Genomic DNA, 42,140 nt, shown 5'->3' with positions numbered 1-42,140 from the left:
AGCTCCCAGCCGAGCATCTCGGCGCCCTGCGAAATCACGTCGCGCGAGCAGCCGGCGGCAAAGCGTTTGTCCTTGAACTTCTTCTTGAGCGACTTAGTCGTAAAGTCCATAACGCTCTTGCTCGGGCGCATGATGACGGCAGCGCCGATCAGGCCGGTGAGCTCATCGCAGGCAAACAGGATCTTTTCCATCTGCAGCTCGGGCTTGGGTAGTGAGGTGTTGAAGTCCGACGTGTGCGTCTGGATGGCGCGAATGAGCTCGGGAGACGCACCTTCGCCCTCAAGAATCTCGGCAGCATAGATGGTGTGGTTAATGGGGTCGTCCTCATGCTCCTCCCAATCCAGGTCGTGCAGCAGACCGACGATGCCCCAAAACTCCTCGTTCTCGGGGTCGAACTCGCGCGCAAAGTAGCGCATAGTGCCCTCGACTGTCTCGCCATGGGTGATGTGGAACGGGTCCTTGTTGTGCTCGTTGAGCAGTTCGAACGCGCGGTCGCGGGTGATTCCGGCGGTAAGCGGCTCTGCCATAGGAGACTCCTTGTGCTCGTGGGTATCGATAAGAATGAATACTACTAGAACAAGAAAACCACCACAAAGGTGCCTGTCCCCTTTGTGGTGGTTTTTGGCGCGGATGGGTTAGTTGAGGGCGGCTTGGGCTAGGCGGGCTTCGGCGTCCTCCTCGGTGACGCCCAAGGCCACAGCGAACTCCTCGATGGAGCGGCGTTTGGCCTCCTTGAGTACGCGCATGTAGTAGGAGCTGGGTTTTTTATCAGCTTCCTCGGCCAGGCGAATGCGGTGCATCATGGTTTTTGCCACGCGGACCGTCTCGGGCGCGCCCAGCTTGAGCTGCTGCTTAAAGTGTGTCTCCTCAAGTGAGCTGTTGCGCTCGGTAAAGGTGTCGCACTCCAGCTCGTCATAGTGGCTCAGCAAGTGCTCGGCATCTTGCTGCGAGATGGCGGCGTGCAAACGGTCGGCCTGCGCCACGGGGTACATGAGGATCGTCTGCGCATGTCCCTGCTTGGTCTCGAGCAGCAGCATGGGCTGCGGTGTGTCGTCCCTAAAACCGACGACGGTGCAGACTCCCTGGCCCGGATGAATGACGTGTTGACCGATTGAGAACATGCTACCTCCAACTTATACGAATTTACGTATGTCTAGAATAACACGCTGACGTGCGCAAACCGTTACTTTATGCAGGAAAAGCACACAACTCTGATAGGTAAGAGTATTCGATAACAGACGCAGCTCATTCACACCTTTACGCATTTTCAACGCCTGCATAATCTGCAGGCAGACCGGCATCTTTGAGTGACTCCATACAAGCTGTAGTCATTTTTGTGCATATGCAATATCTATTGGCTTTACCCTGCGACAGTGCCCGTCGCTTGTGATAGAGTGCTACAAACTCTGGCTTTTGCCCTACGAGTGACCAAGAGCTCGGGGGCTTTAACACAAGGAGGATCTATGCCCGAGAAGATTGAAGAGCTGGTACGCGCTGCGCTTGCTGCGGCCCAGGAGGCCGGCGACCTTTCCGCATTTGAACTTGACGATTGCGCTATCGAGCGACCGGCTGACACTTCTCATGGCGAGTGGACCTCTACCATGGCCCTGAAGTCCGCCAAGCTGGCCCACTGCGCCCCGCGCAAGATCGCCGAGGCCATCGTTGCCCATATGCCCGAGGACCCCGCGATCGAGAAGGTCGAGATCGCAGGCCCCGGCTTCATCAACTTCTACCTCTCCGTTGCCGTCAAGAATGCCATCTTTGGCGAGGCTCGCGAGAAGGGTATGGACTTCGCTAAGTCCAACGTCGGTGGTGGCCTGAAGACCCAGGTTGAGTTCGTTTCCGCCAACCCAGTTGGCCCCATGCACATCGGCCACGGCCGCTGGGCCGCGCTGGGCGACTCGCTCTGCCGCGTTATGGACCACGCCGGTTACGACATCCAGCGTGAGTTCTACATCAACGACCACGGCTCTCAGATGAACACCTTCGGCAACTCCATCAGCACGCGCTATATGCAGCTTGCCGACATCATCGCCAAGCAGGGTGTGGATATCGACGAGGCTCACAAGCTGCTGATCGCAGACCGCGACGCCTTTGTTGCCGACGAGAACGACGAGCACCCCGAGACCCATCCGTACCAGGACAACTTTGCCGAGACTCTGGGCAAGGACTCCTACGGCGGCGACTACATCATCGACGAGGCCGCCGAGTTCTGGCGCACCGACGGCGATAAGTGGGTCAACGCCGATCCGCAGAAGCGCATGGAGAGCTTCCGCGAGCGCGGCTATGTAAAGATGGTCGACAACATGCGCGACCTCTGCCACGCCGTCAATTGCGACTTCGATCGTTGGTTCTCCGAGCGCTCGCTGTATGTGAAGGACACCGAGGGCGAGACCGCCGGCACCTCCGCCGTCGACCGCGCTTTTGAGAAGCTCGACAAGATGGGCTATCTCTACACCAAGGACGGTGCCCTGTGGTTCCGCTCCACCGACCTGGGCGATGACAAGGACCGCGTTCTGATCAAGTCCGACGGCGAGTACACCTACTTCGCCTCCGACGTTGCCTATCACTGGGATAAGTTCCAGCGCGTCGACCACGTCATCGACATCTGGGGCGCCGACCACCACGGCTACATCGAGCGCGTCCGCTGCGTCTGCGATGCCTTGGGTTACCCCGGCAAGTTTGAGGTTCTGCTGGGCCAGCTCGTCAACCTGCTGCGCAACGGCAAGCCCGTCCGTATGTCCAAGCGTAAGGGCACCATGGTGACCCTGCAGGAGCTCGTCGACGAGGTCGGCTCCGACGCTGCCCGTTACACCCTCATCTCCAAGAGCTCCAACCAGATGGTCGACTTCGATATTGAGGCCGTCAAGAAGCGCGACAACTCCAACCCGGTGTACTACGTGCAGTACGCTCACGCCCGCGTGTGCTCCATCCTGCGCCGTGCCGCTGACGTTACGCCCGAGCAGGCTGACGAGATGGGCATGAAGGCCGTCGCCGCCAAGGCTATCGGTGAGAACGTCGATTACTCGCTGCTGACCGACCCGACCGAGCTCGCCCTTTCGCGCAAGCTCAACGAGCTCACCGACCTCATCGCCAGCTGCGCTCGCGACCGCGCCCCGTTCCGTCTGACGCACTTTGCTGAGGAACTCGCCGGCGACTTCCACAGCTTCTACGCTGCCTGTCAGGTGCTGCCGAGCGAGGGCCGTCCCGTCGACCCCGAGCTTTCGCGTGCCCGTCTGGCCGCTTGCGATGCCGTCCGTGTGACGCTCGCCCTGGTGCTCACCCTCGTTGGCGTTTCCGCGCCCGAGCAGATGTAAGCTACGGGTCATTTGACCGTGTAGGTTCGGCTTTGCTGAGCCCTATAAGCCCGATCTCCATGCGGAGGTCGGGCTTTTTGCAAACGCCGACGTATTGACGAATTTGGAACTGCTGGAAATACGAAACTATGCCGGTTTACTACGATGAATATGAGAAATTCCAACCACGCCAGCTTTTCGCAAAAAAGTGCAGGGCATCTACCTGCGGTTTTAGTTCAACAAGTTTCGGAGTGGTCGCGGTTGAGCGATTCATCGTAGTAAACCGCCATAGTTTTGGCGGAGGCAGTCAGATTTGTGGGTGTTAAACCAAAGAGTGCCCCTTTTGACTAGTCGTTTAAGAGCGTTCCCAATGACTAAGTTGCAGGTGGCGGCGGTTGTGTTACACTAACGCTGCGTATATGACGCAATCATCTCGATACAGATCAATGATGTCCGTCGTTTTGAACGGAACTAGACTGTTTAGCCGCCCTGAAGGTTTATGCAGGGAGCATGTGATCACAGGGCTTGAAAAGAAAGTTGAGCAAACACTGTGTCTGATCAACAGCAAGAAAACGAAATAACGACGACGCAAGCCGCTCCCGCTGCACCGGTTGCGTCGGACCAGGTCGCGGCGCCCGCGCATGCCTCGGCTCCTGAGACGCCTAAGGCTGCTTCGACGCCTACGCCTGCAACGGCTGAGAAGGCCGTGCCTGCAACTGGTGAGGAGGCTGCTCCGGCAAAGCCCAAGTGTACGCGCCGCACGGCCAAGCCTGCTGCTGACGGCGAGGAGGTCACCAAGCCCAAGCGCCGTACCACGCGCATGACGCGCGTCAAGCGCACCGTTGCAGCTGACTCCTCGGCGCCGATTTCCGATGAGGTCGCGCAGGCACGTGCGTTGGCGCAGATTAGCGAGGCTCAGGTGGTGCGCGCCCGCCGTCGTGCTGCCGAGCGCGAGGCTGCGGCTCTGACCGAGCTTGCAGCTCCGTCTGTGCCCGAGACGCCTGCCGCCACCGAGACCCCTGTCGCCGACCAGCCGACCGAGAAGCCGGTACCGCGCACACGCCGTCGCACGGCTGCTAAGGCCGAGCAGGTTGCCGATCAGGTAACCCCCGAGCTCACTGAGGCTTCGGTCCGTTCCGCGGCAGGGGAGGGCACATCGCCTGTTGAGCTCGCTGCGCCTGTCGAGGCCAGCGAAGTTCCCGTTGTCGATCCGGCTTTGCGCCCGCACCGTCGCGGTCGCAAGCCCAAGGCCTTCGTCGAGGCAGAGAAGGCCGCAGCCGCAGCTGCAGCCGCTCGGGATGCTGCGGCGACCGCCGAGTCTGCAACCGCCGCCGACGCGCCCGTCCAGGATGCTACGACTTCCGAGGCCGCTCTCGCCGATGTCGAGCCCGCCGACCTCCGTCCCGGTCGCAGCCGTCGCACTGCTGCTAAGCGCACGTCCAAGGCTAAGGCTGCCAAGAAGGTTGCGTCCGAGGATTCCGCCGAGACGACCGCCGATGCATCGACTGACGCCGCCGAGCCCCAGGACGTCGAACAGCCTGCGTCTGAGAAGCCCAAGCGCGGTCGTAAGAAGTCCGCTAAGGCCAAGGCGTCCGAGCAGCAGGCCGAGGCCGAGCTGCAGGGCGATTCCAAGGCCGAGGCCAGCGATGATACTGCGGCTAACGCCGACGCCGCCACAACCGATGGTGCCGCGCCCGCCGAGGCCGAAGACGGCACTCGTTCCAACCGTCGCCAGCACAAGCGCAACGAGGAGCGCAACGATCGCAAGGACGAACGCAACAACGACCGTCGCAACCGTCAGCGCGATCGCAAACAGCGCAACAAGGAGCGCAACGCCGCCCCCACCGAGCCCACGCTTTCGCGTGAGGAGCTCGCGGCCATGAAGGTCGCCGAGCTGCGCGAGAAGGCCAAGGAGTTCGAGATTGAGACGACCGGCAAGAAGAAAGCCGAGCTCGTCGAGGAGATCTACGTCACCGCCGCGAAGGCCGAGGGCTTCCGCGACATCAAGGGCATTCTGCAGATTCGCCCGGACAGCTCCGGCATCATCCACGCCCATGGCTATATGAAGTCCAACGACGACGCCTTCGTGCCCGCCTACCTCATCCGCTCCGCGCGCCTGCGCACGGGCGACGTTATCGAGGGCTCGCTGCGTCCTTCGCGCGGCGGCGACAAGCGCGCCGGCCTCGCCAAAATCACGACCGTCAACGGTCTGGACCCCGAGCAGATTCGCAACCGTCCCAAGTTCGGCGACCTCACCCCGGTCTATCCCAATGAGCCGCTGCGCATGGAGCACGGCAAGGACTCCATTACCGGTCGCGCCATCGACATCGTGTCGCCGATCGGCAAGGGTCAGCGTGGCCTGATCGTGTCCCCGCCCAAGGCCGGCAAGACCACGATCCTCAAGAAGATCTGCCAGTCTATCTCGATTAACAACCCCGAGGTGCACCTCATCTGCCTGCTCGTCGACGAGCGCCCCGAAGAGGTCACCGATATGCAGCGTTCCATCAAGGGCGAGGTTGTGGCGTCGACCTTCGATATGCCCGCCGATAACCACACTCGCGTGGCAGAGCTTGTCATCGAGCGCGCCAAGCGCATCGTGGAGCTGGGCGGCGATGTTGTGGTGGTGCTCGACTCCATCACGCGTCTTGCCCGCGCCTACAACTTGGCGGCGCCCGCCTCAGGCCGCATCCTTTCGGGCGGCGTCGATTCGGCGGCACTGTATCCTCCCAAGCGCTTCCTGGGTGCAGCCCGTAATATCGAGAACGGTGGCTCGCTCACCATCCTGGCCTCTGCCCTCATCGACACCGGTTCCAAGATGGACGAGGTCATCTTTGAGGAGTTCAAGGGCACCGGCAACATGGAGCTTAAGCTCGATCGCGAACTGGCCGACCGCCGCATCTTCCCGGCTATCGACCCCGTTGCCTCCGGTACGCGTAACGAGGACCTGTTGGTCGACGAGCAGATGCGTCCGTTTGTCTTTGGTCTGCGTCGCATTCTTGCCGGCATGAACAACACCGAGCGCGCAGCCGCGTCGTTCATTAAGGGTCTTAAAGGCACCAACACCAACCAGGAGTTCCTGGTGCGTTCGGCCAAAAAGCACAGCGACTACGAGCAGACGTTCTAGGCTGTCATCCACGCGCAGCGATAGCCATCAATGCGATAAAGGGTCGGGGCTTGCGCCTCGGCCCTTTTCCATATCGCGTATCCGCGCTTATTTTTGACCATAAGACTGGCAAGCAGCAGGTTTCCCGTTTCAATCCGACATCGTCGCTTGCAATCGACTGGGCGGTTTCGCATAATAGCTTTTAAGCTTCGCGACGGATAACGCAGATGAAACGAACCATATACCGTTGCTTTGGGGCATAGCCCCGCTTCATCTTCTCTCGCGCAGCCAACTGAATGATGCGATTTGGGTGCTGGAAGATGGGGAGAGCTCATGGCTTCTTCTGATGCAACACAACGAGCAGTCCTTGCCGGACTTTCGTGCGGGATCGGCCTTGCCGCTCCCGTGGTTATGTATGCCGCGACGCTACCGTTTTCGTCGGTGAACGAGACGGTCGTGGCGGGTGCGGTTCCCTTCGCCGTGGGCGCGGTGGCGGGCGTGGGTATCTATGCCGCCTCGCTGGGTATCTCCGAGTACCATGCGCAGCGTGAAGAGCGTCTGTTCCAGCCCGATGCCATGGGCGGTGCCGCCAATCTCAATCAGCATCAAAGCGAGTTTAAGACCGCCTCGATTCCAGCTCAGCAGCAGGATGCGACTCCTTATGCTACCGCTTCTGCTTCTCAGGCTCAGTCGGAGCAGTCTACCTCGGCATTCCTTTCCGGCCTGACTGGTGCGTTCCAGCGCCGTCATACCGATGATGGTGTCCCTACCATCGCTCGAGCCGCAGATGCTATGGACGAGGACGAGGCTTGGTCCATGATCGACAGTATGCTCGACGACGATTCGCCGGTGAGCTGCGACCCTGCACACTCGCGCGACGTCTATCAAGTCGCCATCGACGAGCTCACCAACGGCGGGCAGACCGGCTCCTTCAATCGCGACGACATCGCCGCCGCGGCACGCGCCGTATCTGGCTCCCAGGCCGCCCCTGCGGGCAGCACGGCGGCTTTCGTGGCACTCGTCGCCAACGCGGCAGCCAATAACGCCTACAGTGCTACCTCGGCGGACGCGAACGCTTCTGCCGACAATTCGTACGTTGATGAAGCCATGGCCGCGGACGAGGAGGCCGTTGCCGCCCGCCGTGCCGCCGAAAGCTCACTGTGGGGCGCTCCTGCCCAGCAGCAGGCGGCCGAGGCTGCGCCGTACAATGCAAACCTCGCCAGCATGCCTATCATCTCCGGTGCCGCGGACATCGATCTCGATGACCTCGATGAGCCTGCAGCCATCACCGCATCGATTGATGCCCAAGATCGCATCGACACCGGCGACCTTCCGGACGCCTCGCTCGAGGTTGATGTCCCCATGGCCGATTATTCGGGCCACGAGGACATGTGGGCCGCCGCCACCGCGATTCTGGATGAGATTGACGAGCCCGCTCCTGTTGTAGCGCCCGCTCCCGTCGCTGCCCCTCAGTCTGCTGCCCCCGCCTATGTCGGCCGTCACAGCGCTGTGCTCCCCGAGGATACCGCCCGTATCTCGCGCGAGAGCATCGAGCGGGCCGAGGCTATTGCCGCCGGCATTATGGAAAATCGTCGTCACGAGCGCGTCAATCAGATCCTCGAGGAAGAGATCGAGCGCCTGCAGTCCTCTACCGCCAAGCGTACGGGCCGTGCCTATCTGAGCGTTATCGAGGGCGGTACCGCCAGCTTTGCGCCGCTCCGCGCGGAGGCATAACTTCTGCATGGTTAAGATCAATCGAAAATGGGCGGTCGTGACCTGCCTGATGGCGCTCTTGATCTGGGGCAATTCGCTGGTTCCCGGCTCGGGGTCGGGCTCGCTGAGTCTAACGGTCATGGAAACTATCCGCGGTTTCCTGCACGGCGTGGGACTTCCATATGAATGGGTGACCAACTTCGTTGTTCGCAAGTGCGCGCATTTTACTGAGTATATGGTGCTCGGCATCCTGGCAACGCACGCCTTTGATTTTGAGGGCCGGCGCACCTTTGACGTGCTGCTGCCCACGGCGGTGTTCCTGCTGCTGATTCCTTCGATCGACGAGACGATTCAGCTCTTTGTGCCGGGACGCGCTGGAATGATCACCGATGTGATGATCGACTGCTGTGGAGCGGCAACGGGCGTTGTGCCCCGATATCTCTTACGGTCGCTGATGTGCGCCAAAAAGGCCGCCTAGGACGTATTGTTTGGTCCTAGGCGGCCTTTTTTATTTGAGGGCTTATATGAGGCGTGGTGGCGTCGTTCCGTAGGTCGGATTTGCCGGGCGTGCCACGCCCCGTGGGTGCGTCTGCTACTGAAGCGCCTGTGCGCCCAGGGCCAGGCAGCCCATGATGCCCTGCTTGCCCTCGAGGCTGTTGTTGACGATGTAGTTATCGATGTCGTTGACCTCGGGCGTGACGATATAGCCGTTGAGCATCTCGGCGCACTTCTTGCGCGCGAGCGGCACGATGGGGGTGTGGTCGGCCACGCCGCCGCCGATGATGATCTTTTGCGGCGCGTAGCACAGCGTGTAGGTCATGAGCGCCTGTGCCAGATAGCCGGCGAGCAGGTCCATGGCCTCCGGGTCATCGGCCATGTCTCCGGCGCTCTTGCCATCCCAGCGCTTTTTAACGCCGGGGCCGGCGATGAGGCCCTCGAGGCAGTTGTCGTGGAAGGGGCAGGCGCTATGCTCGCCGATGGTGTCGCGCGGGTCGCGCGTGACCAGGATGTGGCCGGCCTCGGGATGCATCATGCCGTGCACGAGCTTACCGCCCGAGAGCACGCCGGCGCCCACGCCGGTGCCGATGGTCAGGTAGACCACATCGGTAAGGCCCTTGGCGCAACCAAACGTGACCTCGCCTAGGCAGGCGACGTTGACGTCGGTATCGTAGCCGCAGGGGATATTGAGCTCGTTTTGGATAGTGCCCAGCAGGTCAAAGTAGCGCCATGCCGTTTTGGGCGTCTCCAGGATCTTGCCGTATTGGGGCGAGGCGGGGTTGACTGCGGTAGGGCCAAAGGCGCCAATGCCCAGCGCGGCGATGCCCTTGTCGGCAAACCACGCGTTGACGGCCTCGACGGTCTCCTGCGGGGTCGTGGTCGCGATCTGCTCACGCTCCAGGACCGTGCCGTCTGCATAGCCCGTGGCGCAGACCATCTTGGTGCCGCCGGCCTCGAGCGCTCCGATAAGCTGCTGCTCTGCCATAATATTCCTCTCTCTGGGACGAGTTGCTCCGTGACTAAAGTATAGAGCTCAAACCATTTAAGAAAGCGCTATAGAAAGAAGCCTCGCAACGCGGCGGGCGGTGCGAGGCTTCTTTGGTTGCTTTAGTTGCCGGGCCGTCCTTACCCGCGCGGCTTGATTTTATCACGTAGCGACTTGAGGTTCTCCAGTGCCGCGTTAAGCGTCTCGTCTCGCTTGGCAAAGTGGAAACGAATCAGATGGTTGACGGGCTCGCGGAAGAAGCTCGAGCCGGGCACTGCGCCCACGCCCACTTTAGACGCGAGGTCCTCACAGAATTCGAGGTCGCTGTCATAGCCAAACTCTGAGATGTCCATCATGACGTAGTAGGCGCCCTGCGGCACGTTATGCTCAAGACCGATACTGTCGAGTCCCTGGCAGAACAGGTCGCGTTTGGCGGTATAGAGGTCAAGGACCTCATCGTAATAGCTGTCGTCGAAGTTGAGGGCGGTGACGACAGCTTCCTGCAGGGGAGCGGCGGCGCCCACGGTGAGGAAGTCGTGGACCTTCTTGATGCGCTCGGTGATCTCGGCAGGGGCGATGGTGTAGCCCAGGCGCCAGCCGGTGATGGAGTAGGTCTTGGACAGCGAGCTGCAGCTGATGGTGCGCTCAAACATGCCGGGCAGCGTGGCCATATAGACGTGCTCGTGGGGCGCGTAGACGATGTGCTCGTAGACCTCGTCGGTGATGCAGTAGGTGTCGTACTTTTTGCAGAGGTCGGCGATAAAGGTGAGCTCCTCGCGTGTAAAGACCTTGCCGCAGGGGTTGGAAGGGTTGCACAGGACGATTGCCTTGGGGTCGTTGTCGCGGAAGGCCGCCTCGAGGACCTCACGGTCGAAGTCAAAGGTGGGCGGGTTGAGCGGCACATAGATGGGCTCGGCCCCCGAGAGAATGGTGTCTGCGCCGTAGTTCTCGTAGAACGGCGAGAAAATGACAACCTTGTCGCCGGGGTTCGTGACCGTCATCATGGCGGCCATCATGGCCTCAGTTGAGCCGCAGGTGATCACGATGTTCTCATTGGGGTTGATCGGCATGCCCATAAAATGCTCCTGCTTGGCAGCAAGCGCCTCGCGCATGGCCAGGGAGCCCCAGGTGATGGAGTACTGATGGTAGAGCGGCTTGGGGTCGGTGGCGATGGTGCCCAGGCTATTGAGCAGCTGCGCCGGAGGATCGAAGTCAGGGAAGCCCTGCGAGAGGTTGACGGCGCCGTACTTATTGGAGATGCGCGTCATGCGGCGGATGACCGAATCGGTAAATGTCGCCGTGCGGTTGGAGAGTTCTTTCATGCTTGTCCTTTCGAGCATTTGCAGTGGGGCAAGTTTACTCCTATGAAACCGGTGGGAAATGCTCGAAATGGATCCGAAAAACTCTTTTCAAAATTCTTGAAAATTGGGGGTTGCATCACGTGGCGTTCCTTGCAATAATAGTCGAGCGCGAAGCGCATAGGACACGGTGGGTGTAGCTCAGTTGGCTAGAGCGACGGGTTGTGGTCCCGTAGGTCGAGGGTTCGAGTCCCTTTACCCACCCCAGTTCTTGCTTCGTGTTGATATCGGGTCGTTAGCTCAGTTGGTAGAGCAGGGGACTCTTAATCCCAAGGTCCAGGGTTCGACCCCCTGACGGCCCACCACACGATATCTCCTCTAAAGTCCGTCATAACGGACTTTAGCTTTGGGTCGTTAGCTCAGTTGGTAGAGCAGGGGACTCTTAATCCCAAGGTCCAGGGTTCGACCCCCTGACGGCCCACCAAAGCATGTTAAAGCGACTGGCTTAGGCTGGTCGCTTTTTTGTTAACCTCGCATGGGGTCGAACCCGAAAGGGCGCGGAGCTGAGGAAATGCGTAAGCATTTGCCAGCGCAGCGCGCAAGGCGCGAAGCGCCGCAGCGACCGCCTGCACAGCAGGCTGACCCCCTGACGGCCCACCCAAAGCATGTTAAAGCGACTGGCTTAGGCTGGTCGCTTTTTTGTTAACCTCGCATGGGGTCGAACCCGAAAGGGCGCGGAGCTGAGTAATCTGCACCGTGATTCCCTTAGGGAAACACGGCTAAAGCCCCGTAGGCGTGTTCTCCTTAGGGGAATCATGCTTACGGGGCTCGATGCATGTTGAGAAGTTGTGATCAAACTCAAAGTGAGAATCGATTTAGTCTGCTCGATAGTGCGAACCTAAGCTTTCAGTTCGCTTGCGCATGGCTTTGACCATTTCCTGTGCTAGTCGAATCTGCGACTGTAGGCGGGCGAGGGCTGCGATCTCGCTGTCATCGGCATGCGGCTTGCTCAGCGCCATGGCCTTGTCTTGCAGGCTTTCAAGCTGTTGCAGGGCCTCGGATAGGCCTGTTTCGGTCCTGTTGATCATGCAATAGGTGCTCATCGTGTGCCTAAGGCTGTGTGTCAGGCGATCGGCATCTGTTGTGGCAATGCCGTACTGGGGGAGGGTGATATCCGTCTTCAGGGCCGCTTCAGGCTCTTTCTGCGCTGTGAGGGCTGCCGATGCGCCCGCGATACGTCCGAATATGATGCCGTTGGCGCTTGACAAGCCACCAATGCGGTCGGCTCCGTGCATGCCGCCTGTCGCCTCGCCGCAAGCGTAGAGGCCCTCAACGCCCGTGTGCGCGGTCTTATCGATCTTGATGCCGCCGTTAGCAGCGTGGGCATACATCGCAACGCGCATCTCGTCGGTCGGCGCGATGCCGTGCTCGTCTTGCAGCCAGGTGGCAAAGGTCTGCACAAACTCTGGGACATCCTCGCGGGGGAAGTCGTAGTGGAGTGCCAGGCCTTCGACACCTGCCTGATCGATGACGAGATCGATAGCGCGGGAGGCCAAGCGTGACGTGAAGGGACCATATCCAGAGCGCTGCTCGAGCAGGTCGTCCAGCTTGTCGTCGGCAATATCTACCGGCTGGTCTACGTGCATGTAGCGCCAGGTTTTCTCATTGAAGACCAAGTTACGTCTGGGCTCGATGAAGCCGGGCATCATCTGCATGAACTCTATATTAGTAAGTGTTGCGCCGTGCGCCAGCGCGATGGCCTGCGAGGAACTGAGCACATCAGCCGACGTAAGGCTGCGCTCGAACAGGCCGCCTGTGCCACCGGCTGCGATGACCGTGGCCTTGGCAGCAAAGGGCACGATTCGATTTTCGGTAAGGTCGTAGAGTACGGTTCCGGTTATTCTGCCGTTCGTGTCCTCAACAAGGTCGATAAGCTCATGGCGGGGGAGCAGACGAATGCCGAGCGACTCGATCCAGGTCGTCAGAGCGTCCTCAAGGGGCTTGCGGGTGAGGCCGCGCCACATGCGCGTCTTGTGGTCAAAGCAGGGGATAAATTGCTTTTGTTGAGCACTCTTGGCGCTTTGCGGACGCTGGAGCTCAACGCCCAGGTCTTGCTCGAGCCAGTCAATCGCTTGGGGAATGCCGTGGACGAACGCTTGGACGAGTTCGGGGTCGGCAACGCCGCCGCCGACGGCCAGGATGGTGTCGATGAGGTCCTGCTCGTCGTCTTCGTTAACGGGTCCGATAAGCCCTAGGCCCCAGGTTCCGGGGAAGAAGCTCGATCCACTCATAGTCTTGCCGGCGCTTGCCACAGTGACGGTTGCACCCGTGCGTGCCGCTTCGATGGCGGCGCAAAGGCCCGCAATGCCAGATCCAATTACCAGTACATCAGTCGATTCCATCGGATTCCTTTCTCGTCCGGCGCATTGTCGCACGGGTGATCGGCAATGGGGCCGTAAAGACTCGGCAAATCGGTAAAGGGCAAATATGGCAGGTGGGCGTCATGGACGCTCTGACGCTCCATCTCATCACATCTTGTATTTCGCCCCAACTGATATATCGGCATTAGCTACCCTGCGACAGCGCAAACAAAAAGAGCCGCTACCTCGAAAGGTAGCGGCTCCAAAGCTCAACTATATGAGCATCGCGCGGGTGCGATTAGGCCTTGAGGGCCTCCTCGACGGCGACAGCGCAGGCGACGGTGGCACCGACCATGGGGTTGTTGCCCATGCCGATGAGACCCATCATGTCGACGTGCGCAGGCACGGAGGAAGAACCGGCGAACTGGGCGTCGGAGTGCATACGGCCCATGGTGTCGGTCATGCCGTAAGAGGCAGGGCCGGCGCCCATGTTGTCCGGGTGCAGGGTACGGCCAGTGCCGCCACCAGAAGCGACGGAGAAGTACTTCTTGCCAGCCTCGAGGCGCTCCTTCTTGTAGGTGCCAGCGACGGGGTGCTGGAAGCGCGTGGGGTTGGTGGAGTTACCGGTAATCGAGATGTCGACGTTCTCGTGCCACATGATGGCAACGCCCTCGCGGACGTCGTCGGCGCCGTAGCAGTTGACGGCGGCACGGGGACCATCGGAGTAGGGGATGGTCTCGACGACCTTGAGCTCGCCCGTGAAGTAGTCGAACTGGGTCTTCACGTAGGTGAAGCCGTTGATGCGGGCGATGATCTGAGCGGCGTCCTTGCCCAGACCGTTGAGAATAACGCGCAGCGGCTTCTTGCGAGCCTTGTTGGCGTTCAGAGCCAGGCCGATAGCACCCTCAGCGGCAGCGAAGGACTCGTGACCGGCCAGGAAGGCGAAGCACTCGGTGTCGTCGGAGAGCAGCATAGCGCCCAGGTTGCCGTGGCCCAGACCGACCTTGCGGTCCTCGGCGACGGAGCCGGGAACGGTGAAGGCCTGGATGCCCTCGCCGATGATGGCGGCAGCCTCAGAAGCAGACTTGGCGCCACGCTTGACAGCGAGAGCGCAACCGAGGGTGTAGGCCCACTCGGCGTTCTGGAAGGCGATGGACTGGGTGTTGTTGACGATCTCACGCGGGTTGAAGCCCTTGTCGGTGCAGATCTGCAGAGCTTCCTCGAGGGAGGCGATGCCGTTGTCGGCGAGGCACTTGTTGATCTTGTCAGCGCGGCGCTCGTAACCTTCGAACGTAACAGTCATAGTTATTTCCCTCCCTTTCTACTCGTGAACCGGGAACACGCTGGCGACGGAGTGAGTCTCCTCGTCGGTGCGCGGGTCGATGTACTTGGCAGCGTTCTCCCACTGACCATAGTGGCCCATAGCGCCAGCGATGGCCTCCTCGGGGGTCTTGCCGGCCTTGACGGCGTCGGTGAACTTGCCGAGGTTCAGGAACTCGAACGCGATGATCTCGTTCTTGTCGTTGAGAGCCATGCGGGTGACATAGCCCTGAGCGAGCTCGAGGTAACGAGCGCCCTTGGCCTTGGTGCCGAACATGGTGCCGACCTGAGAGCGAAGGCCCTTGCCGAGGTCGTCGAGGGAGGCGCCCACGGGCAGGCCGCCCTCGGAGAACGCGGTCTGGCTGCGGCCGTAAACGATCTGCAGGAAGATCTCGCGCATAGCAACGTTGATGGCGTCGCAGACGAGGTCGGTGTTGAGGGCCTCGAGGATGGTCTTACCGGGAAGGATCTCGGAAGCCATGGCGGCAGAGTGGGTCATGCCCGAGCAGCCGATGGTCTCAACGAGGGCCTCCTCGATGATGCCGTCCTTGACGTTCAGCGTGAGCTTGCAGGCGCCCTGCTGAGGTGCGCACCAACCCACACCGTGCGTAAGACCGGAGATGTCGGAAATCTCCTTAGCCTGGACCCACTTGCCCTCCTCGGGGATGGGTGCGGGGCCGTGGTATGCACCCTTGGCAACGGGGCACATGTTCTCCACTTCCTGTGAGTACTGCATGCCTCTCCTCTCTATCGTGTTGGCGTCCCGTCTGGGGGCCGTGGCTGGCGATTGCCGGGCGACCCTTCGAAAGGGACATGACATGCAGCCCCTATAATACCGCGAAATGCACGGAATATTCGGCGAACGGCTCAGTTTTCGTAGCGAGAAGTCCGGAAGTTTTAATTGAAACGGTTTAACTCTATGTTCTGTGGTCGCGAACTTCCGTAGAGGGGGTCCGTCTTTGGCAAGCTTTTGGGCAGCTCTTGTAAGCGTTGCGGGGGTTGACCTGTTGCAACGGTGCCGTTCGCCGCCTGTTTACTGCCTTTGGCCGCGCGAGCGAATTGTTTTGCGTGAATGTTTTGATGGCACGCTTCAATCGTGCTGTATTGGATGGCAAGCAGATCCCGGCGAAGGGAGCGCCATGCAGCGCGTTTGGAGAACGGTTACCGGCTTTTACCATGTCTGTGCCCGCGGTACGGGCAAGCAGCTCATCTTTGAGGGCGATGAAGACCGGTGGGAGTTCTTGGAGCTGATGCGTGAGTGCTGCCGCAAGGCGGGCGTGACGGTTATCGCCTGGTGCCTTATGGGCAATCACGTGCGTCTGGTGCTTGCAGATTACGAGGACGCGATGAGCGCGGCGATGCACCGGCTGCTTTTGACGTACGCGCGGCGGTTCAATAAACGCACGGGGCGCACAGGGCATCTGTTCCAGAACCGTTTTGACCGGCGCTCGCTCGATACCGACTGGCAGGTGATGGAGGCTATTCGCTCCGTTCACGCCGATCCGCAGGAGGCGGGCATGAGCCTAATCGAGCGTTACCCCTGGAGCAGCTTTGCGGAGCATCTGCGCGCTTACGACAGTGATGCGGCAGATGCCACGAGGGGATTTTCCGATCCTTCTTGCGTGCTTGAGCTTTTTGGTTCTGCCGAGGCCTTTGCTGCCTATTCGCTTTCGACGCCCGACAGCGGCGAACCGGCGCTGCGCGATATGAAAGAGACGGAGTGGGAACGCCACGCCTTTGCCAACAAGTTGGCGAAGGAGCTAGGGGTTCCGCTCAACGGGGTTAAAACTGTACCGCCGGCGCAGCGCGATACCGTTATTGTTGGATTGAACAATGCCGGCTTTACAGTGCGTCAGATTGAGCGGTATACCGGGATTGGCAAAAGTACCGTCTCTCGTATCGTGCGCGCTTATGCGCGGGTGAAGGCACAGACTGAGCTCTCGGAATAGAAAATGGCCGAACCACTCTTGTCAAGCGATTCGGCCAACAAAAATCTTAAGATTTGGGACAAGTACTACTGATTATTTCGCCCCTCGAGCATGCCGTCGAGGGTGCGCCAGGCGAGCTCGGCGCATTTGACGCGGGCGGGCATGTGCGAGATGTCCTGGAGCTGGGCGGCTTCGTCCAGGTCTTCCAGGTCCTCCTCGGAGAGCTTCTCGCCGCGGATCATGGCGAGGAAGAGCTCTGCCAGGCGGCGAGCTTCCTCGACGGTCTCGCCGGTGATGAGATCGGCCATGATGTCGGCACTGGCCTGGCTGATGGCGCAGCCGTGGCCGGTAAAGGAGGCCTCCTCGATCACGTTGTTCTCGACACGCAGCTGCAGAGTGAGCTCGTCTCCGCAGCTGGGGTTGATGCCGTCGTGCTCGTGCGTGGGGGCATCCATCTCGTACTTGTAGTCAGTGTGCGAGTTGTGCTCCATAAACGTGGTGGAGGTGTACAGATTACCCATTGAACGTGCTCCAAACGTGATGTAGTCCGGCGATGAACTTATCGATGTCGGCCTTGTCGTTGTAGAAAGCCACGCTGGCGCGGCAGCAGGCGAGGTTCTCGACGCCCAGCCAGGTAAGCAGCGGCTGCGCGCAGTGGTGACCGGCGCGGATGCAAACGCCGTCCATGTCCATGATGCTCGCGACATCGTGCGGGTGGATGCCCTTGACGTTAAAGCTGACGACGCCGTGATGGTTGTCCCAGTAGATGGAGCCGATGATCTGGACAAAGTCGAGCTGCATGAGCTCGCCCATCAGGTAGTGGACGAGTGCCTGCTCGCGTGCCTGGATGTTTTCGTAGCCAACGGTGTTGACGAGGTAATCAAGAGCCGCGCCTGTGGCGAAGATGCCGGCGGCGTCCTGCGTGCCTGCCTCGAACTTCTCGGGGACGGGCGCCCAGACGGCATCCTGCTCGGTGACCGAATCGATCATCTCGCCACCGGTGAGCATGGGCGGCATGGCGTTCAGCAGGTCCATCTTGCCCCACAGCACGCCAATGCCCATGGGACCCATGGCCTTGTGCGCGCTAAAGGCAAAGAAGTCGGCCCCCAGATCGGCCACGTTGACCGGCATGTGCGGCAGCGACTGCGCGCCGTCGACGACCAGATAGCCGCCGTACTTGTGCACGAGCTTGCCGAGGTTCTTGACCGGGTTCTCGACGCCTAGCACGTTGGAGACCTGACTCACGGCCAGGATCTTGGTCTTGGGACCCACCTTGGCAAGCACTTCCTCGGTGGTGAGCTGGCCGGTCTTGGTGGGATAGAGGTAGACGAGCTTGGCGCCGGTCTCGCGACAGACCTGCTGCCACGGGATCAGGTTGGAGTGGTGCTCCATGATGGTGATGACGACCTCGTCGCCGGCCTCCAGCACCGTGGGCGCAAAGCTCTTGGCGACCAGGTTGAGCGACTCGCTGGTGTTGCGGGTGAAGACGACCTCGTTGGCCTGGGGGGCGCCGATGACGTCGGCGATCTGCTGACGCACCTTTGCGATGGCCTCGGTGGCCTCGACGGACAGCGAGTACAGGCCGCGCAGGGGGTTGGCGTTCATGCGCTGGTAGAAGTCACGCTCGGCGTCGAGCACGCAGGCGGGGCGCTGCGCGGTGGCCGCGCTATCGAGGAAGGCGATCTCGGGGTGCTGCTGGAACAGCGGGAACTGCGCCTTGTAGGGATTGGTCTCGATGTCGACGGTAGGCCAGCCGCGCGAGGCCTCGTCGCTGGCGTCGAGTTCCATGGGCTCGGGGGCAGTACAGGTATCGCATTTAACGTGCTCGGTGTCGATCATGCGAGCTCCTCCTCAAAGTTATCGATCAAGTTGTTGCCCAGGCGGACGACGGCGGCGCGGGTGCGCTCATCGGTGGCGGAAAGCGCAGCGTCCTCCAGCTTGGCGCGGATGAACAGGTCCTCGGCGGCGTTTTGGTCAAGGCCGCGGCAGGCGAGGTAGAACAGCTGCTCGTCGCGGACGTGGCCGATGGTGGCGCCGTGGTTGCCAGCGACGTCGTCCTCGTCGCAGAGGATGACGGGGACGGTTTTGTTGTCGACGCCCTTGTTGGCGAGCAGCACGGTCTCGCGCTCGGTGCCGGTTGCGCCCTTGCAGCCGTGCACGAGGTCGATGGTGCCGCGGTAGACCTTCTTGGACGTGCCAGTCAGCACGCCGTTGGCGTCGATCTCGCACTCGGTCTTACGACCGCGGTGGCGCAGCTCGTAGTTAAAGTCGCGCACCTGTTCGCGGGCACCTAGGTAATCGGTATCGATGGTCACCTTGGCGGTGTCGCCCAGCAGATCGCCGGCGAGGCCGGTGGCGCTGGCACCGGCACCCAGGACGGTGTGCTGCACGTTGACGCGCGCGCCCTCGTCTAGGAATAGACCGGTGTCATCGAGTGCGATCCAGCTGTCATCGAGCGTCTGTGTGCAGGTCACGTTGACGGTGGCGTACTCGTGAGCGCACACGCGCAGCACGGAGCCCACGACGCCTTGGCCGCTGACGGGGGAGTCCAGGGCTAGAGCGAGGTCGAGCGTTGCCTGCGGACGGGCGACGACATCGATAGCGGCGATGGCCGCCGCCGCGTCGGCGCCACTCACGCGCACGGTAACCGTGGCGTGCTGGTATGCGGGCACATCGATGACGATGCACTTGGTGGCGTGGTCGATCAGATAGGTGCAGGCAGCCTCGCCCATGCCGGTCTCGAAGGCTTCGGCAGGGGAGAGCTCCTCCTCGAGCTTGATAGCGCCGGCCTGGTAGACGGAGGTGGCGGGCACGTCGAGCTCGGTCTCGGGCGTGATGCGGGCGCGGTCGGCGGCGTCGCCGGGGGCGGAGGCACGGCGCTCGGGGAAGCGCTCGGCCATGGCGTCCATGGCGGTATCGAAGGCGTCGGCCGTGCCAGCAAACTGCTCTTCCAAGCCCTCAACCTCAACGGCCTCGGCGGGAGCGGCGGAAAGCTCGTCCGAAAGCTCGAGCTTGGTCTGGTTCATTTTGAGCCAGCCCCAAGTTGCTGCCGGCATCGCATTAACCTGCTCGAGCGTGGTAGCAGCGGTGTTGGTTTCCTGTTTCATTATCCGATCGCTCCTTCCATCTCCAGCTTGATCAGGTTGTTCATCTCGACGGCGTACTCAAGCGGCAGCTCCTTGGAGACCGGGTTGGCAAAGCCGTTGACGATCATGGTGCGGGCCCCTTCCTCCGAGATGCCGCGGCTCATCAGGTAGAACACCTTGTCGTCGCCGATGCGGCCGATGGTGGCCTCGTGGCCGATGTCGACGTTCTTGGCGCGGATGTCCATGGCCGGAATAGTGTCGGAGCGGCTCTGGTCGTCGAGCATGAGCGACTGGCAGCTCACGGTTGCCTTGGAGCCCTCGGCCTTGGGCGTGGCCACGATAGAGCTACGGAAGGTCTGGATGCCGCCGCTCTTGGAGATGCCCTTGGTCTCGACGGTTGCCGAGGTCTCGGGCGCGTTGAGTACGACCTTACAGCCGGTATCGAGGTTCTGGCCGGCGCCGGCAAAGGTGATGCCGGTAAAGCTCGAGCGGGCGCCGCGGCCGTTGAGCACGCTCATGGGGTAGAGATAACCCACATGGCTGCCGAAGGAGCCACTGATCCACTCGATGTCGCCGTCCTCGTCCACGCGCGCACGCTTGGTGTTGAGGTTGTACATGTTCTTGGACCAGTTCTCGATGGTCGAGTAGCGCAGGTGTGCACGCTTGCCCACAAAGAGCTCGACAGCACCGGCGTGGAGGTTGGCCACGTTGTACTTGGGTGCGGAGCAGCCCTCGATAAAGTGCAGGTCGGCATCGTCCTCGACAATGATGAGCGTGTGCTCAAACTGGCCGGCGCCCTTGGCGTTGAGGCGGAAGTAGCTCTGCAGCGGGAAATCGAGCTTGGTGCCCTTGGGCACGTAGACAAACGAGCCGCCCGACCACACGGCGCCGTGCAGGGCCGCAAACTTGTGGTCGGTGGGCGGGATGAGCGTCATAAACTTCTCGTGAATGAGCGGCTCCCACTGCGGGTCGTGCAGGGCCTCCTCGATGCCGGAGTAGACGATGCCCATCTTGGACGCGGTGTCCTGCATGTTGTGGTAGACGAGCTCGGAGTCGTACTGCGCGCCGACGCCCGCCAAGTAGCTGCGCTCGGCCTCGGGGATGCCCAAGCGCTCAAAGGTGCTCTTGATGTCGTCGGGCACCGACTCCCAGTCGTGCTTTTGGTCGGTGTTGGGCTTGACGTAGGTGACGATGTTGTCCATGTCCAGGCCCTCGATGGAGGGGCCCCACGTCGGGTCGGGAAAACGATTGAAGATCTCGAGGGACTTTAAGCGCAGGTCGAGCATCCACTGCGGCTCGTCCTTCTTGGCGCTGATCTCGCGCACGATGTCGGGCGTGATGCCGGCGTCGAGGCGCTCGAATCCCTCCTCGCCATAGGTGAAGTCGTAGAGGCTGCGGTCGATGTCCGCGACCTCGGTGCGGTTCTTGGTCATTGCGTCGCCCCTTTACGCCTGCTGCTCGGCAACGGCGGACTCGGCCTGGGCGCGCTGCTCGGCGGCCTCGCGCTCGAAGGTCTCAAAGCCGTTCTTGTCGATCCAGGGGATCAGCGAGGCGTCGTCCTCGCGTACGATGTGGCCCTTGACCATAACGTGGACGCGGTCGACATCCAGGTGCTCCAGGATACGCGTGTTGTGCGTGATGATGAGCATGGAGCCGTCGCAGCTCTTGCGGTAGGCGTCCATGCCGTGGCTGACGGTGGAAAGGGCGTCGACGTCCAGGCCGGAGTCGGTTTCGTCCAGGATGGCGAGCTTGGGCTGCAGCAGCAGAAGCTGGAGCATCTCGACCTTCTTTTTCTCGCCGCCCGAGAAGCCCACGCCCAGCTCACGGTTGAGGTAGGCGGTGTCCATGTTGAGCTCGGCCGCGAGCTCCTTGACGCGACGGCGGAACTCCTTGCCCTTCATCTCCAGGCCGGGGCGGCCAGCGATGCTGGCACGCAAAAAGCTCGACAGCGGCACGCCCGGGATCTCGACCGGGGCCTGGAAGCTCAGAAACAGGCCGGCGCGCGAACGCTTGTCGGTGGTGAGCTCGGTGATGTCCTGGCCGTCAAAGACGATGCGGCCGTCGTTGACGGTATAGACGGAGTCGCCCATGACCAGGTGGCCGAGGGTGGACTTGCCGGCGCCGTTGGGGCCCATCAGCACGTGGGTCTCACCGGCGGCGACGTTGAGGTTGACATTGTGGAGGATGGTCTTCTCGTCCACGGAGGCGGTGAGACCATCGATGGAAAGCAGCGGATTTGCGCTCATGCTGTCCCTCTCTGTATATGGTGTACTCATAGGTGTACTAAACCCTAGGAATCTTCTCGGAATAAAGTTACCATGGGTTCGGCGTTAGTCAAGGGAAAACCCGACTAATCCACTCGACTTTTCTAGATGTGGGACAAAATAACAAGGTCTGTTTGTCCCACTTACTTAAGATTTGGGACAAACAGACCTGGTTATGTTGTCCCAGATGCGATGGGAGGGTAGGTATGCTCATTTCTTCCAAGGGCCGCTATGCCCTCCGGCTGATGATCTATATCGCGGCGCTGGGCGACGCCGAGGGCAAGATTGCCTTGCGCGAGGTTGCCGACCGTGAGCATATCTCACAAAAGTATTTGGAGCAGCTGGTTCGTCCGCTTATGAAGGCGGGCCTGCTTAAGAGCGTGCGCGGCAAGGGCGGCGGCTACATGATGGCCAAGGATCCAGCCGAGGTGCGTGCCGGCGACATCCTGCGCGCCGTCGAGGGCAGCACGGCGCCCGTGGCGTGCGACGGCATCGACAACAGCTGCACCCGCAGCGATTTGTGCTCGACCGTCAAGTTCTGGCGCGGCCTGGACGACGTGATCGAAAAGTACGTCGACGGCGTGACGTTGGCCGACCTGGCCGCCGTCCCCGAAATCAACTTTGACATTAAGCTGTAGGGGTGCAAATGGCATCTCTCGACAAAGTGTACAAGCAAATCGAAGTTTTTGCTCGGGAATGTGACGCCGAGAAGGTCGTGTTGTTTGGTTCTCGTGCTCGAGGCGACAACTTGCCCAAGAGCGATATTGACATCGCCGTAGCAGGTTGCCGGGATTTCGGCCGTTTCTCATATTTGATCGAGGAACATCTTGATACTCTTTTAGATGTAGATGTCGTCAATCTCGACGAGTCCCTATCGCAGCAATTGCTCGATGAGATTGCCAAGGATGGTGTGATTCTGTATGAAAAAATATGAGAACTTTGTTAGCGCCTTGGCGAATCTTGAGGATGCGCCCAATCAGGATCTCAACAATGATTTTGTTCAGAGTGGATTGATTAATAAGTTCAATCTTCAATTTGAACTGAGCTGGAAGCTCCTTAAGCGTCTGCTCGAGTATGAGGGCGCCACGCTTGCCGCGTCGGGGTCTCCTCGTGCCATCTTGAAGGAGTCCTACCGATTCTACGACTTTATTGATGAGGCAGCCTGGCTGGATATGCTCAGAGACCGCAATACGAACGTCCATATCTACGACAACAAGCTCGCTCAAGATTTGATTCAGCGCATCTTGAACGTCTATATTCCCGCTTTCTGTCAGTTGAGAGACGGGCTGACGAAACGTTACGGCGAGCTTCTGTTGGCGCCCGACGACCAGTTTGTCTAATTCCTTAAGATTTCGCGGAGGGTTGTTGCCGTTTACCGAGGGGTTGTTGTGTAACAACGGGCGAGCTGCAATACTTATTTTTATCTTTGCAAACTGAACTTTAACTACACCAATGCAGGGAGGATTTTATGCAGCCCAAGCATTCCGCGATTGTCGCGGGCCTGACGCTGGCGCTTTCGTTTGGCGCCGTTTCCGCGCCGGCACCCGCCGCCGCCGAGGAGCCCACGCCGGGCGTTGCCTCGGATGCCACCGATATCGACAAAGGTCTCTACACCCAGCAGTCCTTCTCGGGCGTGCTGAGGTCGGTCCAGGGCGTTTCGTTTGTCAACGTGACTCCCGAGATGAAGTACTTTACCAAGTACGAGAGCCATGGCAACTATAACCAGGGCTTTTCGTATGGTGACGGCTACAACGCGCTGGGCTATTACCAGTTCGACCGTCGTTGGTCGCTCATTCCGTTTATGAAGCAGGTCTACAACTACGATTCTGCCAAGTACGGCATGCTCAAGGATGCGATTGATCGCGGCAGCGAGATTTCCAACGCGAGCAATGCCATGTACGAGAACGGCCAGCTTACCGAGCTGGGCCGTATTGCACAGGAGGCCTTCCAGGGTGCTTATAACACCGATCCTGCTGAGTTTTCGGCTCTGCAGGATGCGTATGCGTACAACTCGTACTATGCGGTGACCGAGGCGTGGCTCAAGAGCGGCCTGGGTATTGATATTTCGGGCCGCGCCGATTGCGTCAAGGGCATGGTGTGGAGCATTACCAACATGTGCGGCACTGGTGGCTGCAGGGACTTTTTCCGCTGGGCGAATCTTTCCAACGATATGTCCGACCGCGAGTTTGTGACGGCGCTCTCCAATAGTGTGGTCAACAATGTCGCCACTAAGTTTTCGAGTCAGCCCCAGTATCATGAGGGCTGGAAGAATCGTTATAAGAATGAGCTGAAGGACTGCTTGGTTTTTATCGCCGAGGATGAGGCTGCCGCTGCGACGCCCGTGCAGCCCGAGCCTACGCCGGCGCCCTCGCCGACACCTGATTCGAATGACGACTCGAGTGACGATGCCAACGATGATAGGATGGATGCGCCCTCGACCGATGCTGACGGTAATGGCTCTGCTGGTGGCACTACCAACGACGGCTCTACCTCGAACGGCTCCGATTCGAACGGCTCTGCTGCGGGCGATTCGTCTTCAAGCTCTGCCGGCAATACGGGCAGCGACGCTTCTGGTTCGACCGACGCTGACACCTCTAACTCATCTACCGGCTCGAGTGATTCGTCCATTGACACTGGCTCTAACAACGGCTCTGGCTCTGACGCAACCCCTGATTCCGATGCTTCCAAGGACGACTCGAATAAGGCGCCGGACGCTCCCGTTGCTTCGCCGGATAAGAAGCCCTCTTTCTCCGTGCAGCTTGGTTCTACGCTGGGCTCTTCGCTGATGGCTGGCGTCAATAATGGCTCGACTCAGAACAAGGACAACTCTGATCAGGTTTCCACGGAAAAGACCGAGGCCGCAAAGGGCGACTCCAAGGATGAGGCTTCCGAGAAGACCGAATCTGATAAGGGTTCTAGCTCTGAGGAGAAGGACGACAAGTCCACTCAGAAGAAGGACGAGGGTAAGAAGTCTGAATCTGAGGGGAAGGACAAAAACAAGGACAAGACCGAGGACGGAAAGCAGCAGGGCGAGGACAGCAGTAAGGGCAACACCGACAAACAGAACCAGGAGCAAAATGACTCCAAGACGGTGACCACTACAACCACCACTACAACGACTAAGACTTCGGGCGGTAATATGCCCAAGACGGGCGACCTTATCGTTATGGCGAGCCTTGCCAGCGCGAGCTTGGCCACACTGGGCGCTACGTCTATCGTAAGTGGTAAGCATAAGCTCGATCAGCAGAAGAAGGCTTCTGGGGAGGACGACTCGGGGGAGTAGGCTCTCAGTTGCCAGATAACTAAATAGTCGGGACGGGGTCCGGTGCGAATGTATCGGGCCCCGTTTTGTTGTGCAACGATTAATTGTGCCCCCTCATACCTCTTGTTACTACCGTTGCCCGATATGTTTGCGCGGCGACATCGGTACATGCGATGCGGTCATTACAATTGGCATCGTGCTGCGATTTAGGGGGAACGTTTTGGTGTCTGAACAGGCAAATAATGGTTGTGCTGCCGGCTTTGGCGTGCGTTTGATCGGCTGTGCCGACGATGCGGTTTTGCCCATTGGCATGCACGACTATGCGGAGGCTCTTGGTTGCTGCACGCTGGTCGACAAGACCATGTTTATTGCCGATGTGTTGGACTGCGACGCGTCCGCTGTGGTGTGCTGTCGACCCGTGGGTTTTGGCAAGAGCATGAACTTGTCGATGCTCAGGGCTTTTCTGGAGCGTCCAGCGGTCGGTCGCGCTGGTCAGCGTTTGTTTGCCGATGCTCAGATTTGGGATGCAGACGGCGGGCGCTATCGGGATGAGTACGCTTGCTATCCGGTGATATCGCTGGACTTTTCTGGCGCTGCGAGGCGTGGCGCCGCTATTGCCGGCGTCGTGCGCGATGCCCTTTCGGGCGAGTGCGCCCGTCTGCTGGCGCTTTTGGAGGCTCCGGATTTAGCTCGAGACAAGGTGCGTCACATCGAACGCGTTGCGCGTGGCGTGGCGAGCGAGGACGAGGTCACCTCGGTGCTTGGCGTGCTCATTGAGCTGCTGGAGATGGCCTGCGATGAGCAGGTTGTATTGCTCGTTGATGGGTACGATGCGGCGTGGTCTCGCCGTGCGAGCGCGAGGGACGCTTCCGACGCCGATCCGGCAGGGCTATTCGATCGCGTGCTGTTCGACGCCATTGCCACTGCGCGCGATTCGTTGCGGCTGACGTGTCTGATGGGGGAGTGCCCCGGTCCTGCCGAAGCGGCGCTTTCTTCGCGCGGCTGCTCGTATTGTCTGACGACGCCGCTGTCGGCGTGGTGTGACCGTTGGTTCGGCTTTTCGGATGCCGAGGTCCAGGCTCTGTTGAGTCATGCTGGACGCGAGGAATGCCTGGATGATGCGCGTGAATGGCTCGAGGGATATCGGTTTGGTAGGGCCTATTGCTCGAGTCCAGAGCGTGTGATCGGTTTTCTGGGCCGAGGCTGCACGGCGCCTGTGCGTGCCGATCTGTATGGATATGCCGATTGCCTGAGTAGGGTAGTTGCCGGGTGGAATCTCGACCGCCTTTCGGTCTTGTTTGATTTGCTCGAGGCCCATGGATGCGTTGGGGTCCCGCTTTGTTTGGGCGCTGCGGGGCTAGAGGCCTCGCCTGATGATGACTTGTGGACGGCGCTGTATCTGTCAGGTTTCCTGACGACGGATATGACTGAGAAGCCAGAGCATGATGATCGCCTCCGTGCTTTGCGATTGCCCAATAACGAGCTTCGCCAGGCCTTGCGTCTAGTGATTGTTGAGTGGTTTGAGCGTGCTGCCGAAGACATTCGAGACGTCGATGCGTTTCGCGACGGGTTGTGCCGTGGGGACGAGGATACGGTGAGGCGGGCGCTAAGCCGCATCCTGGGAGATGCGGGAATCGGTGCGACCGACCCAGATGCGCCGCTGCCATATCATCTGCTCTTGCAGGGGCTCTGCTTTGGCTTGCCGGGCTATGCCAATCCTGCCTCGAGGCGAAAGTGTGGCGCGGGTCGCTGGGACATCCAGGTTTTCCCTACGGGTGCTGTGTTCGACGTAGCAGATACGATTGGCATGCTGGACGAGCGCCCGCTGATAACGATTAACTTGATGTATGACCCCGATGTGGATGCGCTGGGCCTGGAATTGCTGGCCGTGCAGTCGCTACTCGACATAGAGCGCGGTAGCATCGACGAAATCTGTGTACCGCGCCCCGGCGTGGGTCGCATGCGCTGGGGGTTCGGTTTTGATGGGCAGCATGTGGCTACGGTGTGCCAGCGGCTTTAAGCGCTGAGATGTTTCCGGCTTCCGTTACTTGGTGGCCTTCATGGGCGGCATGGGCTTCCAGTTGGGGTCCTTGATGATCTTGCGGGCGTCCTTCATGCCGCGGCGCAGCGCCGGAATTCCGGTCTTAAAGCACTTGTCAACGGCTGCCAGGCGAATGAACTCCTTGCAGAAGGTCGCGGCGTTGCCCAGACGGAACAGCACGGGGTGATAGTCGCCGTAAATTTGCATGTAGCGGGCCAGATAACCGCGGTTGCGCATGATGTAGTAGCGGTTGGTGTCGCTCGTGGAGTTGAGCTGGCGCTTGCCGGCGATGTCCCAGTTAGAGACGGCGCGGGCGCGCTTGAGCACCACGTCGGCCACAACGGCGGCGGGGAAGTGCTGGCTGGCTACGTAGCCGTAGCAGGCATCGTCGCCGTAGATAAAGAAGCGCGCGTCGGGCAGGCCGATTTTGTCGACCACGCGTCGCGAGAACATGCCGCCCTCAAAGCACAGCTGGTTCATGGCGCGGTAGCCCTCGGGACCCAGATCCCACTTGGCGATGGGGTTAGGGATGCCGAGCGAAAGGATGAGCTGGTACTGCCAAAAGAAGGCGCCGCCGTCAAAGTCCAGGCGCGAACCCTGGATGACGTCGTAGCGGTCGGTCCACTTGGCCAAGCGCTCGATGCCTTCGGGGATGACGAGCACGTCGTCGTCCATGACCCAGAACCACTGGGCCCCCAAGCCGTAGGCGCATTTAGTGCCGGCGGAGAAGCCGCCCGCACCGCCGCCGTTTTCGAGCTGGGGCGCGTAGATAACGCGGTCGGTGCCACCCTTCGCATCGGGCTGATCGGTGTCGATACCCCACAGCTTGGCCAAGCGCTCGTTAAATGCGGTGCACATGGCCTCGGTCTCGCGCGAATTCTCGTTATCGACAATCACGATGCGCCAAGGCGTTGCCGTGAGCTCGGCCATGGAGTCGAACAGGTTGGCCAAGAGCTTCTGGCGCTTGTACGTAACGACAACGATGGCGAGCTTATCGATGGGGGCGGGAAGGGTGGAAGTCATGGGGAATATATCCTTTCACGCGCGGCGGGCGAGCGCTGCGCGGAAGCTATCGAATGCGTCCGTAGGGCGGCACCTATTGTAAAGGGTCGCTGTGCCATGTTGGCAAGGTTTGAATAAAACGCAGGAACCTGTCATGGGCGAGGTGACTGCTATACGCGACATTAATGCGCTGATTACTGCTTGAGAGTACGAGTGTTTCAGCGACCGTGATTAAGCGCAGCGCTTCGATGGGTATGTTGCGTGCGGCTTTGGGCTGCATGACGTCCTTTCTTATCGGTTTGCCTCTGCGAGCTCCATAGATTATATAAACGCCCGCTAGCGCGCTGACCCTTTGATACCATGAAACGACAGGTATTTCCTAAGGAGCACATTTGTCTACTAACGCCTCTGGCAGCCCTGTTCTGTCGCTGCTTATTCCCATTTACAATGTTCAGCGTTACCTGCGCGAGTGCCTCGATTCCGCCCTGGCGCAGACGCTCAAGGATATTGAGATCATCTGCATTAACGACGGGTCGACCGACAACTCGCCAGCGATTATCCGCGAGTATATGGAGCGCGATGGGCGCGTCAAGATGATCGACAAGGCCAACAGCGGCTACGGCGACTCGATGAACCACGGTCTGGAGATGGCGCGTGGCAAGTACGTTGGCATCTTGGAGTCCGATGACTTTATGGCGCCCGACGCACTCGAAAAGCTTGTCTCGGCCGCCGATAGCAATAATGCCGACTTCGCGAAGGCGAACTTTGATTTCTACTGGTCTAAGCCCGAGGAGCGCCGCTCGCTGCACGAGATGTTTAAAGCCAAGGACTGTGGCAAGCCAGTGCACCCGAGCGATACGACGCAGTTCTTTAAGCAAAAGCCGTCGATTTGGTCGGCCGTGTACCGTCGCGATTTTCTTGAGCGCAACGGCATTAAGTTCCTGCCGACTCCGGGGGCATCCTTTCAGGACACGTCATTCGCCTTTAAGGTGATCGCGTGCGCCGATAAGGCTGTTTACCTTCATGATGCCGTGTTGTCTTATCGCCAGGACAACGAGAATTCCTCGGTCAATTCTTCGGCTAAGGTCTTTTGCGTCAATACCGAGTATGCCGAGATTGAGCGTTGGATTCGAGAGGATTATGCCCGCGACCACGCAAGTGATGACGTCGCGCGCATGCTCAAGTTCAATCAGCTCATTAAGTACGATTCGTACATGTGGAACTACGTGCGCCTGGCGCCTAAGTTCTATAAGGAGTTCCTGGTTCAGATGGCCAAGGAGTTCCAAGCGGCCTTGGACGCCGGGGACTTTTCGCTTGACGACCTCAAGCCGTGGAAGCGCGCAAATCTCGCTGCCATCCTCAAAGATCCTGAGGGCTGGGTTGACGAGCATCCGAGTTTCGCGACGGATGGTGCCTTGGGGCGTGCTAAGTATTACGCCTCGGTTGGAGGCCCAGGCGTGGTCGCTGCCTTCCTCATCGAATCGCTGAGGGGGTAGGTCGACATGGGAGAGGCCTCGTGTCCTAAAGCTACCATTGTCGTCCCCGTTTACAACTCTGCGCGCTCCATTCAGCGATGCCTCGATTCGCTGTTGGCCCAGTCCGAGCGCTCGATTCAGGTTGTCTGCGTCAACGACGGTTCGACTGATGATTCGTTGAACGTGTTGCGCCAGATCGCGCAGGCCGACGATCGCGTACTGGTGATTGACCAGGAAAACGCGGGCGTCTCGTGTGCTCGAAATGCCGGTATCGATGTCGCCGAGGGCGAGACCGTCTTTTTTGTGGACGCCGACGATTACATCGATGCCCAGACGGTCGAGCGCGTGCTGCATGCCATGGAGTCTGCAGATGCCGAGGCTGCCGTTTTTGGCGGTGTCTGTGAACCCGTCGATGCTGCCCCCAAACGCGTCCAGCAACTCATGAGCCCCAAAGCCGGTACCTTCGGCGCCCGTGATCCCCAACTGCTGTTCCATTCGAATGCGCAGCCCTATGCCTGCCGTGCGGCTTTTTCGCGCGAGCTGCTCAATCGCGAAGGCATTCGCTTCGCCCCCGGTTTGGCTTTGGGCGAGGACGTCGTCTTCCAATTTGCGGCTTATGCGCTTGCCCGCAAGACCGTCGTCATGCCGGACAAGTTCTACCACTACGTGATGGAGAGTGAATCGGCGACGCACGAGTTCAACAGTGCCGAGGCGCGCGCCAAAAAGCTTGACGCCCACATGAAGATGCTCGAGGAGGTCTTGGAAGACTGGGCGGCCTATGGTCTTTTGGACCTGTGTCCCGGCGAGCTGATAACTTGGTTTTTGGACCTAATTGTGTTCGATCTGGCGCGCTTGGATGCCGATGACTTCCATCGCGTGGCGGCTCGCGTCAACATGGACCTCACGACGTTTTTGGGAACGGAGTGGGCGGATATGCCTGCTAAGGGTGCCGTTCGCCGTGTTGCCCACAAGCTCGTTGCGGCGACCTCGGGCGTTTCGATGGCAGACGCCACGCTGTTCTATCTTTCGACTCGCGGTCTCAAAGCCTGCCTGGAGCGCTTTCTATAATTCCAAGCGCTGCCGCCCGCCGCAACTCGGCTGCTAAAATAACCCTGTTACACGCTATTCAACGGGAGGTTCTCTTGCAGAACTCTGATACCCCTAAAGTTTCGCTGCTTGTCCCCATTTGCAATGTCGAGCGCTATCTGCGCGTGTGCCTCGATTCCGCCGTGGCGCAGACGCTCAATGACATCGAGATCATCTGCATCAACGACGGCTCCACCGATAGCTCGCCGGATATCATCCGCGAGTACATGGAGCACGACCCCCGTGTAAAGATGATCGACAAGGCCAACAGCGGCTACGGCGACTCGATGAACCGTGGCCTGGAGATGGCGCGCGGTGAGTACGTGGGCATCCTTGAGTCCGACGACTTTATGTTTGAGGATTCGCTTCAAAAGCTGGTCGCCAAGGCCGATGCTGAGCATGCCGATGCGGTAAAGGGCGACTTTTATCTGTATTGGTCCACGCCCAGCGAGCGACGTGAGCTGTTTGGGATTATCGACGAGCATATGACGGGCGCCGCGTATCGCCCCGTCGATCGCCCGGGCATCTTCTACCGCAAACCTTCCATTTGGTCGGCTATCTATCGGCGCGCGTTCCTCAACGACAATCAGATTCGCTTCCTTCCCACGCCGGGTGCCTCGTATCAGGATGCGGGTTTTAACTTTAAGGTCTGGGCATGCGCCGAGCGTGCTGCGTTTATCGCGGACCCCATTTTGTGCTATCGCCAAGACAACGAGAAGAGCTCCGTTAATTCGCCCAACAAGGTATTTTGCGTGTGCGACGAATACGCCGAGATGCAGCGCTTTTTGGATGAACGCCCCGAGCTTAAGGCTCAGCTTCAGGGTATTTTAATGCGCATGAAGGTCGATACGTACCGTTGGAACGATGAGCGCCTGGTCGATGAACTGCGCGAGCAGTTTTGGAAGAAAGCCTCGTCCGAGCTCAAGGCCGACTGGGATGCCGGTCGCTTTGATCTGTCGCTGTTTGATCCGCGTGGCGAGACCGACTTGCGCCTGATGGTCAAGTCGCCCCGCGCCTATATCGATTCGCGCTTTGACTTTAAGAAGCCGGGCAAGCTCAATACGTTTAAGCATTACTTTAAGATTGGCGGCCTGCCGCTGGTCTGGCGTGTGCTGACGTATCAGTGCACCTACGGCGACAACCCGCACCCCGATGACGTTCCGGCCGCACAGTAGGAGCGAGTGACTATGGCTACCCCCAAGATTTCCGTTGTCGTTCCCATCTATAAAGTGGAGGAGTGCCTGGCCTGGTGCCTGGACTCCCTGCTTGCGCAGGACATGCCCGATTGGGAAGGCGTGCTGGTCAACGATGGCTCGCCGGACGGCTCGCGCGATATTGCGGCTGCCTATTGCGAAAAGGACGCGCGCTTTACGCTGGTCGATAAGGAGAACGGCGGCCTGTCGAGTGCGCGTAATGCAGGCATCGCCGCGTCCACGGCGCCTATCGTTGCGTTTTTGGATTCCGACGACCGATTTACGCCCGATGCATGCCGCGTGATCGTCGATGCCTTTGAGCGCGAGGACTGCGACGTTTTGACCTTTGGCGCGAATCCGTATCCGCTTGAGGCGGGGTATCCGTGGCTTAACTATGTGCTGAGCCCGCGCGATGTGTCGTTTGAAGGCTATAGCTCCGACCTACTGTTTAAGGAAGCATCTCGCCCGTTTGCATGGCGCACCGCCTGCAAGCGTGAGTTTTTGCTGGGCAACGGGATCGTGTTCGACGAAACCGTTAAGTATGGCGAGGACCAGGTCTTCGATTTTGCCGTGTACGGTCGTTCGCACAAGACCGCGCTTATCTCGAACAAGCTGTATGATTACCGCGTGGCGCGCAAGGGTTCGCTCATGGACACCATGCGCTACGACGACGAGACGCGTCTGCTGGAGCACGTGAAGATTTACTCTGCGGTGCTGGCTGACTGGCAGCGCGACGGTCTCGATGCTCAGCATGCCGATGACCTGGCGTACTTCCTCTGCGATCTGGTGCTGTACGATGCGCTCAGGCTGTTGAGTACGGATTGCGGCAAGGTGTTTGCTGCCGTTGCCACGGCGCTTGCCGGTTCTGCCGTGGGCAGCGATGCTGCGCTCGCACAATGCGCTCCTTCTGTTGCTGCTATGGTGCGTGCGGCGCTTACCAGCAAGGCCCCCAATGTCCGTGCGTGCAAAAAGCTCATGTTCGATTACGATGTCTTGAGGTTTGGGCGCCTGGGTGCCTGCAAGCGCGTGGCAGCGAACGCCCTGGGAAAGCGAGAAGTGTAGATGAGTATCAAGCGTTTGGCACTTTGCCGCAGCCAGGGCCGTCTTTTTGTGCTGCTTCGTTTTGCCGGTCAGGATGTCGCCGCGCTTATTGAGCGGGAGGCCTCTCAGGCGTTTGCCCATGCGACTACGAGCGGTTCTTGTTTGCCGTCACTGGTGCTCCCGGTCGATCATGGCCGTGTGCTGGCGCTATGCCCTTCTGTTTCCGATTACGAGCGCGAGCTCGCCGTTTTGGTGCTTCCGTTTTTGGATGGCTCGTCGATGGATGCCGTTTTTGCATCCGGTGGCCAAAGGTTGGGCTCTATTCGTCTCGATAGCCGCGTGGCCAAATTGGAATCCAAGATTAACTACAAAGCAAAGCCTGCGCTGTGCGCGCTTATCCGCGATGCGCAGCGTGGCGAACACTGCGGCCGCTACGAGATCGATGCCATTCGCTATTTGCCGGCAGACGTCGGCGCGGTGTGGCGCTATGAGGTTACCTGGGCGGGAGACCCCCAGTGCGCGCCTGAGCTCCAGATCTTCGATACGCATATGAATGCCATCGATGTTACCGTGCATGTGTTTGAATCGCAGGTCGATGTTCCGCAGCAGAACGGATGCCGCATCAATAAATCGTATCTGAGTGTTGAGATGCCTCAGGATATACGAGATTTTGTCGCGATCGTGAGCGATCCCACAGAGCGGATCCAAAGCGGGTTTTGCGCCATGGATGGTCGCCTGTACAACGGCATGGTCGACGACAGCTGGAACCGTATGAAGGACGCGCGTGCAGACGACGCAGCTTATCGACGTTGGTTTGAGCAGCATCGCGCAAAGCCGGGCGATTTGGCGTGCCAGCGTGTCGCTTCGGCGGCCTTTGCCTATAGACCGCTCGTGAGCATTGTGGTGCCGTGCTACAAGACTGATCGGGTCTACCTGCGCGAGCTGCTGGAATCGGTGCAAGCCCAGAGCTATGACAACTGGGAATTGCTGCTTATGGACGCCTCGCCCGAATGGGACGCGGTGGCCACCCTTGCGGCAGGTGCCAACGACGAGCGCATCCGTCGCATCGAGCTTCCCGGCAACGGCGGCATTGTGGTCAACACCAACGCAGGTATCGAGCAAGCGACAGGCGACTACATCGCTTTCTTGGACCACGATGACATTCTGGAACCGGACGCGTTATTCCAGTATGTTTCCGCGCTGAACAAGGCGGCCGAGGGCGAGCGTCCCCAGGTCCTGTTCTGTGATGAGGACATGTTCCAGAAAACGGGGGAGTGGGGCCAGCCGGTCTTTAAGACCGTACTCAACGTCGACCTGCTCTATAGCCATAACTGCGTGACGCATTTCCTGATGGTGGAGAAGGCGCTCATCGATCACATTGGTATGTCCCCAGAAGACGTTGCGGGCGCCCAGGACTACGACTTGACGCTTCGCTGCCTTGCAGCCGGCGCGCGCTTTGAGCACGTTGCGCATGTGCTGTATCACTGGCGCGTGCATCCGGGATCGACCGCCGATGGCTCTGCCGATAGCAAGCCGTATGCCATTGAAGCGGGTCGTCTTGCGCTGCAGCGCCACTTTAACGCGCTGGGCGTTCACGGAACGGTCGAGGAGACCGAGACGCCGTTTGTCTACCGCATGCGCCATGCGCTGCCGGAGCCTGCGCCGCTGGTGAGCATTGTGATCCCCACCAAGGATCACATTGAGACGCTCGATGCCTGTGTGATGTCGATCGCCCAGAAGGCCACGTATACCAATTACGAGATCGTCTTGGTGGAGAACAACAGTGAAGCCCCGGAGACGTTTGCGTATTACGAAACCCTGCCAGAGCGCGTGGCTGCAGCATCCGAAGGCAAGGGCATCGCGCGCGTTGTGTACTGGCCGGGCGAGTTCAATTACTCTCAGATCATCAATTTTGGTGTGAAGCACGCCAAGGGTGACTACCTGCTGCTGCTGAACAACGATACCGAGGTCATAAGCCCGGACTTTATCGAAGAGATGATGGGCTATCTGCAGCGTCCCGATGCGGGCGTGGTGGGCGCCAAACTCTACTTTGCCGATCATCTGGTGCAGCATGCCGGCATTTTGATTGGCGTGCGTGGCGCACTTGCCCATGCCAACCAGGACTTCTCGGCAAAGCGCGAGGGCTATCTTGCCCGTGCCGTGCGCCCGGGCAACTTTAGCGCCGTGACGGGTGCCTGCCAGATGGTGCGACGCGACGTGTTTGAGCAGGTCGGAGGCTACAACGAGGAGTTCGCCGTCGGCTTTAACGACGCGGACTTTTGCCTGCGCGTGTGGGAGGCGGGTTACCGCACCATCTTTACGCCCTATGCCGAGCTGTACCACTACGAGTTCACCTCGCGCGGCAGGGAAGAGGCCAACGAGGAAAAGCTGCGCCGCTGGAAGCGTGAGCAGGCGCTGTTCATGCAGCACTGGCCTGAGTTCTTCCTCGATGGCGACCCGTGGCTCGGACCAAACCTATCCTCCGACAGTGAGTACTTCTCGTTTTAGTGCGAAGTAATGCCAAGGTCCGGCAAAGTATCCTCCAGAGCTGCAAGAGCGGTGGGGTTCAGGTACTCCTCGTTCAAGCAGCTCTTGTCATATCGAAAACGTGTGTCTCGTGAGCATTCGATGAGTTCTGCAGTAAAGAACTTCTCCCAGCTAAAGAACTTTGAGCTTTCGATATGTTCAGCGGGGTTAAGCAGCATGTCCTTAATGTGTTTGCTGTTGAATAATCCCGACTTCAACACGAGCCATTCAAACGATTCCGGTAGGAATAGCTTGATGTTCTTTCGGCGCAATAGAGCAGCTGCTTCCGCAATTTCTGGTCCAAAGGCGGCACCGTCGGCAATCACGAGGATGTCGTTTTCCGGTGCGTCCATAATGCAGTTGCAAATATTTGATTTGCCTCCCGCGCTGATGCATTTAATGCTGCTCTTTTTGCATAGCAAACTGAAGAATTCGTAGCCCGAATTTGTGTCCTCGACAATGACAAGCTCGGGCCTCTCGCCTCTAAAATCAGTATCACCGTAAATACGATATGTAGAGGTGTAGACACGAGAGTAAACGGGATACTTCGTTGTGGTTCGGTTGGTGTTCTTAAGACCGTAGATTTCATCAACGCTATAGGGCAGTTGGCGCAGTGACTCTCTGGCGACAATTACGTAGTAGTTTGAGCTACGCTTTGCTTCATGGGCAAATTCTCTTGATCGAACAAAAGTATTGCCCTCATCAATAAAAACAATACTGCTGGAAATCTCTTGGAGATCTCTACGCCAATATTTTCCAGATATTGTTTTACAGGGCACTTTGCAACTTACTGTTACGCCGCTTTGTGCCCCAAGCTCTTCGTGAGCTGCCACCATATCAAGCAGAGTTGTCTTGCCTGTAGCACTGTTACCTTGGATGATGGTCAGATTTCTATTGATGGTCAGTTTAAACTGAACCCGGTTATTTTGAATAATTACCTTGTATGATCCGCGCATCAGGAGTTCTCCCTTAGGCATTTTCCAGCTATGGGGACAAGGTCAAACATTGTGTGGACTATATCGCCCGTATTTGCAATGGTTACCGTGAATTTGCCGTTTCCAAAATCCATTATGTGGTAGAGATTGATTGTTAGATTCTTTTGCGCGGCGATCCTCAGAATCCAGTAGGCGCAATTATCACCGCAATTTGAGGCGTTATATATATTCTGCGGCATAAAGTACATAAGCAGTAGCGTTTTGGTGCCGCTGGATAGTTTCTCGGGAGGAATGATGCCTAGAATCTTGGTATCGATTGCATTGGGGCCTACCACGGTGCCTTTGTCGATGGATTTTATGACCCTTTGGGCAAAGGAGTCTTGAAACCACTGGGGCGAATATACGTTATCGAAGTAAACGGACGTGTTGTAGATAACGTTTTCCATATCACCATAGTGAATTGTTAGCACGTCAGCTCCTTCGGCTTGCTGATTTGGCATCTAGTGAGATTGATTATATCGCAGCACATGAGGCGGGCGTTATCGGCCCGCGGTAGATGTGATTGATGACCAAGGTTTGTATTTTGTTGCTTTATTATTCAGTTCACTCGTTTAATCAGTTCGCTCATGCGCTAAGTTTGCCTTAGAAGCTATTTAGCGTAACGGTTGAGGTGTGGCGACTCATATTTAAATTGCAGTCACAAAGACACCTTTTATCGATTTCCCGTTGAAATACTGAATTGATAGTTTAAAAATAACTTAAGAGAGCCTTAAATCTCGGAAAAAGGATGTCGTATGAAAAACCTTCGAGAAAGATGGCACGGACTAACAGTGCTGGGAGTTGTTGCATTTGCTGCTGCCTGCATGACGGTTGCCCCGGCGCCCTCATTTGCTGATATTGCTGGCGGTGGCGGAGGCGGTGGACCGATTACGGAATGGTGTTCCGACGGTCGTCCGAAGACTGGACTCGTTCGGTGCGAGGACGGCAACCTTCGCTATTTCGATCCCGAAACTGGCGCCATGGTCACGAACCAGTGGCATAACGAATACGAAGCTGTCTGGTACTATTTTGGCGCTGACGGGACCGCGGTGTCGGGCTGGCAGTCTATCGGTGGGGACAAGTATTACTTCTATCCCGAAAACCATGATATGGCATACGGCCGAGTTCAGATTGACGGCAAGAACTACTTCCTGAACACCCCTGGTGCCAACGCCGATGGCCGCATGCAGCATAGTGGCTGGTTCTACGACTCCATCTACGGAAAGTGGTCCTATGCGACCTCCGACGGTGAGCTATTGACCGGTTGGCATAATCTCGGCGGGGCTTGGTACTATTTCAACGAATCTGGGGTCATGCTGACTGGCTGGATCAACGATTCGGGTACCTGGTACTACACTAATGCCTCCGGTGCGATGGTCACTGGCTGGCTCAACATCGGCGGTACGTGGTTCTACCTCGACGGCTCGGGCGCCATGGTCGCTAACAGCTGGCGCAGCCTCGGCGGCTCCTGGTACTGGTTCGGCGACTCCGGTGCAATGGCCACTGGCTGGTTCTTGGCAGGCGGCTCTTGGTACTATGCGAGCGGTTCGGGCGCCATGGCAACCGGCTGGCTCAGCAATGGCGGCACGTGGTATTGGCTCGGAGGTTCGGGCGCTATGGCCTCTAACTCTTGGGCTAACGTTGGTGGAGTTTGGTACTGGTTCGACGATTCCGGCGCGATGGCCACCGGCTGGCGTCAGGTCGGCGGCGCCTGGTACTACTTTAGCGGTTCCGGCGCTATGGCTCACGACGCCTGGGTCGGCGACTACTACCTCCAGTCTTCCGGTGCCATGGCTACGAATGCCTGGGTTGGCTCCTACTATGTCGGCGAGGACGGCAAGTGGATTCCGGGCTACGGTTTAGTTTGGTATAAGAACGGTAGCGATGTTTACCATACGCATAAGTGCCGTACCGTTGGTAAGGACGCAAAGGGCTATTCGCAGATCTCTATTCAGGAGGCCCAGAGGCGTGGCGCTTCACGAGAGTGCAAAAACTGCCAGCAAATTGGCTAGCACATTACTGAGCTAGTTTTGATTGAGGCCCCGTTGCTCTGAAGCGACGGGGCCGCTGCGTGATTGGATACCGTGCTGTTATGAAGAAATGGTCATTCGGAGTGCTGGCTTTTTCGGGCCTCATTTCTTTTGGGCTCCTTTTGGGTTCGCCCTCGATGTTATACGCCCTTGATTCGAATAACACTGACGAAGGTCCCGCATCTAACGTTGCTATTGCTTCTGTCGAGTCAGGCGTTGATGCTCAGCGCGAATCGACCTTCGCTGTCGAGCAGAACTCTCAGGTGGATAATGAGACCCCTTCCGAGGTTTCGAATCAAATTATTTGGCATCAGGGGTGGATATCACCCGAAGAAGGGGCTGGTTTTTGGCGTTGGGGCTTGTCCGACGGAACAATCGCTGTTTCTTCTTGGAGACATATAGACGGTAGCTGGTACTGGTTCGACGACGAAGGTCGAATGGCTCAGGATGGGTTGGTTCAAGTCGGGGGTGCGACGTATGCCTTCTCCTCTTCGGGCGCAATGCGTGTCGGCTGGTACCTAGATTCTACGGGCTCCACTTCTGCTTGGCGTTATTTCTCCGGTTCTGGCGCCATGGTAAAAGGCTGGCTTTCAGACGGCAGCAACTGGTATTGGCTGGATGATGAGGGCAAGATGGTCCACGATGCGATGCTGCAGATTGGGGGAGCCACGTATGGATTCTCTTCTTCTGGTGCAATGCTTATCGGATGGCATCTTGATGCTTCTGTCTGTCATTATTTTTCCGGCTCTGGCGCTCTGGTAAAGGGCTGGCTCTCGGATGGGGGTCGTTGGTACTGGCTTGATCCTGCAGACGGTTCTATGGCCACCGGGCTGAATGAATGCAATGGCACCTCTTATATCTTTAACAGTTCAGGGGCCATGCTATCCTCCCAGTGGGCACTTATTGACAACAACTGGTATTACGCTGACTCCAACGGCTTACTGCATGGAGGTTGGTTACTTCTAGGGAATTCTTGGTATTACCTGGATCCAGGAAGCCATATTATGCTCACGGGCTTTGTGCAAGTGGGCTCGTCCACCTATTTCCTTACGAGCTCAGGTGCCATGGCAACAGGCTGGGCACTTGCTGATGGTACTTGGTATTACGCCGCATCAAACGGAGCTATTCAACGAGGGCGATGGATAAAGTCCGGAAGCGCCTGGTATTACCTTGATGATGTATCCGGCGCAATGCGTACTGGTGAATTTGCGGTAGGAAGCAAGCGCTATTTTTCTTATGATTCCGGTGCAATGGCATCTTCGTGCTGGATCAACTTGAACGATGGTATGGCATGGGCGAATTCGTCTGGAGCACTGAGCGAGCCGTTGCCTACTTCATCTGATGGATCTCCTGTAGTCGCTGATCGTACTGACTCGTCTTCATTGCCAGGTGTGATTCATATTGGAGATGCGGTTTTCTATGCGGATGCGAATGGTGTCGTTAACGTGGCGTCTGGTTGGATTATGTCGAAAGACGCTTCTGACGAAAGTGGCAATACTTGGTACTACGCATCTTCCAATGGTGTCCTTAAGTCTGGTTGGCAATATGTCAACGGTGCGTGGTATTGGATGGACCCTTCCACATTCAAGATGAAAACTGGATGGCTTAATGACGGCGGTACGTGGTACTGGCTCCAGCCTTCGGGTGCCATGTTTGCTAACGGGTGGCTGAAAATCGATGGCGTTGACTATTACTTCAATGCAAGTGGTGCATGGTTGAATACGTCTGGTTCTGTTTTGGGGGTCAATAGGTCCAGCTTGGTCAATTGGCTTATGAGCCACGAAAACGACGGCTATTACCGTGGAACACGCTACGACACGCATCTCAGCCAGGAAACGTGCATGTACCCAAAGGGTGATCCGCGTTGGGACGGTTATACGGGCATGAATTGTGGTGGATTTGTATCGCATGCATATATGAAGGCGGGCGGGAATTTAGCTCCCATTGCCGCCGAGCAGAGCCATTCCCCTTGGAGTGGAGGTCCCGGAAGGGGCGGCTGCGTAAACGCTTATCGTTGGTACGGCTACGCTATCGATACGTGTGCGAACGTGACTTATTTCAACTCTATTGATGAGTTGTTACGTAGTGGTTTGGCTCGTAAGGGGGACATTGTGTTCTTCAATCCTTACAACCCATATGCGGACGATAGCCACATTGGCTTTTTCTGGGGCAATTCGCCGAGCGAAAAATTGTTCTGGCATAGTGATGGTTATGGAAATCGCATCTCCGGTTTGACCGCTTTGGGCCCATCGAAAGTAATACTGATTCGTTAGAATTCCGAGTTGTAGGGGACTCTCTGGGCCCCCTACCTTTTTGACATCTGATTTGAAAGTTTATTTGAAGTCGGTATTCTTGGGGGCAAGAGGAGGGGGCAATGAGCCTGCGGGTTCAACCCTGCCGGTAAGTTCTTCTTTTCTTTGCAGCATTGCGCCCAACTATTTATTGTCCTAGATGGCATCTTGTCCTGTTAGATGTTCGGGAATCTTTCATAGCTATGCTGTAAGCTAGACGCAATCAAGAGCGAATGACGAGGTTTACATGAACAAACATCTTAAGTTGTTTTCGGCATTGTTGGTGCTGATGCTCTTTGCGCCCGTTTCTATGTTTGTATGCCCTGCGGATGCAGAGGCTGCTCAGACTCTGGTTGAGAATTCTTGGCGTTATGAGGGTGGACAATTAGTTTCAGATGATGCTTCTTCCGAAGAAGACGGAATAGCTTTATTGTCTATGGACGCTCTTCCCGATGGGGTTACAGCTCAGGGCATTGACGTCAGCGAGCACCAAGGGCGTATTGATTGGGACGCAGTTAAAGCTTCTGGCATCGATTTCGCTATTCTGCGCGTTGGGTTTGGCGCTCCGTCTTTCGGCGGTCGAGTTGACTATCAATTTAATCGAAATATTTCTGAGTGCGAGCGACTCGGAATTCCCTACGGCGTCTATGTCTATTCATATGCTTTTGATAATCAACAGGCAGCCGATGAGGCGTCCATGGTGATTGACTGCCTATCGGGGCACAATCCTAGGCTACCGGTGTATTACGATCTTGAGGACAAGACAATTATTGCAGATGGTCGTCAATCCGGAATTGCATCTAGAGCTCAGACATTCTGTAATAAGATTTCTAGTGCTGGATATAAGCCAGGCATTTATGCAAACCTAAATTGGTTTAACAATATATTGACCGACCCTGTATTTAAGAGCGGTTCTTGGGATCATTGGATTGCTCAATACAACTCCCAATGTCACTATACCGCCAGTTACAGCTTTTGGCAGTATACAAGCCGCGGAAAAGTTTCTGGTATTAGCGGAAATGTTGATATGAATTACGCGTATGTTGATGTCTCTCTTTATTACTGGCAGTTAAAAGAGGGCACTTGGTATTACGCAACCTCTGACGGCAAAGCGTATACCGGATGGTTGCGCCAGGGCGGAGCCTGGTATTGGCTCGACCCCGACGCGGGCGGTGTAATGGCCACCGGGCTCTACGAGTGCAACGGCTCCATGTACTGGTTCAACGCCTCCGGCGCGATGGCGACCGGATGGGTCCTCGACGGCGGCACCTGGTACTACGCGACTGGCTCCGGCGCGCTGGCGCGCGGCCCCGTTTCCGTCGGCGGCGTGCCCTACTGCTTCGACGCCCGGACGGGGGCCATGCTGAC

The 42,140-nt window shown here is 58.4% G+C and carries 33 protein-coding genes and 3 tRNA genes; 21 read left to right on the top strand and 15 right to left on the bottom strand.

The features are described from left to right. The coding region (locus tag DXC52_RS06940; RefSeq protein WP_117746676.1) for an HD domain-containing protein at nucleotides 1-527 on the bottom strand (527 nt) is incomplete at its 3' end. Between the two features lie 108 nt (nucleotides 528-635). Continuing rightward, nucleotides 636-1,121 (bottom strand): CarD family transcriptional regulator, encoded by a 486-nt coding sequence (locus DXC52_RS06935; RefSeq protein WP_035137233.1) that lies wholly within the window; start codon nucleotides 1,119-1,121, stop codon nucleotides 636-638. 342 nt (nucleotides 1,122-1,463) lie between these two features. On the opposite strand from DXC52_RS06935, the gene argS reads away from it, so the two are divergent. The 4 genes from argS to DXC52_RS06915 all read left to right on the top strand — a co-directional run bounded on the left by argS (nucleotide 1,464) and on the right by DXC52_RS06915 (nucleotide 8,590). Continuing rightward, nucleotides 1,464-3,317 carry an arginine--tRNA ligase gene (argS, locus tag DXC52_RS06930; protein ID WP_035137232.1) on the top strand — a complete coding sequence of 618 codons (1,854 nt, stop codon included), beginning with the start codon at nucleotides 1,464-1,466 and terminating at the stop codon, nucleotides 3,315-3,317. Nucleotides 3,318-4,116: 799 nt separating this feature from the next. Next, entirely contained in the window at nucleotides 4,117-6,420 is a 2,304-nt protein-coding gene (rho, locus tag DXC52_RS06925; protein WP_233504898.1) for a transcription termination factor Rho, read from the top strand. Between the two features lie 312 nt (nucleotides 6,421-6,732). Further along, entirely contained in the window at nucleotides 6,733-8,133 is a 1,401-nt protein-coding gene (locus DXC52_RS06920; protein WP_117746675.1) for a hypothetical protein, read from the top strand. Nucleotides 8,134-8,140: 7 nt separating this feature from the next. Beyond that, complete coding sequence (locus tag DXC52_RS06915) at nucleotides 8,141-8,590, top strand: VanZ family protein (RefSeq protein WP_117746674.1); 450 nt, start codon at nucleotides 8,141-8,143, stop codon at nucleotides 8,588-8,590. A 114-nt stretch (nucleotides 8,591-8,704) separates the two neighbouring features. On the opposite strand, the gene DXC52_RS06910 is transcribed toward DXC52_RS06915, so the two are convergent. Together DXC52_RS06910 and DXC52_RS06905 are read right to left on the bottom strand one after the other, a co-directional pair. Next, complete coding sequence (locus DXC52_RS06910; protein ID WP_117746673.1) at nucleotides 8,705-9,595, bottom strand: ROK family protein; 891 nt, start codon at nucleotides 9,593-9,595, stop codon at nucleotides 8,705-8,707. Between the two features lie 140 nt (nucleotides 9,596-9,735). Further along, a complete protein-coding gene (locus tag DXC52_RS06905) occupies nucleotides 9,736-10,917 on the bottom strand; it encodes a pyridoxal phosphate-dependent aminotransferase (RefSeq protein WP_117746672.1) in 1,182 nt (393 codons plus the stop codon). Between the two features lie 166 nt (nucleotides 10,918-11,083). On the opposite strand from DXC52_RS06905, the gene DXC52_RS06900 reads away from it, so the two are divergent. The 3 genes from DXC52_RS06900 to DXC52_RS06890 all read left to right on the top strand — a co-directional run bounded on the left by DXC52_RS06900 (nucleotide 11,084) and on the right by DXC52_RS06890 (nucleotide 11,377). Next, nucleotides 11,084-11,160: transfer RNA gene (locus DXC52_RS06900), tRNA-His, on the top strand. Between the two features lie 22 nt (nucleotides 11,161-11,182). Further along, nucleotides 11,183-11,258, top strand: a tRNA-Lys gene (locus tag DXC52_RS06895). Nucleotides 11,259-11,301: 43 nt separating this feature from the next. After that, nucleotides 11,302-11,377, top strand: a tRNA-Lys gene (locus DXC52_RS06890). A 391-nt stretch (nucleotides 11,378-11,768) separates the two neighbouring features. Here the strand turns inward: DXC52_RS06890 and DXC52_RS06885 are convergent. The 3 genes from DXC52_RS06885 to DXC52_RS06875 all read right to left on the bottom strand — a co-directional run bounded on the left by DXC52_RS06885 (nucleotide 11,769) and on the right by DXC52_RS06875 (nucleotide 15,309). Beyond that, on the bottom strand, nucleotides 11,769-13,295 hold the full coding sequence (locus DXC52_RS06885; protein ID WP_117746671.1) for an FAD-dependent oxidoreductase: 1,527 nt from the start codon (nucleotides 13,293-13,295) through the stop codon (nucleotides 11,769-11,771). A gap of 256 nt (nucleotides 13,296-13,551) precedes the next feature. Beyond that, the gene (locus DXC52_RS06880; protein WP_006235553.1) at nucleotides 13,552-14,556 is read right to left on the bottom strand and encodes a GGGtGRT protein; all 1,005 of its coding nucleotides are present in this window, start codon (nucleotides 14,554-14,556) and stop codon (nucleotides 13,552-13,554) included. Nucleotides 14,557-14,574: 18 nt separating this feature from the next. After that, on the bottom strand, nucleotides 14,575-15,309 hold the full coding sequence (locus DXC52_RS06875; RefSeq protein ID WP_006235554.1) for an iron-sulfur cluster assembly scaffold protein: 735 nt from the start codon (nucleotides 15,307-15,309) through the stop codon (nucleotides 14,575-14,577). Between the two features lie 403 nt (nucleotides 15,310-15,712). On the opposite strand from DXC52_RS06875, the gene DXC52_RS06870 reads away from it, so the two are divergent. Then, nucleotides 15,713-16,522, top strand: a complete 810-nt coding sequence (locus DXC52_RS06870) for a transposase (RefSeq protein ID WP_117746670.1) — start codon at nucleotides 15,713-15,715, stop codon at nucleotides 16,520-16,522. 65 nt (nucleotides 16,523-16,587) lie between these two features. Here DXC52_RS06870 and sufU read toward each other — a convergent pair whose 3' ends face one another. The 5 genes from sufU to sufC are packed head-to-tail and all read right to left on the bottom strand — an operon-like array spanning nucleotide 16,588 to nucleotide 21,833. Continuing rightward, complete coding sequence (gene sufU / locus DXC52_RS06865) at nucleotides 16,588-17,022, bottom strand: Fe-S cluster assembly sulfur transfer protein SufU (protein ID WP_117746669.1); 435 nt, start codon at nucleotides 17,020-17,022, stop codon at nucleotides 16,588-16,590. Further along, a complete protein-coding gene (locus DXC52_RS06860; RefSeq protein ID WP_199409485.1) occupies nucleotides 17,015-18,340 on the bottom strand; it encodes an aminotransferase class V-fold PLP-dependent enzyme in 1,326 nt (441 codons plus the stop codon). The genes sufU and DXC52_RS06860 overlap by 8 nt, the downstream gene beginning before the upstream one ends. Further along, nucleotides 18,337-19,608 (bottom strand): SufD family Fe-S cluster assembly protein, encoded by a 1,272-nt coding sequence (locus tag DXC52_RS06855; protein ID WP_117746668.1) that lies wholly within the window; start codon nucleotides 19,606-19,608, stop codon nucleotides 18,337-18,339. Before DXC52_RS06855 ends, DXC52_RS06860 begins: the two co-directional genes overlap by 4 nt. Further along, nucleotides 19,608-21,020 carry a Fe-S cluster assembly protein SufB gene (sufB, locus tag DXC52_RS06850; protein WP_117746667.1) on the bottom strand — a complete coding sequence of 471 codons (1,413 nt, stop codon included), beginning with the start codon at nucleotides 21,018-21,020 and terminating at the stop codon, nucleotides 19,608-19,610. The genes DXC52_RS06855 and sufB overlap by 1 nt, the downstream gene beginning before the upstream one ends. 12 nt (nucleotides 21,021-21,032) lie before the next feature. Next, a complete protein-coding gene (gene sufC / locus DXC52_RS06845; protein WP_117746666.1) occupies nucleotides 21,033-21,833 on the bottom strand; it encodes a Fe-S cluster assembly ATPase SufC in 801 nt (266 codons plus the stop codon). Between the two features lie 224 nt (nucleotides 21,834-22,057). Here sufC and DXC52_RS06840 point away from each other — a divergent pair, with 224 nt between their 5' ends. The 5 genes from DXC52_RS06840 (at nucleotide 22,058) to DXC52_RS06820 (ending at nucleotide 27,133) form a co-directional block, all read left to right on the top strand. Further along, nucleotides 22,058-22,489 (top strand): Rrf2 family transcriptional regulator, encoded by a 432-nt coding sequence (locus tag DXC52_RS06840; protein WP_055310594.1) that lies wholly within the window; start codon nucleotides 22,058-22,060, stop codon nucleotides 22,487-22,489. A gap of 8 nt (nucleotides 22,490-22,497) precedes the next feature. Beyond that, complete coding sequence (locus tag DXC52_RS06835) at nucleotides 22,498-22,785, top strand: nucleotidyltransferase family protein (protein ID WP_055286556.1); 288 nt, start codon at nucleotides 22,498-22,500, stop codon at nucleotides 22,783-22,785. Next, nucleotides 22,772-23,191 (top strand): HI0074 family nucleotidyltransferase substrate-binding subunit, encoded by a 420-nt coding sequence (locus DXC52_RS06830; RefSeq protein WP_117746665.1) that lies wholly within the window; start codon nucleotides 22,772-22,774, stop codon nucleotides 23,189-23,191. The genes DXC52_RS06835 and DXC52_RS06830 overlap by 14 nt, the downstream gene beginning before the upstream one ends. A gap of 128 nt (nucleotides 23,192-23,319) precedes the next feature. Next, complete coding sequence (locus tag DXC52_RS06825; protein WP_117746664.1) at nucleotides 23,320-25,134, top strand: hypothetical protein; 1,815 nt, start codon at nucleotides 23,320-23,322, stop codon at nucleotides 25,132-25,134. Between the two features lie 202 nt (nucleotides 25,135-25,336). Beyond that, a complete protein-coding gene (locus DXC52_RS06820) occupies nucleotides 25,337-27,133 on the top strand; it encodes an AAA family ATPase (protein WP_147330605.1) in 1,797 nt (598 codons plus the stop codon). Nucleotides 27,134-27,157: 24 nt separating this feature from the next. On the opposite strand, the gene DXC52_RS06815 is transcribed toward DXC52_RS06820, so the two are convergent. Continuing rightward, a complete protein-coding gene (locus DXC52_RS06815; protein WP_117746662.1) occupies nucleotides 27,158-28,177 on the bottom strand; it encodes a glycosyltransferase in 1,020 nt (339 codons plus the stop codon). 371 nt (nucleotides 28,178-28,548) lie between these two features. Between DXC52_RS06815 and DXC52_RS06810 the strand changes: the two genes are divergently transcribed. The 5 genes from DXC52_RS06810 (at nucleotide 28,549) to DXC52_RS06790 (ending at nucleotide 35,459) form a co-directional block, all read left to right on the top strand. Next, the gene (locus DXC52_RS06810; RefSeq protein WP_117746661.1) at nucleotides 28,549-29,652 is read left to right on the top strand and encodes a glycosyltransferase; all 1,104 of its coding nucleotides are present in this window, start codon (nucleotides 28,549-28,551) and stop codon (nucleotides 29,650-29,652) included. Nucleotides 29,653-29,658: 6 nt separating this feature from the next. After that, complete coding sequence (locus DXC52_RS06805) at nucleotides 29,659-30,699, top strand: glycosyltransferase (RefSeq protein ID WP_117746660.1); 1,041 nt, start codon at nucleotides 29,659-29,661, stop codon at nucleotides 30,697-30,699. A gap of 74 nt (nucleotides 30,700-30,773) precedes the next feature. After that, complete coding sequence (locus DXC52_RS06800; protein ID WP_158554610.1) at nucleotides 30,774-31,892, top strand: glycosyltransferase; 1,119 nt, start codon at nucleotides 30,774-30,776, stop codon at nucleotides 31,890-31,892. 12 nt (nucleotides 31,893-31,904) lie between these two features. Further along, complete coding sequence (locus DXC52_RS06795) at nucleotides 31,905-32,972, top strand: glycosyltransferase (protein WP_117746658.1); 1,068 nt, start codon at nucleotides 31,905-31,907, stop codon at nucleotides 32,970-32,972. Then, nucleotides 32,973-35,459, top strand: coding sequence for a glycosyltransferase family 2 protein (locus DXC52_RS06790; RefSeq protein WP_117746657.1), 2,487 nt, complete (start codon nucleotides 32,973-32,975; stop codon nucleotides 35,457-35,459). It begins immediately after the preceding gene. On the opposite strand, the gene DXC52_RS06785 is transcribed toward DXC52_RS06790, so the two are convergent. Together DXC52_RS06785 and DXC52_RS06780 are read right to left on the bottom strand one after the other, a co-directional pair. Further along, nucleotides 35,456-36,433, bottom strand: a complete 978-nt coding sequence (locus DXC52_RS06785; protein ID WP_117746656.1) for a translation initiation factor 2 — start codon at nucleotides 36,431-36,433, stop codon at nucleotides 35,456-35,458. The genes DXC52_RS06790 and DXC52_RS06785 overlap by 4 nt on opposite strands. Beyond that, complete coding sequence (locus DXC52_RS06780; protein WP_233504897.1) at nucleotides 36,433-36,882, bottom strand: DUF4869 domain-containing protein; 450 nt, start codon at nucleotides 36,880-36,882, stop codon at nucleotides 36,433-36,435. Before DXC52_RS06780 ends, DXC52_RS06785 begins: the two co-directional genes overlap by 1 nt. A 360-nt stretch (nucleotides 36,883-37,242) precedes the next feature. Between DXC52_RS06780 and DXC52_RS06775 the strand changes: the two genes are divergently transcribed. From DXC52_RS06775 to DXC52_RS06765, 3 genes are all read left to right on the top strand, one after another. After that, a complete protein-coding gene (locus tag DXC52_RS06775; RefSeq protein WP_158554609.1) occupies nucleotides 37,243-38,463 on the top strand; it encodes a hypothetical protein in 1,221 nt (406 codons plus the stop codon). A gap of 80 nt (nucleotides 38,464-38,543) precedes the next feature. Continuing rightward, nucleotides 38,544-40,754, top strand: a complete 2,211-nt coding sequence (locus DXC52_RS06770; protein WP_117746654.1) for an N-acetylmuramoyl-L-alanine amidase family protein — start codon at nucleotides 38,544-38,546, stop codon at nucleotides 40,752-40,754. A gap of 265 nt (nucleotides 40,755-41,019) precedes the next feature. Next, nucleotides 41,020-42,140, top strand: a 1,121-nt coding sequence (locus DXC52_RS06765) for a glycoside hydrolase family 25 protein (protein WP_304485473.1), incomplete at its 3' end; no start/stop codon positions are given.

Origin of the sequence: Collinsella sp. TF05-9AC, assembly GCF_003438495.1 — a bacterium.
Lineage (GTDB): Bacteria > Actinomycetota > Coriobacteriia > Coriobacteriales > Coriobacteriaceae > Collinsella.
Note: the sequence above shows the minus strand (reverse complement) of the source record. Positions and strands in the feature narration are given on the sequence as shown.

Bases quoted from the DNA above. Each gene is read 5' to 3' on its own strand.
- DXC52_RS06935 (WP_035137233.1), bottom strand. From the start codon at position 1,121: ATGTTCTCAATCGGTCAACACGTCATTCATCCGGGCCAGGGAGTCTGC.
- argS (WP_035137232.1), top strand. From the start codon at position 1,464: ATGCCCGAGAAGATTGAAGAGCTGGTACGCGCTGCGCTTGCTGCGGCC.
- rho (WP_233504898.1), top strand. From the start codon at position 4,117: ATGACGCGCGTCAAGCGCACCGTTGCAGCTGACTCCTCGGCGCCGATT.
- DXC52_RS06920 (WP_117746675.1), top strand. From the start codon at position 6,733: ATGGCTTCTTCTGATGCAACACAACGAGCAGTCCTTGCCGGACTTTCG.
- DXC52_RS06915 (WP_117746674.1), top strand. From the start codon at position 8,141: ATGGTTAAGATCAATCGAAAATGGGCGGTCGTGACCTGCCTGATGGCG.
- DXC52_RS06910 (WP_117746673.1), bottom strand. From the start codon at position 9,595: ATGGCAGAGCAGCAGCTTATCGGAGCGCTCGAGGCCGGCGGCACCAAG.
- DXC52_RS06905 (WP_117746672.1), bottom strand. From the start codon at position 10,917: ATGAAAGAACTCTCCAACCGCACGGCGACATTTACCGATTCGGTCATC.
- DXC52_RS06885 (WP_117746671.1), bottom strand. From the start codon at position 13,295: ATGGAATCGACTGATGTACTGGTAATTGGATCTGGCATTGCGGGCCTT.
- DXC52_RS06880 (WP_006235553.1), bottom strand. From the start codon at position 14,556: ATGACTGTTACGTTCGAAGGTTACGAGCGCCGCGCTGACAAGATCAAC.
- DXC52_RS06875 (WP_006235554.1), bottom strand. From the start codon at position 15,309: ATGCAGTACTCACAGGAAGTGGAGAACATGTGCCCCGTTGCCAAGGGT.
- DXC52_RS06870 (WP_117746670.1), top strand. From the start codon at position 15,713: ATGCAGCGCGTTTGGAGAACGGTTACCGGCTTTTACCATGTCTGTGCC.
- sufU (WP_117746669.1), bottom strand. From the start codon at position 17,022: ATGGGTAATCTGTACACCTCCACCACGTTTATGGAGCACAACTCGCAC.
- DXC52_RS06860 (WP_199409485.1), bottom strand. From the start codon at position 18,340: ATGATCGACACCGAGCACGTTAAATGCGATACCTGTACTGCCCCCGAG.
- DXC52_RS06855 (WP_117746668.1), bottom strand. From the start codon at position 19,608: ATGAAACAGGAAACCAACACCGCTGCTACCACGCTCGAGCAGGTTAAT.
- sufB (WP_117746667.1), bottom strand. From the start codon at position 21,020: ATGACCAAGAACCGCACCGAGGTCGCGGACATCGACCGCAGCCTCTAC.
- sufC (WP_117746666.1), bottom strand. From the start codon at position 21,833: ATGAGCGCAAATCCGCTGCTTTCCATCGATGGTCTCACCGCCTCCGTG.
- DXC52_RS06840 (WP_055310594.1), top strand. From the start codon at position 22,058: ATGCTCATTTCTTCCAAGGGCCGCTATGCCCTCCGGCTGATGATCTAT.
- DXC52_RS06835 (WP_055286556.1), top strand. From the start codon at position 22,498: ATGGCATCTCTCGACAAAGTGTACAAGCAAATCGAAGTTTTTGCTCGG.
- DXC52_RS06830 (WP_117746665.1), top strand. From the start codon at position 22,772: ATGAAAAAATATGAGAACTTTGTTAGCGCCTTGGCGAATCTTGAGGAT.
- DXC52_RS06825 (WP_117746664.1), top strand. From the start codon at position 23,320: ATGCAGCCCAAGCATTCCGCGATTGTCGCGGGCCTGACGCTGGCGCTT.
- DXC52_RS06815 (WP_117746662.1), bottom strand. From the start codon at position 28,177: ATGACTTCCACCCTTCCCGCCCCCATCGATAAGCTCGCCATCGTTGTC.
- DXC52_RS06805 (WP_117746660.1), top strand. From the start codon at position 29,659: ATGGGAGAGGCCTCGTGTCCTAAAGCTACCATTGTCGTCCCCGTTTAC.
- DXC52_RS06795 (WP_117746658.1), top strand. From the start codon at position 31,905: ATGGCTACCCCCAAGATTTCCGTTGTCGTTCCCATCTATAAAGTGGAG.
- DXC52_RS06790 (WP_117746657.1), top strand. From the start codon at position 32,973: ATGAGTATCAAGCGTTTGGCACTTTGCCGCAGCCAGGGCCGTCTTTTT.
- DXC52_RS06785 (WP_117746656.1), bottom strand. From the start codon at position 36,433: ATGCGCGGATCATACAAGGTAATTATTCAAAATAACCGGGTTCAGTTT.
- DXC52_RS06770 (WP_117746654.1), top strand. From the start codon at position 38,544: ATGAAGAAATGGTCATTCGGAGTGCTGGCTTTTTCGGGCCTCATTTCT.